Annotated in this window: 52 protein-coding genes; 26 read left to right on the top strand and 26 right to left on the bottom strand. The window is 73.8% G+C overall.

Annotated elements, in window-relative coordinates:
- Positions 1-300 precede the first annotated feature (300 nt).
- Entirely contained in the window at positions 301-1425 is a 1125-nt protein-coding gene (locus tag QSK00_RS29700; RefSeq protein ID WP_285597037.1) for a response regulator transcription factor, read from the bottom strand.
- 113 nt (positions 1426-1538) lie between these two features.
- Here QSK00_RS29700 and QSK00_RS29695 point away from each other — a divergent pair, with 113 nt between their 5' ends.
- Both QSK00_RS29695 and QSK00_RS29690 read left to right on the top strand, forming a co-directional pair.
- Positions 1539-1952 (top strand): RidA family protein, encoded by a 414-nt coding sequence (locus QSK00_RS29695; protein ID WP_285597035.1) that lies wholly within the window; start codon positions 1539-1541, stop codon positions 1950-1952.
- Between the two features lie 104 nt (positions 1953-2056).
- On the top strand, positions 2057-3403 hold the full coding sequence (locus tag QSK00_RS29690; protein WP_285597033.1) for an FAD-binding oxidoreductase: 1347 nt from the start codon (positions 2057-2059) through the stop codon (positions 3401-3403).
- Positions 3404-3480: 77 nt separating this feature from the next.
- Here QSK00_RS29690 and QSK00_RS29685 read toward each other — a convergent pair whose 3' ends face one another.
- The 5 genes from QSK00_RS29685 to QSK00_RS29665 form a co-directional block, all read right to left on the bottom strand.
- Positions 3481-4257, bottom strand: a complete 777-nt coding sequence (locus QSK00_RS29685) for an SAM-dependent methyltransferase (RefSeq protein ID WP_285597031.1) — start codon at positions 4255-4257, stop codon at positions 3481-3483.
- Entirely contained in the window at positions 4254-4634 is a 381-nt protein-coding gene (locus QSK00_RS29680; protein ID WP_285597029.1) for an acyl-CoA dehydrogenase family protein, read from the bottom strand. The genes QSK00_RS29685 and QSK00_RS29680 overlap by 4 nt, the downstream gene beginning before the upstream one ends.
- A gap of 123 nt (positions 4635-4757) precedes the next feature.
- A complete protein-coding gene (gene glxA, locus QSK00_RS29675; protein WP_502872097.1) occupies positions 4758-6677 on the bottom strand; it encodes a radical copper oxidase GlxA in 1920 nt (639 codons plus the stop codon).
- Positions 6678-6735: 58 nt separating this feature from the next.
- Positions 6736-7215: a hypothetical protein gene (locus QSK00_RS29670; RefSeq protein WP_285597025.1), complete on the bottom strand. Its 480-nt coding sequence runs from the start codon at positions 7213-7215 to the stop codon at positions 6736-6738.
- Between the two features lie 98 nt (positions 7216-7313).
- Positions 7314-7568, bottom strand: coding sequence for a DUF2630 family protein (locus QSK00_RS29665; protein WP_285597024.1), 255 nt, complete (start codon positions 7566-7568; stop codon positions 7314-7316).
- Positions 7569-7661: 93 nt separating this feature from the next.
- Between QSK00_RS29665 and QSK00_RS29660 the strand changes: the two genes are divergently transcribed.
- Positions 7662-8819: a PP2C family protein-serine/threonine phosphatase gene (locus tag QSK00_RS29660; RefSeq protein ID WP_285597022.1), complete on the top strand. Its 1158-nt coding sequence runs from the start codon at positions 7662-7664 to the stop codon at positions 8817-8819.
- A 5-nt stretch (positions 8820-8824) separates the two neighbouring features.
- On the opposite strand, the gene QSK00_RS29655 is transcribed toward QSK00_RS29660, so the two are convergent.
- A complete protein-coding gene (locus QSK00_RS29655) occupies positions 8825-9280 on the bottom strand; it encodes a MarR family winged helix-turn-helix transcriptional regulator (protein ID WP_285597020.1) in 456 nt (151 codons plus the stop codon).
- 158 nt (positions 9281-9438) lie between these two features.
- Here QSK00_RS29655 and QSK00_RS29650 point away from each other — a divergent pair, with 158 nt between their 5' ends.
- Positions 9439-10389 carry a bacteriorhodopsin gene (locus QSK00_RS29650; protein WP_285597018.1) on the top strand — a complete coding sequence of 317 codons (951 nt, stop codon included), beginning with the start codon at positions 9439-9441 and terminating at the stop codon, positions 10387-10389.
- 7 nt (positions 10390-10396) lie between these two features.
- The gene (locus QSK00_RS29645; protein WP_285597016.1) at positions 10397-11419 is read left to right on the top strand and encodes a Brp/Blh family beta-carotene 15,15'-dioxygenase; all 1023 of its coding nucleotides are present in this window, start codon (positions 10397-10399) and stop codon (positions 11417-11419) included.
- Here the strand turns inward: QSK00_RS29645 and QSK00_RS29640 are convergent.
- Positions 11407-11835, bottom strand: coding sequence for a TIGR03618 family F420-dependent PPOX class oxidoreductase (locus tag QSK00_RS29640; protein ID WP_285597014.1), 429 nt, complete (start codon positions 11833-11835; stop codon positions 11407-11409). The genes QSK00_RS29645 and QSK00_RS29640 overlap by 13 nt on opposite strands.
- A gap of 83 nt (positions 11836-11918) precedes the next feature.
- On the opposite strand from QSK00_RS29640, the gene QSK00_RS29635 reads away from it, so the two are divergent.
- Entirely contained in the window at positions 11919-12704 is a 786-nt protein-coding gene (locus tag QSK00_RS29635; RefSeq protein WP_502872096.1) for an ABC transporter permease, read from the top strand.
- 3 nt (positions 12705-12707) lie between these two features.
- Here the strand turns inward: QSK00_RS29635 and QSK00_RS29630 are convergent, their stop codons facing one another.
- Positions 12708-13637, bottom strand: coding sequence for an NADP-dependent oxidoreductase (locus tag QSK00_RS29630; protein ID WP_285597009.1), 930 nt, complete (start codon positions 13635-13637; stop codon positions 12708-12710).
- A 50-nt stretch (positions 13638-13687) separates the two neighbouring features.
- Here QSK00_RS29630 and QSK00_RS29625 point away from each other — a divergent pair, with 50 nt between their 5' ends.
- From QSK00_RS29625 to QSK00_RS29605, 5 genes are all read left to right on the top strand, one after another.
- The gene (locus tag QSK00_RS29625) at positions 13688-14062 is read left to right on the top strand and encodes a winged helix-turn-helix transcriptional regulator (RefSeq protein ID WP_285597008.1); all 375 of its coding nucleotides are present in this window, start codon (positions 13688-13690) and stop codon (positions 14060-14062) included.
- A gap of 26 nt (positions 14063-14088) precedes the next feature.
- A complete protein-coding gene (locus QSK00_RS29620; protein WP_285597007.1) occupies positions 14089-14637 on the top strand; it encodes a hypothetical protein in 549 nt (182 codons plus the stop codon).
- A 126-nt stretch (positions 14638-14763) separates the two neighbouring features.
- Entirely contained in the window at positions 14764-15372 is a 609-nt protein-coding gene (locus tag QSK00_RS30475; protein ID WP_352231180.1) for a histone-like nucleoid-structuring protein Lsr2, read from the top strand.
- Between the two features lie 74 nt (positions 15373-15446).
- Positions 15447-16589, top strand: coding sequence for an acetyl-CoA C-acetyltransferase (locus QSK00_RS29610; protein ID WP_285597006.1), 1143 nt, complete (start codon positions 15447-15449; stop codon positions 16587-16589).
- A 103-nt stretch (positions 16590-16692) separates the two neighbouring features.
- Entirely contained in the window at positions 16693-17040 is a 348-nt protein-coding gene (locus QSK00_RS29605) for a LysM peptidoglycan-binding domain-containing protein (RefSeq protein ID WP_285597005.1), read from the top strand.
- A gap of 102 nt (positions 17041-17142) precedes the next feature.
- On the opposite strand, the gene QSK00_RS29600 is transcribed toward QSK00_RS29605, so the two are convergent.
- Complete coding sequence (locus QSK00_RS29600) at positions 17143-17517, bottom strand: VOC family protein (protein ID WP_285597004.1); 375 nt, start codon at positions 17515-17517, stop codon at positions 17143-17145.
- 226 nt (positions 17518-17743) lie between these two features.
- Complete coding sequence (locus QSK00_RS29595; protein WP_285597003.1) at positions 17744-18499, bottom strand: GntR family transcriptional regulator; 756 nt, start codon at positions 18497-18499, stop codon at positions 17744-17746.
- A gap of 127 nt (positions 18500-18626) precedes the next feature.
- Between QSK00_RS29595 and iolC the strand changes: the two genes are divergently transcribed.
- From iolC to QSK00_RS29540, 11 genes are all read left to right on the top strand, one after another.
- A complete protein-coding gene (gene iolC, locus QSK00_RS29590; RefSeq protein WP_285597002.1) occupies positions 18627-19607 on the top strand; it encodes a 5-dehydro-2-deoxygluconokinase in 981 nt (326 codons plus the stop codon).
- The gene (locus QSK00_RS29585) at positions 19600-20502 is read left to right on the top strand and encodes a class I fructose-bisphosphate aldolase (RefSeq protein ID WP_285597000.1); all 903 of its coding nucleotides are present in this window, start codon (positions 19600-19602) and stop codon (positions 20500-20502) included. The genes iolC and QSK00_RS29585 overlap by 8 nt, the downstream gene beginning before the upstream one ends.
- Complete coding sequence (gene iolB, locus QSK00_RS29580) at positions 20499-21371, top strand: 5-deoxy-glucuronate isomerase (protein ID WP_285596998.1); 873 nt, start codon at positions 20499-20501, stop codon at positions 21369-21371. Before QSK00_RS29585 ends, iolB begins: the two co-directional genes overlap by 4 nt.
- A complete protein-coding gene (gene iolD / locus QSK00_RS29575; RefSeq protein ID WP_285596996.1) occupies positions 21371-23281 on the top strand; it encodes a 3D-(3,5/4)-trihydroxycyclohexane-1,2-dione acylhydrolase (decyclizing) in 1911 nt (636 codons plus the stop codon). Before iolB ends, iolD begins: the two co-directional genes overlap by 1 nt.
- Positions 23282-23297: 16 nt before the next feature.
- On the top strand, positions 23298-24836 hold the full coding sequence (locus tag QSK00_RS29570; protein ID WP_285596995.1) for a CoA-acylating methylmalonate-semialdehyde dehydrogenase: 1539 nt from the start codon (positions 23298-23300) through the stop codon (positions 24834-24836).
- Between the two features lie 76 nt (positions 24837-24912).
- Complete coding sequence (locus tag QSK00_RS29565) at positions 24913-26331, top strand: sugar porter family MFS transporter (RefSeq protein ID WP_285596992.1); 1419 nt, start codon at positions 24913-24915, stop codon at positions 26329-26331.
- On the top strand, positions 26328-26681 hold the full coding sequence (locus tag QSK00_RS29560) for a universal stress protein (protein WP_285596990.1): 354 nt from the start codon (positions 26328-26330) through the stop codon (positions 26679-26681). The genes QSK00_RS29565 and QSK00_RS29560 overlap by 4 nt, the downstream gene beginning before the upstream one ends.
- 213 nt (positions 26682-26894) lie before the next feature.
- Positions 26895-27830, top strand: coding sequence for a sugar phosphate isomerase/epimerase family protein (locus QSK00_RS29555; RefSeq protein ID WP_285596988.1), 936 nt, complete (start codon positions 26895-26897; stop codon positions 27828-27830).
- Between the two features lie 11 nt (positions 27831-27841).
- Positions 27842-28894, top strand: a complete 1053-nt coding sequence (locus QSK00_RS29550) for a Gfo/Idh/MocA family protein (RefSeq protein ID WP_285596986.1) — start codon at positions 27842-27844, stop codon at positions 28892-28894.
- On the top strand, positions 28891-29775 hold the full coding sequence (locus QSK00_RS29545; RefSeq protein WP_285596984.1) for a sugar phosphate isomerase/epimerase family protein: 885 nt from the start codon (positions 28891-28893) through the stop codon (positions 29773-29775). The genes QSK00_RS29550 and QSK00_RS29545 overlap by 4 nt, the downstream gene beginning before the upstream one ends.
- Positions 29772-30914 carry a Gfo/Idh/MocA family protein gene (locus QSK00_RS29540; RefSeq protein WP_285596983.1) on the top strand — a complete coding sequence of 381 codons (1143 nt, stop codon included), beginning with the start codon at positions 29772-29774 and terminating at the stop codon, positions 30912-30914. The genes QSK00_RS29545 and QSK00_RS29540 overlap by 4 nt, the downstream gene beginning before the upstream one ends.
- 9 nt (positions 30915-30923) lie before the next feature.
- Here the strand turns inward: QSK00_RS29540 and QSK00_RS29535 are convergent, their stop codons facing one another.
- The 8 genes from QSK00_RS29535 to QSK00_RS29500 all read right to left on the bottom strand — a co-directional run bounded on the left by QSK00_RS29535 (position 30924) and on the right by QSK00_RS29500 (position 39489).
- Positions 30924-31523 carry a DJ-1/PfpI family protein gene (locus QSK00_RS29535; RefSeq protein WP_285596981.1) on the bottom strand — a complete coding sequence of 200 codons (600 nt, stop codon included), beginning with the start codon at positions 31521-31523 and terminating at the stop codon, positions 30924-30926.
- A 58-nt stretch (positions 31524-31581) separates the two neighbouring features.
- Entirely contained in the window at positions 31582-32574 is a 993-nt protein-coding gene (locus QSK00_RS29530; RefSeq protein ID WP_285596979.1) for a LacI family DNA-binding transcriptional regulator, read from the bottom strand.
- A gap of 2 nt (positions 32575-32576) precedes the next feature.
- Positions 32577-34790, bottom strand: a complete 2214-nt coding sequence (locus QSK00_RS29525) for a cytochrome P450 (protein ID WP_285596977.1) — start codon at positions 34788-34790, stop codon at positions 32577-32579.
- A gap of 138 nt (positions 34791-34928) precedes the next feature.
- Positions 34929-35708, bottom strand: a complete 780-nt coding sequence (locus tag QSK00_RS29520; RefSeq protein WP_285596975.1) for a TIM barrel protein — start codon at positions 35706-35708, stop codon at positions 34929-34931.
- On the bottom strand, positions 35705-36565 hold the full coding sequence (locus QSK00_RS29515) for a sugar phosphate isomerase/epimerase family protein (protein ID WP_285596973.1): 861 nt from the start codon (positions 36563-36565) through the stop codon (positions 35705-35707). The genes QSK00_RS29520 and QSK00_RS29515 overlap by 4 nt, the downstream gene beginning before the upstream one ends.
- On the bottom strand, positions 36562-37557 hold the full coding sequence (locus tag QSK00_RS29510) for a Gfo/Idh/MocA family protein (protein WP_285596971.1): 996 nt from the start codon (positions 37555-37557) through the stop codon (positions 36562-36564). Before QSK00_RS29510 ends, QSK00_RS29515 begins: the two co-directional genes overlap by 4 nt.
- A 16-nt stretch (positions 37558-37573) precedes the next feature.
- Positions 37574-38341: an SDR family oxidoreductase gene (locus QSK00_RS29505; protein ID WP_285596970.1), complete on the bottom strand. Its 768-nt coding sequence runs from the start codon at positions 38339-38341 to the stop codon at positions 37574-37576.
- A complete protein-coding gene (locus QSK00_RS29500; RefSeq protein WP_285596968.1) occupies positions 38338-39489 on the bottom strand; it encodes a phytanoyl-CoA dioxygenase family protein in 1152 nt (383 codons plus the stop codon). Before QSK00_RS29500 ends, QSK00_RS29505 begins: the two co-directional genes overlap by 4 nt.
- Before the next feature lie 97 nt (positions 39490-39586).
- Here QSK00_RS29500 and QSK00_RS29495 point away from each other — a divergent pair, with 97 nt between their 5' ends.
- Entirely contained in the window at positions 39587-40579 is a 993-nt protein-coding gene (locus tag QSK00_RS29495; RefSeq protein ID WP_285596966.1) for a LacI family DNA-binding transcriptional regulator, read from the top strand.
- A gap of 28 nt (positions 40580-40607) precedes the next feature.
- Here the strand turns inward: QSK00_RS29495 and QSK00_RS29490 are convergent, their stop codons facing one another.
- The 4 genes from QSK00_RS29490 to QSK00_RS29475 form a co-directional block, all read right to left on the bottom strand.
- Complete coding sequence (locus tag QSK00_RS29490) at positions 40608-41603, bottom strand: Gfo/Idh/MocA family protein (protein ID WP_285596964.1); 996 nt, start codon at positions 41601-41603, stop codon at positions 40608-40610.
- The gene (locus QSK00_RS29485; RefSeq protein WP_285596962.1) at positions 41600-42415 is read right to left on the bottom strand and encodes an ATP-binding cassette domain-containing protein; all 816 of its coding nucleotides are present in this window, start codon (positions 42413-42415) and stop codon (positions 41600-41602) included. The genes QSK00_RS29490 and QSK00_RS29485 overlap by 4 nt, the downstream gene beginning before the upstream one ends.
- Positions 42416-42422: 7 nt before the next feature.
- Positions 42423-43487, bottom strand: a complete 1065-nt coding sequence (locus QSK00_RS29480; protein WP_285596960.1) for an ABC transporter permease — start codon at positions 43485-43487, stop codon at positions 42423-42425.
- A 79-nt stretch (positions 43488-43566) separates the two neighbouring features.
- Positions 43567-44520 (bottom strand): substrate-binding domain-containing protein, encoded by a 954-nt coding sequence (locus tag QSK00_RS29475; protein WP_285596958.1) that lies wholly within the window; start codon positions 44518-44520, stop codon positions 43567-43569.
- 211 nt (positions 44521-44731) lie between these two features.
- Between QSK00_RS29475 and QSK00_RS29470 the strand changes: the two genes are divergently transcribed.
- Complete coding sequence (locus QSK00_RS29470) at positions 44732-45448, top strand: GntR family transcriptional regulator (RefSeq protein WP_285596956.1); 717 nt, start codon at positions 44732-44734, stop codon at positions 45446-45448.
- Positions 45449-45511: 63 nt separating this feature from the next.
- A complete protein-coding gene (locus QSK00_RS29465; protein WP_285596954.1) occupies positions 45512-46264 on the top strand; it encodes an alpha/beta fold hydrolase in 753 nt (250 codons plus the stop codon).
- A gap of 21 nt (positions 46265-46285) precedes the next feature.
- On the opposite strand, the gene QSK00_RS29460 is transcribed toward QSK00_RS29465, so the two are convergent.
- The 3 genes from QSK00_RS29460 to QSK00_RS29450 form a co-directional block, all read right to left on the bottom strand.
- The gene (locus tag QSK00_RS29460; protein WP_285596952.1) at positions 46286-47038 is read right to left on the bottom strand and encodes an HD domain-containing protein; all 753 of its coding nucleotides are present in this window, start codon (positions 47036-47038) and stop codon (positions 46286-46288) included.
- Positions 47039-47085: 47 nt separating this feature from the next.
- Positions 47086-48081: a GlxA family transcriptional regulator gene (locus QSK00_RS29455; protein ID WP_285596950.1), complete on the bottom strand. Its 996-nt coding sequence runs from the start codon at positions 48079-48081 to the stop codon at positions 47086-47088.
- 87 nt (positions 48082-48168) lie between these two features.
- Positions 48169-48960 (bottom strand): alpha/beta fold hydrolase, encoded by a 792-nt coding sequence (locus tag QSK00_RS29450; protein WP_285596946.1) that lies wholly within the window; start codon positions 48958-48960, stop codon positions 48169-48171.
- A gap of 174 nt (positions 48961-49134) precedes the next feature.
- On the opposite strand from QSK00_RS29450, the gene QSK00_RS29445 reads away from it, so the two are divergent.
- Entirely contained in the window at positions 49135-50304 is a 1170-nt protein-coding gene (locus tag QSK00_RS29445) for a serine hydrolase domain-containing protein (RefSeq protein WP_285596944.1), read from the top strand.
- Positions 50305-50465: the final 161 nt, after the last annotated feature.

Raw genomic sequence — 50465 nt, 5'->3', positions numbered from 1 at the left:
CTGACCCGCAAGCTCAACAGCGCCGCCCGCTTCAGCTACGGCGGAGTGCTCCTGCGACTCGACAGCCGCTTCGCCGGCCTCAGTGTCGGCCTGGTCCGAGACCGCACCCGCCTGCACGTCTACTACGTACTACGGCTCCAGCCGCCTGGCGACCTTCCAGCTCGGCGTCCACCACCCCCACCCCACCCGCTGACTGTCCACCATGTCCCCGGCACAACCTGTCCACCATGTCCCGGGTATTGACAGGGCTGCCGAGGCGCCGGTGAGCCCGATGCGCGACGTCTCGCCGGCCGCGCCGCCCTAGGCGAACCACCCCGACGGGGCGAGGCCCGCCCCGCTCGCCATCTGCGGCACGTAGTGGTCGGTGAACACCTGCGCGATCAGCTCCCGGCGGCTGCGGACGCCGACCTTGGCGAACACGCGCTTGAGGTGGTCCTGCACCGTGTACGCCGACAGGTGCAGCGAGCGTGCGATGTCCGCGGTGTCGACGCCCTGCAGCACCATCGCGACGACGTCGCGCTCCCGCTCGGTGAGCCCGTACGACGCGACGACCAGCGGGATGATCTCCGGCGGGCGCGCGTCGTCGATCGTCACCACCACGTCCGGGGTCCCGCCGTGACGGCTGACCAGCGGGGACGCGTGGGCGACGATCCAGTTCCCGCTCGCGGTCCGCAGCCGCGCCCGCGGGGTGACCGCGCCGGGGGTGGTGCTCATCCGCCGGGCCGCCGCCACGAGGGCCTGCACGATCTGGGGGAGTGCGGAGGCGCCGAGCTCGGCGCACCCGAGGTCGGCGAGCCGCTCGGCCGCGCCGACGTTGGCCTGCGCCACCTCGCCGTGCCCGTCGACCACGAGCACCGCCGGACCCGAGATCGCCACCCGGCCGTCGTCGGCGACCGCCGCGGCGACCAGCCCGCTGCGCACCCCGCGGGCGAGCCCCTCGGCGATCGAGGCCACGAACGCCTGCTCGGCGGCGGTGAACGTGCGGCCGCCGCCGTGGAAGAGGGCAAGCGCGCCCCACGTCACGCCGTCGACCCGCAGCGTCGTCCGCAGCTCGTCGGAGAAGTCCCACACGGGCCGGAACAGCTCCGCGTGCCGCCGGGACCGGTGCGGGTCACCCCCGCTGCGCTCCTGCAGCGTGATCACACCGGACCCGGTACTGGACAGCGACCGGAAGTCGTAGAGGTCCTCGACCTCGTACTCGTGGTACGACCACTCCACGTCGTGGTCGTCGTCGAGCTCCCCGCTCTTCACGTTGGCCGTGACGATGTGGGTGGCCGGATCGACCGAGGCGAAGCAGCTCGCGGCGACCGGCATCGCCCGGTTCAGCAGATCCGTCGCGGTGCGCCCGAAGGTCTGCCAGTCCAGGCCGGCGACCGCGAGGGCGTCCAGCTGCCCCCGCACGCGCTCCGGGCTCAGCGTGCTCATGTCACGCAAGGTAGCCCTCGACAGGGCATTCGGGGTACCCCAGAAATCTGGGAACGGGATGGCCCAGGTTGTTGGGATGGGCTTCCCGACGGCGGGTCGCCAGGCTTCTCGGCATGACGAACACCGAGGTCGACGCCACGATCCGCATCAACCCGACGAGCTGGAACCTCGGGTTCCACTACGACCAGGCGCAGCTCCGGCCCGCGCCGAGCCGGATACTCACCGTAGCCGGACAGGGGTCGATCGACGCCGACGGCACCTTCCTGCACGCCGACGACGTCGCCGCCCAGATGGCACTCGCGACCGCGAACGTCGAGGACATGCTCGCCCGCGGCGGCATGGACCTCCGCGACGTCACCCGCCTCGTGGTCTACGTGACCGACATGGACGCGGCCCTCGCGTCGTACGGCGTGCTCGTCGAGCGGCTCGCGGCCCTCGGGGCCACGCCCCCGGCGACGCTGGTCGAGGTCTCCCGCCTCGCCGTGCCCGGGATGGCGGTCGAGATCGACGCCACCGCCGGCCGCTGAGCGCACCCCGACCGAGCCCGTGACCCCCGCCCTCGTGCGGGAGCCCCGCCCGGGGGCTCCCGTCGTCCCGCCCCGTCGCACCACCCCCGCCAAGGAGAAGAGCCATGACCGCCGCCCCCGCCACCTCGACCGCCTCCCTCGCGATCCGTTCGCATGACCCCGGCTACGACGCCGCCGTCGCCACCTTCAACACCGCCCACCGGCCACGTCCCGACCTGGTCTGGGAGGCCCGCAGTCCCGACGACGTCGCCGCCGCGGTCCGCCGTGCCCGCGCCGAGGGCCTCCCGGTGACCGTGCAGGCCACCGGCCACGGCATCGCGTCCGACCTCGCGGGCTCGCTGCTGGTCTCGACCCGCCACCTCGACGACGTCCGCGTCGACCCCGGGCGCCGCGTCGCCGTCGTCGGCGGGGGCGCCACCTGGACGCAGGTCATCGCCGCCACCACCCCGCACGGCCTCGCCCCGGTCTGCGGCTCGTCCTCGGGCGTCGGCGTGGCCGGGTTCCTGCTCGGCGGCGGCCACGGGCCCCTGTCGCGGGAGTTCGGGGTCGGCTCGGACCACCTGCGCCGGGCGCTGGTCGTCACCGGCACCGGCGAGCTCGTCGACACCGACGACGACCCGGATCTCCTCGCCGCGCTGCGCGGCGGGAAGGCCGGGTTCGGCATCGTCGTCGAGCTCGAGGTGGACCTGCACCCCGTCACCCGCCTCTACGGCGGCGGCATCTTCCTGCCCGGGGAGGCCGCCCCGGAGGTCCTGCCGGCCTGGCGGGACTGGGTGACGACGCTGCCCGAGCACGCCTCCAGCTCGGTCGCGCTGCTCCGGCTGCCGCCGGACCCGTCGCTGCCGCCGCCGCTGCAGGGCCGGTTCGTCGTGCACCTGCGCTTCACGACGACGGCGGGTGCCGACGACGGCGCGGCGCTGCTCGCGCCGATGCGCGGACTGGACGTCGAGCCGATCGCGGACATGGTCGGGGAGATGCCGTTCGCCGCGATCGACGCGGTGCACGCCGACCCGACCGACCCGATGCCGGTGTGGGACGCGTCGACGCTGCTCACCGACCTGCCCGACGCGGCGCTCGACGCGCTGCTCGCCGTCGCGGGACCCGGCGTCGAGACCCCGCTGATCATGGCCGAGCTGCGGGCGTTCGGCGGGGCGATCACGCGGGGGCCGGACCTCGACTCGGTCGCCGGCCGCGACGCCCCGTTCGCGCTCTACGCGCTCGGGCCGATGGTGCCGGAGCTGGCCGGCGTGGTGCCCGTCGTCGTGCCGGGCGTCGTCGACGCGCTGGCGCCGTGGTCGGCGGGCGTGCTCCCGAACTTCCTGGGCGCCGCACGGGCCGGCGTGATCGGCCGGGCGTGGGACGACGCGACGCTGGCGCGGCTGCTCGCCACCCAGCGCCGGGTCGACCCGGACGGGCTGTTCCGGCAGGTCGGGACGCGCGTGGGCGGGTGACCGGCCCCCGGTGGCAGGAAAGCGTCGTTGCTGTCATCTCGTGACAGCAACGACGCTTTCCTGCCACGAGCAGGGGGCTACCGCACCTGGCCCACGAGCGCGTAGAAGGCCGACGGCGGTGCGGAGGGGTCGGCCACGGGCCAGTTCGTGGCGTCCACCAGTCCCGGCTCGACGACGTCGAGACCCGCCAGCAGCCCGCGGATCTCGGCCCGGCTCCGGTAGGTCACGGGCATCGCGCTGCCGCGGTAGGACTCCGCACCGGCCCGGAGCATCGCGGCCAGGTCGGGGTCGTCGAGGTCGTCGCTGCCATGGCTGATGGCGACGACGCTGCCGGGCGCCAGCCGGCGCCGGTAGGCGGCGAGCACCGCACCCACGTCGCCGGGCACGAAGTGCAGCACCGCGACCGCCAGCACGGCGACGGGCTGCGCGAAGTCGAGCAGGTCGGCCACCCCGGGCGCGGCGAGGACCGCGTCGGGGTCGGCGAGGTCGGCCCGCGTGACGGTGGCGGTGGGGAGGCCGCGGAGCAGGTCGTCGGCCACCGCGACCGCGACCGGCTCGACGTCGACGTAGGCCACCCGCGTGGCCGGGTCGATCCGGTGCGCGATCTCGTGCACGTTGCCGACGGTCGGCACGCCGGAACCGAGGTCGAGGAACTGGCGGACGCCCTGCTGCAGGCACCACGTGACGACCCGGCCGAGATAGGCCCGGTTGGCCCGCGCCGCCACCGGCAGGATCGGGGTGGCCGCGACGGCGCGCCGGGCGGCCTCCCGGTCGGCGGCGAAGTTGTGCGCGCCGCCGAGCAGGTAGTCGTAGACCCGCGCGGTGTTGGCCGTCTCGGGGTCCGGCCCGGTCACCCCGTCGGCCCTGCCGGCTCGAGTCGGTGGCATCCGACGGTGCGGTCGGCCTCGGCGGAGTAGAAGGACGACGCGGTCATGCCGATCAGCGTCGCCCAGGCCGTGGACGCGTCGGCGTGGGCGAGCCGCTCGATCACGTCGAGGATGACGACGGGGTCGGCCTCGAGCCCGCCGAGGGCGCGGACGCGCTGCAGCCGGAACACGCCGACGCCCTCGAGCGCCCGGGCCACGTCGGCCGGGAGCGTGCAGGCCCGCTCGGCCTCGGCGGCACGGGCCCGGATCTCCGGCAGGAGGTCGTCCAGCCGTGCGGAGAGGTCGTCCAGCCGTGCGGAGAGGTCGTCGAGGGTGGGGGCGGGCGGATCGCTGACCGAGGTCACGAGATCCATGCTGCCGCCCGGCGCGGTGTCCGGAAACCCGCCCCCTCCCCGTGGCAGGAAAGCGTCGTTGCTGTCACGACATGACAGCAACGACGCTTTCCTGCCACGGAGGAGGGGCGCCCCCTACGGCACCCGCACCATCTCGCCGACCGACGGCACGCCCCGGTCGTCGACCACGACCAGCATGTAGTTGCCGACCTGCAGCGTCTCGAGCTCGGGCGGCAGCGTCAGCTCCAGCGCATCACCGCCCGTCGGGCGGGCCTCGACGGCCACGGAGAACTGGTCGACCGCCGTGACGTGCGTGGAGGTCATGAGCCGCATGAGGCGCACCTTCGCGATGCGCTCGGCGTCGGGCGTCTGCACCACCACCGTGGTCCCGCGGCGCATGACGTCGGGCGCTCCGGTGATCTCCGGGCGGGCGCCCTGGAACAGGTACGGCGGGGTGTAGATCTCCAGGCGCTGCTCGAAGGTCCCCGGGACGGTGTTGCGCTCGTCGTCGAAGAGCGGGTCCGAACCCGCCGTCAGGACCCGCCCGTCGGGGAGCAGGACCGCCTGGCCGTGGTAGTTCCGGCCGACCTTGGGATCGGCGGCCTCGGTCAGCGTGCCGCCCGGCCCGCCCTCGGGGCGGAGCAGGTGGGCGTCGAGGACGTCGGAGTCGCCCTTGCCGCGGTAGTCGCGCGAGCCGTGGCTGATGAGCATCGAGTCGTCGGGCAGCGTCGTGAGGTTCGGGTAGCGGACCGGGTCGGGGAGCAGCGGGCCGGGCCGGAAGGCCGGGTCGGGCGCGTCGAGGTCGATCTCGTCGATCCGGGCGGTGGTCAGCGGGCTCTCCCCGATCCCACCGCCCCCGACGACCACCATCCGCTGGTCCTGCACCGGGCCGAGCCAGGCCGAACCCGCCGTCTCCAGCAGGTTCGGGTCGCGGAGCCCGGGTACGGGGCGCAGGACGTTGGTGTCGAGGTCCCAGAAGCCGGGGAGTCGTCCGGCCTCGGCCGGTCCGTAGCCGGAGTTCGCGCCGGTGTAGAAGAGGCGGTTCGGCGCCTCGGTGGCGAACACCGCGGGGTAGGTGGGGAAGTACTGCGTGAGCTGCTTGTCCTCGACGAACCGGTCGGTGCGCGGGTCGAAGTGCTCGGTCTCGCCGTTGAGCACGTTGCCGATGTTGTCCAGCCCCGACAGCGTCAGCACCTCGCCGTTCGGCAGGGGCGTCAGCGTCGGGTACCAGCGCGCGAAGTCCATGTCGTCGACCGGTGACCAGGTCTCGGCGACCGGGTCGAACGTGTACGCGCTCTCGGTGCCCTGGTAGTTCTGCTTGTCCAGGGTCAGGGCCTCGCCGAGCCCGTAGACGTCCTTCGCCGAGGCGGGGTCGAGGCCGGTGATCGCGTACTGCAGGCCGGGTTGCAGCGTGGTGCCCGCCGGCCCGGGCGCGACGGCCTCGACGAACACCCGCTCCTCGGCGGCGGTGACGGTGGCGCCGGTGCGGGTCGCCACCTTCGTCGCCGGCGGGAGCACGTTGGGCCGGATCGTGCGGTAGGCCTTGCCCTCGGGGGAGACGAACTCGGTGCCCGCGGGGATGTCGCGCCCGACGTCGGGGTTCTCGTTCTTCACCCGCATCGCGCCGCCGGCGTAGGTGACGGCGCCGTCGAGCTTCTCGTAGCGCGCGGTACCGCCCGCGACGAGCAGCCGGCCGTCGGGGAGCAGGGTCTGACCGCCGCAGAACATGTCGTCCGGCACGGGGATCACGCGGGACGCGCCGGTGGCAGGGTCGTAGAGCAGGCTCTTGAGGGCCCGCGTCGCGAACATGTCCTCCTTGTTGCCCGACCCGGCGATCAACAGGACCTTGCCGGAGGGCAGCAGGGCGGAGTGGATCGCGTTGACGCGCTGGTCGGGGGGCAGTTCGAGGACGTCCCACTTCCCGAACTGCCGCTGGTAGTCGAGCGAGTCGATCATCCGCTGGTACTGCCAGTCCTGCACGTAGGCGACCGCGGGCGGCAGGTTGACGCCGAGCAGGACGGCGAGGGCGATGACGGTCAGGACGAGAGGTCGCAGCCGGCGCGAGGTGCGCAGGACGACACCTCCTCGGGGAGGGGGTGGACGGGGCCCGGGATCAGGCGGGCACCGGAGGCCCCCGGGCGCCGCTCGCGTCGACCGCCCGCCCCGCCCGCAGGACGCCCCGACGACGGGTCGCCGCCGCTCCGTACGCCCGCTGCGGGCCCGGGGGACGGCGCCACCAGGACCGGGACAGCACCCGGTCGGCGGTCTCCCGCAGGTCGTCGGCGAGGCGGGCGCCGCCGAGCAGGAGCAGGGCCGCGGCGAGCGCGGCGGCCCCGTGCACGCCGAGCGCGGCGACGGCGGTGACGACGTGGTGGTCGGCCGTGGCCAGGACCGCCTCGAGGGCGACCTGGCCGAGCAGGAGGACGGCGAGCGCGGTCCACGGCCCGCGCGAGACGCGGCCGGTGCGCAGGGCGGCGGCCGAGACCACCGCGGAGACCGCGACGACGACGGTGAGGACTACCCCGGTCGGCCGGGCGCCACCGCCCACGAGGTGGGCGCCGAGGGCGAGCGCGGTGCCCAGCGCCGCCGCCACGGGGACACGGTGGGCCGGAATGTCCGGTCCGTGCCCCCCTGTCCACATGCGCCCGACTCTAAACGACGACGGAGGGTGACCCCCCGGTCCTCCGAGCGCTACTGCCGGTAGCCCTCGACCGTCCCGGCGTCCCGCTCGTGCGCCTCGCCCGGATCCTGCCCGGCGTCGCGCTGGGCCTGGCGCTGGCGCTTGAGGTCGTAGAGCCGGTCCCGTTCGACCTGCAGCTCGTGGAGACGCCGCGTGTCCTCCTCGCCGAGCCCGCCGTGGCTGCCGTTGCGCAGGGCGTGCTCGGCCTCGGCGTTCTCGTCGATCGCGCGGGCGAGTTCGGCGTCGGTGCGTGGTTCGTCAGCCATGGCCCCACCCTCCTCCCCGCAGCGCCCGCGGTCATCACCATGACGTGCCCGTGTCGCGGGTGTCCGGTGCGCACGAACGGGGAAGGCGGCATCGTGGGCGATCGCATCGACACCTCCCCGTCCGGTCCCTCGCCGACCGACGCGCTCCGCCGGGCGGCGCTCGACGCCCCGGCCGACCGCGTCGGCCCCGTGTGCGCCACCGAGATCGCCCGACGGCTCGGCGCGGACCTCGTCGAGCTCCGCCTCATCGACCGGGCGGGCAGGACGCTGCGGGCGGTGGGCACCTCCGGGACCTCGGCCGCGCCCCGGCCCCGGCGCGACGGGGACCTCCGTCCCGGCGTCGTGCACCGCGACCGGGACCGCGCCGACGTCGCCCTGGCGGCCCGGGGCGTCGTGCACGGCGTGCTGACGGTGCACGGGGCGACGGGCACGACCGACGAGCTGCTCGTCGATCTCGCCGAGCAGACCGCGCTGCTGCTGGTGCAGGCGTCCCGCATCACCGACCTCGTGGAACTCCGCCGGCGATCGACCTCGTACAGCGTCAGCGCCGAGTTCGGGTGGCAGTTGCTCCCGCCGACCTCCGTCGTCAGCGACCGGGTCCGGCTCGCCGCCGCGATCGAGCCCGCGCCGCGGGTCGCGAGCGACCTCTTCGACTGGTCGATCGACGGCGACCGGGTGTGGGTGGCCGTCGTCGACGCCCGCGGCCGCAGCCTGTCGGCCGCGCTGCCGGCGGCCCTCACGATCACCGCGCTCCGGCACGCGCGTCGCGCCGGCCTGTCCCTCGCGGACCAGGTGTCGCTCGCCGACCAGGTGGTCCACGACCACTGGCGCGGCCGCGCCGAGGTCGCCGCGACCGTGCTGTCGGTCGATCTGGACGCCGACCGGGCGGAGGTCGTGCGGGCGGGCGAGGAGCCGCCCGTCCTGCTCCTGCGACGCGGCGGCGCGGGAGGCCGCGTGTGGGAGCCGGGCCTGCCGATCCACGAGGCGCTCGGGTGCTTCGAACGATCGAGCTACCGCGCCGGGTCCGTCGAGGTCCTCGCCGGCGACGCCCTCCTGGTCGTCTCGGCGGGCGGGCCGGGGGTGCGGGACGCGGCAGGGCGGGCCTTCGGCGGGGAGGCCACCGGGGCGTCCTTCGGCGCCGCGGAGGGCCTCGCGGGGCTGCCGCACGCCCTCATCGAGTCGTGGCGGGAGCACGGGGGTGGCGAGCTCGCGCGGGACGCGACCGCGGTGGTGGTGGACCGCCGCGCCTGACCGGCTCAACCCCGGCCCGTGCCCGCCCCCTCCGCGGCCGCCGCGTAGGCGCGCGCCCCCCGTAGGAGCGCGTCGCGATCGTCCGGGTCCATCGTCGCCAGCACGCGCTGCAGGTGGCGGGCCCGCAGGTCCGCGAGCTCGGCGAGGACCTCGCGCCCGGCCGGGGTCAGCGAGAGCAGCGTGGCCCGGCGGTTGGTGGGGGACGCGCCCCGCTCGACGAGTCCGGCCGCCGCGAGCCGGTCCGAGAGCCGGCTCGCGGTGGACGGGAGCATCCCGGTGGCTCCGGCGAGGGTGGAGACCTGGGCCGGCCCCGTGGTGGCGAGGACCTGGAGCGCCCGCAGGTGGGCCGGGGCGACGCGGTCCTCGAGCTCCTCGGCGGCGCCGAGGGCGGCGTCGACGAGGTGGCGGAGCGCGATCTCGAGGTCGACGGCGTCCTGGCCGTCGTCGCGAGGTCCCGGCATCACACCCCACCCTGGCATGAGGAACGGGATCGGCGGGGACGCCCTCCCCGACGCGTGTCGGTGCGCACAACAACATGTGCGTTTCGCACGACGTGCATGCTGCGTATCCCAGGGCCGTGCGCACGCCGGGTGCGCCGCTTCGCGGGGAGACACCTGAGATGACCGTGACCAGCCTGGTCGGCGCACTGCCGACCGCCCCGCCCGTGCAGGGGGAGTTCGCGAGCGAGATCGCCTACTCCTCCGGCGTGTGGCACCTCGTCGAGTACGGCTTCGCGGTCGCGGGCTTCGCCCTGCTCGCGGGCGCGGCCTACAGCGTCCTCGGACGCCACGAGGTCGGCGCGAAGTACCGGACGGCCGTCCACGGCTCCGCGCTGCTCCAGGCGGTCGCCGCGTTGGCCTACCTCGGGCTGTTCGTGTCCTGGCACACCGGCTTCGACCTCGTGAACGGTTTCTACGTGCCCGCGGCCGACTCGCGGTTCAACGGTGGGCTGCGCTACGCGGACTGGTCGGTCACGGTGCCGCTGCTCGGGGTGGAGCTGCTGGCCGTGACGACGCTGGCGGGCACGGCGCTGAGCCGCGCCCGGGTGATCACCATCGCCTCGGCCTTCCTCATGATCATCACCGGCTTCCTCGGGGCCGAGGTGTTCGACAACGGCACGAGCGCGACCTGGCTCAACGTCTGGGCCGCGATCTCCACCGTCTTCTTCCTCGTCATGTACGCGGTGCTCGGCAAGGCCGTGCTCGACAGCCGCGGCGGGCTCTCGTCGAGCACGTTCGCGAGCCTCTTCCGCTCGACGGTCGTCCTGTTCTCGATCTTCGGCGCCTACCCGCTGCTCTACCTGGTGCAGGTCCTGGTGACGCCGAACTCGAACCTGGTCCTGTGGGCGGTGGTCGTCCAGCTCGGCTTCTCCTTCTCCGACATCATCGCCAAGGTCGGCTTCGGCGCCATGATCCACAAGGTCGCGAAGCTGCGGACCGCCGAGGACGTCAACGCCGGCGTGCAGACCCACGACGAGCCGGTCTGGGTCGCCCACGAGCTGCAGGCCGCGCCCCGGCCGGCGGTCGCGCTCGCGGGTGCCAACGGCCACGCCCCCGTCGGGGAGCGCTGAGCCACCGGTGACCGCGCTCGGAGACGCCCGGGTCGCCCCGGGCGCTCCCGGCGCAGGCACCGTGCCCACCGCCGTCGCCGTGCCCCTGCGCGCGGCGACGGCGGTCTCGGTGTCCGCCGTCGCCGTCGTCCTCGTCGTCGGGCTCGTCGTTCCCGGGGTGTGGGAGCGCTGGGGATGGCTGCCGTTCGCGGTGGGGCTGCTCGTCGGCATCCCGCACGGCGCCCTCGACCACCTCGTGCCGTGGTGGACGGGGGCCACCGCCCGACGTCCGGGCCTGCTGGCCGGGGTGTTGTCGGCCTACGTGGCGCTCGCCGTCCTCACCTTCGTCGCCGCCCGGCTCTGGCCGGTTCCCGCGCTGGTGGGGCTGCTCGTCGGCTCGGCCGTGCACTTCGGGTCGGGCGAGACCGCGGTCCAGGCGCTCCGGAGCGGGCGCCCCGCCGGGCCCACGCCGCGCTGGGTGGCGCCCGGGCTGGCGACCGTCGCCGTGCCGTTCCTCGCGTGGCCCACCACCGTGCGCCCCGTCCTCGACGTCCTCGCGCCGGGCTCGGCCGCGGTGGTCCTCGACCCGACGGCGCTGCTCGTCGTGGGCACCGGGACCGCGGTGGCCGTCGTCGTGACGCTGGCGGCCGACCTGCTCGCGGGTCGACGCGCCGCCGCCGGCGAGCTCGCCCTGCTCACCGCGCTCTTCCTCGTCGTCCCCCCGCTGCCCGCGTTCGGGCTGTACTTCGGGGCCTGGCACGGGCTGCGCCACCTGGCCCGGCTCGTGGCCCTCGATCCCGGGAACGCCGGTGACCTCGCCCGCCGCCGGCTCGCTCGTCCCGTCGGCCGGGTGCTGCGGCAGGCCGCGCTCCCGACCGCGGCCGTGCTCGCCGTCCTGGTCGTGCTGCTCGCCGTGCCCGGACTGGCGGGCCGGGCGGCCGCGGGCCTCGTCCCGGCCGGGCTCGCGCTGGTGCTGGCCCTGACGGTGCCGCACATGGCCGTGGTCGCCGTGATGGACCGCCGACAGCGGCCCGCCGCTCAGTTCGAGTAGACCCTCGTCGGCGTCACGAGGACGGCCGCCCGGCGGTCGCGGGCCATCACGGCGTCGAACTCGTCCCAGTCGTCGTGCGTGCCGCCGGCCGCGGCGAAGACCGCACGCAGCAGCGCCGGGACGTCGTCGACCCCGGGCAGCGGGTCGTCCGGCCCGGCGATCTCGACGGATCCCTCGACCGTGCCCCACCGCCAGCCCACGCGCGCCGTCACCGCCGTCCACGGCCGGCGGCGCAGGTTGCCCAGCTTCGCGCGCCCGTAGGTCACGTAGGCGAGCACGTCCTGCCCGGTCACGGGGTGCGCCATCACCCCGGCGTTCACCACCGACGACTGGATCGACCCGTCCGCCCGCACGGTCGAGACCACGACCAGGCCCTGCTCCTCGGCGGCGAGGGCCCCGAACTCCGCGACGTCCATGGCGACATCCTGCCCCCCTTCCCGACGACGGGTCGGGCCGGTCGTGGGCCATCGCGTCGCGCGGGTCCGCGCCGCCCGCCACGATGGTGATCGTGACGCCGACGGGCCGGGCCGACGCTCCGGTGCAGCGCCCCTCGCGCCGTCGCCGGCTCCTCGCCCAGCCCGACCTCTGGGTCACGCCGCTGCTCGTCGCCGCCGGTCTGGTCGTCGCCTTCGGCACCGTCTACGCGGGGTCGCTCGACTCGATCGAGCGGCGCGCCCTGGACCCCGCGAACGTCCTCGGCCAGCTCTCCCAGCACCTCGTGCTGACGCTGTACTCCACGCTCCTGGTCCTGGTGGTCGCCCTCCCGCTCGGGCTCGTGCTCAGCCGGTCCCGGTTCGCGGTCGTGGCCCGGGCGGTCACGGTGATCGGCGGATTCGCACAGTCCCTGCCCGCGTTCGGGGTGCTGATCCTGCTCGGCTTCTGGCGGTTCGGGCTGCTCAGCGCCGTCCTCGGGCTGACGCTGGCCGCCTTCCTCCCGGTCCTGCGCAACACCGTCGTGGGGCTGCGGGCGGTCGACGGTGGTCTGGTCGAGGCGGCCCGGGGCATGGGCATGTCGGCCCGCCAGTGCCTGCGCCTCGTCGAGATCCCGCTCGCGGTGCCGGTGATCGTCGCCGGGGTCCGGGTGGCCCTCGTGCTCAACGTCGGCACCGCGACCCTCGCCTCGTACATCGGCGCGGGCGGGCTCGGCGCCCTGATCCAGCAGGCGCTCCTGCTCAACCGCCTGACGGTGCTCGCCGTCGCGGGTTCCCTGGTCGCGGCCCTCGCCCTGCTCGTGGACTGGCTCGCCGGGCTGGTCGAGCGCGCGGTCGCGGCGCGGACGGGCTGACGGCTACACGGTGAGGACGAGCTTCCCGCGCAGGTGACCGGCCTCGAGGGCCCGGTGGGCCTCGACGACCTGCTCGAACGGGAACACCCGGTCCACGTGCACGCGCAGCGCACCCCGCTCCACGAGCTCGACCAGCCCACGCAGGCCGACCGGGTCCGGGTCGACCGCGATGCCGCTGAACCGCAGGCCGGCCGCCGCCGCGGCGGCCCCCAGCCCGGCGTCGTCCTCCGACGTCATCGTCACCAGGTGGCCGCCCGGGCGCAGGACGGCGAGCGAGCGCCACACCGTCCGCCCGCCGAGCGTGTCCAGCACGACGTCGACGTCGCGCACCGCCGTGGTGAAGTCGACCTCGCGGTGGTCGATCACCTCGTCCGCGCCGAGGCCCTCGACGAACTCCCGTTTGCTCCCGCTCGCCGTCGTGACGACGTGGGCGCCGAAGGCCTTCGCGATCTGGATCGCGACGTGCCCGACGCCGCCGCCCCCACCGTGGACGAGGACGCGGTCGCCGGCGGACACGCCCGCGAGGTCGACGAGCCCCTGCCAGGCGGTGAGCCCGACGACCGGCAGCGCGGCCGCCTCGACGTGCGAGAGCGCCGCCGGCCTGCGCACCAGGTGCAGCGCGGGGGCCGCCACGAGCTCCGCGTAGGCGCGCGCCGGCCGGGGGAACAGCGGCATGCCGAACACCTCGTCGCCGGGGCGCCACCGCCACGTGCCCGGCGCCGCCTCGACCACCCCGCTGACGTCCCAGCCGAGCACGAACGGCGGCCCGCCGAGCAGCGGCATCTCCCCGGCCCGTAGCCGGGCCTCCAGCGGGTTCAGTCCGATCGCCGCGACGCGGACGAGGACCTCCGTCGGGAGCGGCCGGGGCTCCGGGGCGTCCTCCACGGTCAGGACCTCGGGCCCGCCGAGGGAGTGCTGGGTGATCACGCGCATGCGGCCGACGCTAGGCAGCCGAGAGGAACCGCCGGGTACCTTTCGAGGTCATGGACGGGTTCCCCGACGGGTTCCTCGCCGACTGTCCCGGGCGGCTGACGGTGGAACTGCTCGCCGACAAGTGGTCGGTCGTGGTCCTCGCGGGGCTCAGCCGCGGCCCGGTCCGCCACGGCGACCTGATCGACCTGATCGGCGGCGGGATCTCCCGCAAGGTGCTCACCCAGACCCTGCGGCGGCTCGAGTCGCACGGACTCGTGAGCCGGCGTGCCTACGCCGAGGCGCCACCCCGCGTCGAGTACGAACTCACCCCGCTCGGGGCCACGCTCACCGAACCCATCCACGTGCTGACGGCGTGGGCCAGGACGCACGGCGAGGCGGTCCTCGACGCCGGCGACGGACACTCCCCGATGGCGGCCGGGAACTGACCGCCTCGCCGGGCACGCTCGTCGTCGTGAACCCGGTGGAGACGTTCCGACTGGCCGACCGAGCGATCGAGGGCGTGGTCCTCGGCATTCCCGACGACGGGTGGGGCCGGGTGCCGGAGCCGGTCTTCGCCTCCGACCCCGTCGGTGGGCGCCCGGTGCGCGACGCGGTGGCGCACCTCGCGCGGGACGAGGCGTGGATCCCCTCGCAGCTCGCGGGGGAGACGATGGCCGAGGCCGGGGAGCCCGACGTCGGGCCGTTCCCGGATCTGGCGCGACGGGCCCGTGCGGCCGCCGAGGGCGTGGACGACCTCGCCGCGACGGTGCACTGCTCCTTCGGGGACTGCTCGGTCGAGGAGTACCTGTGGCAGCTGATCGTCGCGCGCACGCTCGGGGCGGAGGCGCTGGCCCGGGTGCTCGGGCTGGTCTCGCCGGTGGACGACGAGCTGGCGGGCGCGGTCCTCGGCGGGCTCGCGCCGCGCGCGGAGCTCTGGCGGTCGGTCGGGATCCTGCTGCCCCCGCGGGCCGCGGCCTCGCCGTCGGCGCGGGATCGGCTGCTCGCGCTGTGCGGTCTGTGATCAAGGCCGCCGTCGTGTCCCGCGCTGACCGTCGGGGTGACCTGGTAGGACTCGCGCGGGGAGCGGGACCGGGGGGACCGGCGTCCTCCGACCCACTCACCCCCGGCCCATCCGAGGAGCACAGGTATGGCCACCAGGACCACCGTCACGCTGGTCGACGACATCGACGGCGGCACCGCGGAGGAGACCGTCGGCTTCGGGCTCGACGGCGCGGTGTACGAGATCGACCTCTCCGCGGCCAACGCCGGCGAGCTCCGCGCGGCGCTCGGGCGCTACGTCGCGGCGGCGCGTCGGACCGGCGGCCGCCGGTCGTCCGGTGGGGCGGCCGCGCCGGCCGCCGCGCCCACGCCGTCCTCCTCTCCCTCCTCGTCGTCCTCGTCGCGGGAGCGCAACCAGGAGATCCGGAGCTGGGCCAACGAGCACGGCGCCGGGTTGTCCTCCCGCGGGCGACTGCCCGGGTGGGTGGTCGAGGCGTTCGAGGCGGGCGACGCGTCGCTGCTGGCGCGGGCCTCGTCCTCGGATTCGGAGCCGGAGTCGTCCCCCGTCGTCGAGGAGGCCGGGGAGCAGGCCGGGGAGCAGGCCGAGGAGCCGCGCGGGCGGGACGGGCTGACCGCCGACGAACGCGAGCGCATCCGGGCGTGGGCGGTCGAGGAGGGCATCGAGGTCAAGCCCCGCGGCCAGCTGAAGAAGGACCTGATCGCGAACTACCGGGCCACGACGTCGCGGCAGGGCTGACGGCACCCCTGGTGTCAGCGGTGGCCCACCGCTGACACTGATCGTCAGCATCCGCACACGCTGGAGGAGGCACCGTGGCCGAGGCCTACATCGTCGACGCCGTCCGCTCGCCGGTGGGCACCCGCAAGGGCAAGCTCGCCGACGTCCACCCCGCCGACCTCGGGGCCCACGCGCTGACCGCGCTGATGGAGCGCACCGGGGTCGACCCGGGGGCCGTCGAGGACGTGCTGATGGGATGCGTGACCCAGCTCGGCCCGCAGGCCGGGGTCATCGGCCGGACGGCGTGGCTCTCCGCGGGCTTCCCGGAGCACGTGCCCGGGACCACGATCAACCGCGCGTGCGGCTCGTCGCAGCAGGCGCTGCACTTCGCGGCGCAGGCGATCATGTCCGGCACGCAGGATCTGGTGGTCGCGGCCGGCGTCGAGAACATGGCGATCGTCCCGATCGACGCGAACGCCGCCGTGCTCGAGCGGATGGGGACCCGCCGCGAGGGCGCGAAGTGGATCGAGCGCTACGGCGAGCAGGAGATCAGCCAGTTCCGCGGTGCGCAGCTGATCGCCGAGAAGTGGGGCATCACGCGGGAGCGGATGGAGGAGTTCGCGGTCGAGTCGCACCGGCGGGCCGCCACCGCGACCGACGAGGGCCGCTTCACCGGGCAGATCGCGCCGCTGAACCACCTCTCCCACGACGAGGGCATCCGGCCGAACGTCGACCTGGAGAAGATGGCGTCCCTCCCGCCGCTGCGCGAGGGCTACGCGCTGACGGCGGCGGTCTCGTCGCAGGTGTCGGTCGGGTCGGCGGCGATGCTGATCGCCTCCGAGCAGGCGATGCGCGAGCACGACCTCGAACCGATCGCGAAGGTCTCGACGATGGCCGTGGTCGGGGAGGACCCGGTGCTCATGCTCACCGGCCCCATCCCCGCGACCCGGTCGGTCCTGCGCAAGGCCGGGCTGACGGTCGACGACATCGACCTGTTCGAGTGCAACGAGGCCTTCGCGCCCGTCGTGCTCGCGTGGGCCGAGGAGACCGGCGCGCCCCTGGAACGGACCAACGTCAACGGCGGCGCCATCGCGATGGGTCACCCGCTCGGTGCGACCGGCGCCGTCCTCGCGACGAAACTCGTGCACGAGCTGCGCCGGACCGGGGGCGCACGAGGGCTGCAGACGATGTGTGAGGGCGGCGGTCAGTCCAACGCCACCATCATCGAGCGGGTCTGAACGGCCCAACCCCGAGGGCCGGCCGGCGCCCGCGGTTCCGACCACCGAGGGACCGACCGTCTCCCTGCTCGCGTGAGCTGCACGGGGCTCGCACCATGGACGGGTGAGCGTCGGGCGGGTGGTCGGGATCCTCGTGGTCGTGCTCGTGCTGTACGCGATCGTCTCGCAGCCGCTGACGTCGGCGGCGATGGTGCGGGGCGGTGGCAACGCCCTGCAGGAGGCCGGGACGAGCATGATCCAGTTCGTGCGCGGGGTGGCGCCGAGCGGCGGGTCGTCGGGGTCGGGGTCGGGGTCGGCCGGGTCGTCGGCGGGCACCTACACCGTGCGCCCCGGGGACACGCTCTCCTCCATCGCGGCCCGGTACTCGGTCAGCACGGCCACCCTCGCGGCGCGCAACGACCTCGCGGACGCCGACCGGATCGTCCCGGGCCAACGCCTGTCGCTCCGCTGACCGTCCAACCGGGCGCCCGATCGACGATGGCGACCTGGACGCATCCAGTGGGAGCAACGCGCCATCGTCGACCCGACCGACCTGACCCGCGGACGGTGGGCGTCAGCGTGTGGCGTTGTGGCCGCGCACGCCCTCGGCGAACTCGACGGTGAACCCGTCGGGGTCGCGCAGCTGCATCGAGCGCTCGAACCCCCGGTCCCGCGGCGGCACGCGGACCTCGATGCCCGCAGCGACGAACGCGGCGTGCAGGCCGTCGAGATCGTCCGTGCCGAGCTCGACCTGCACGAGGGCGGCGGCCGCCCCGATCCGGCCCGCCGCCGCGCCGGCCTCCAACAGGCCGAGGGTGGCCCGGTCGAACCGCAGCAGGACGAACCCGCCGTTGCGAATCTCCTCGACGAAGCCGAGCGACTCGTAGAACCGGACGGACCGGTCCAGCTCGGTGACGGGCAGGCTGAGGCCTTCGAACCAGGTGGTCATGACGCTCCTCGCGCAGCACGATCGGACGCGCCACGAGGAGCCGCCGCAGCGACGCCCGGAGCGTTCCGACGCCGCACTCCGAGCAGCGCAGAGCGTACTCCCGGCGCGCCCCGCTCCCGCAAGATCTCGTCGAGCGGAGCGAAGTGCTCGCTCACCGACCACGTCGCTCCGCGCCATGAGATCTTGTGGGGGTGCGCGCCGCGCGGAGAGGGTGCACGCAGCGCACCTACACGACGACCGACGTCTCCACCGTGTACCGGTCGGCGCGGTAGAGGTGGCGCCCGACCTCGACCAGCGCCCCGGCGTCGTCGTACACCAGCATCTCGGCGGTCACGCAGGCCAGCGGCGTCTCCTGCTCGAGCAGCGACGCCTCCTCGTCGGTGGCCAGGCGGGCGCCGATCGTCTGGCGGGCGATCGCGATCTGCACCCCGCGGGCGCGCAGCAGGTCGTAGAGCCCGGTGTCGGTGAGCTCGGCGAGGTCCGCGTCCGACAGTTGCACGGCGGCGGGCAGGTAGTTGGTCATGACGGCGAGCGGCTCGTCGTCGGCCGACCGCAGCCGGCGGATGCACTGCATCGTCTCGTCGGGCGACAGCGCCTCGGCGAGCCCGAGCGACGAGGCGGGCACGATGTCGGCGGAGAGCAGCCGCGTCCGCGGGGAACGACCCGCCGTCGTGAGGTCCTCGTGGAGCGAGGACAGGCGGACGTCGCGGTGGATCGCGGGACGCGTGACCTGGGTGCCGAGCCCCCGACGGCGCACGAGCATGCCCTTGCGGACCAGCTCCGCGATGGCCTGCCGGGCGGTCGGGCGAGCGAGGCCGAGCCGTTCGGTGAGCGCGAGCTCGTTCTCGATCCGGTCCCCGGGGCGCAGCTCCCCGGACGCGATCTTGGCCTCGATCGCCTGCGAGAGCTGGTGGTAGAGCGGCACGGGACTGGTCCGGTCGAGCCGCACGTCCAGCGGGACGGCCTCGGATCGGGTGGCCATACGCCGTAGCCTACCGGTCCAGGTCCTATTGTCATCATGTCTGTACAAAGTATTGACGTTGTCGGTGCCCCGGCCTACCGTTCGGTCCTGACGCCGGAACCCTGCGAGAAGCACCGAGAGGGCCATCATGAACGCCTCCGTCGAGCCGCCCGAGGTCCTGACGTTCGGCCGCGCCGGGGTGGACATCTACCCGCTGCAGGTCGGGGTCGGGCTCGAGGACGTCACCTCGTTCGGGAAGTTCCTCGGCGGCACCACCGCGAACGTCGCCGTCGCCGCGGCCCGCCTCGGGCGCCGCGCCGCGATCATCACCGGTGTCGGCGACGACCCGTTCGGCCGCTACGTGCGCCGGGAGCTGGGCCGGCTCGGGGTGGACGACCGGTACGTCGTCACCAACACCGAGTACGCCACGCCGGTCACGTTCTGCGAGATCTTCCCGCCGGACGACTTCCCGCTGTACTTCTACCGGAAGCCCACCGCGCCCGACCTGCAGGTGCGGCCCGCCGACCTCGACCGTGACGCGATCGCCGGCGCCGACCTGCTGTGGCTCTCGGTCACGGGCCTGTCCGAGGAGCCGTCGCGCGCGGCGCACCACGAGGCGCTCGCCGCGCGCGGCGCGGGCCGGACGGTGCTCGACCTGGACTACCGGCCGATGTTCTGGGAGTCCCCGGAGCTGGCCCGCGCGCAGATCCAGAAGATCCTCGGCCAGGTCACGGTGACGGTCGGGAACCGCGAGGAGTGCGAGGTCGCGGTCGACGAGACCGACCCCGACCGGGCGGCCGACGCGCTGCTCGACGCGGGGGTGACGCTCGCCGTGGTCAAGCAGGGGCCCAAGGGCGTCCTCGCCAAGACCCGCACGGAGCGCGTGGTCTCGCCGCCGATCGACATCACGCCCTACAACGGCCTCGGCGCCGGCGACAGCTTCGGGGGCTCGCTGGCCCACGGCCTGCTCGCCGGGTGGCCGCTGGAGGAGGTCCTGCACCGCGCCAACGCGGCCGGGGCCATCGTCGCCTCCCGCCTCGAGTGCTCCACCGCCATGCCGACGCCCGCCGAGATCGACACCCTGCTGTCCGGCGGCGACCCGAACCAGAACGGGGAGTCCGATGCCTGACTTCGTGGCCGACCTCGCGGAGCTCCGCGACGTCCGGGCCCACGACCCGGGACGCGTCACCGCGCTGCTCGCCGCCCGGGCCCGCCAGCCGTTCCTGCCCCCGGACGGCCGGCTCATGCTGGTCGCCGCCGACCACCCCGCCCGCGGGGCGCTGTCGGTGCGGGGGAACCCCGAGGCCATGGAGAGCCGCCCCGAGCTGCTCGACCGGCTGGTCACCGCGCTCGCCCGACCGGGCGTCGACGGCGTCCTCGGTACCGCCGACGTCCTCGAGGACCTCCTGCTGCTGGGGGCGCTCGAGGACAAGGTCGTGGTCTCCTCGATGAACCGGGGCGGGCTCGCGGGCGCGGTGTTCGAGATGGACGACCGGCTGACCGGCTACGACGTCGCGGCCACCGTCGAGGCCCGCTTCGACGCCATCAAGATGCTCACCCGCATCGACCTCGACGACCCGTCGACCGTCGCCACTCTCCAGACCTGCGCGCAGGTCGTCACCGAGGCCAACCGCGCGGGCGTCGTCGCGATGGTCGAGCCCTTCCTGTCGCGCCGCGTCGACGGGCAGGTGGTCAACGACCTCTCGCCCGAGGCCGTCGTCCGCTCGGTGCACATCGGGCAGGGCCTCGGCGCCTCCAGCGCCTACACCTGGCTCAAGCTCCCCGTGATCGACGACATGGAGCGTGTCATGGCGGCGACCACGCTGCCCACGCTGCTCCTGGGCGGCGACCCCGCCGGCCACCCCGACGACACCTACGCCTCCTGGGCGCGGGCCCTCGCGCTGCCCGGGGTCCGCGGGCTCGTCGTCGGCCGGTCGCTGCTCTACCCGCCCGACGGCGACGTCGCGGCCGCCGTCGACACCGCGGTGTCCCTCGTCCGGCCCGCCAAGGCGGCCGCGGCATGACGCGCACCGTCCTCGGCAACGAGCTCCACCTGCCGTCGGGAAGCAGCGCCGCCGACGGCTTCGACACGCTGATCACGCGGGAGGTCGCCGGCTGGTCGCACTCCTCGCTGCGGACCTTCACCCTCGCCCGCGGCGAGGAGCGGACCGTCCCGACGGCGGGTGAGGAGATGTTCGTCGTCCCGCTCGCGGGCTCCGGGGCGGTCACCCTGGGGAGCACGACGTTCGAGCTGCGCGGCCGGACGAGCGTGTTCGCCGGGCCCACGGACGTCGTGTACCTGCCGGTCGACGCGGAGGTCACCGTGCGCGGCGAGGGACGCTTCGCGTTGACGGGAGCCCGCACCGACACCCAGCTGGCGTTCCGGTACGCGCCCGCTGCCGACGTGCCGGTCGAGCTGCGCGGCGCCGGGCAGGCGAGCCGGCAGGTCCGCAACTTCGGCACCGTCGGGGTGTTCGAGACCGCCTCGCTGATCGCCTGCGAGGTGATCACCCCGAACGGCAACTGGTCGAGCTACCCGGCCCACAAGCACGACACCGCGGGCCCGCACGAGTCCGAGCTCGAGGAGATCTACTACTTCGAGATCGCGCCGTCGCCGCACGGCACCCCGGGGATCGGCTACCACCGCACGTCGACGTCGGAGGCCGGGGAGATCGACGTGCTCGTCGAGGTCCGCGACCGCGACACCGTGCTCGTCCCCTTCGGCTGGCACGGACCGTGCATGGCCGCGCCGGGGCACGACATGTACTACCTCAACGTCATGGCCGGCCCCGGGCCGGAGCGCGCCTGGCGGATCACCGACCACCCCGAGCAGGCGTGGGTGCGGGAGACCTGGGCCGACCAGAGCATCGACGCTCGTCTCGGAGGGCAGTGATGGCAGACACGGTGCGGTTGACCGTCGCCCAGGCGACCGTGAGGTTCCTCGCCGCGCAGTACTCCGAGCGCGACGGCGTGCGGCAGAAGCTGTTCGCCGGGTGCTTCGGCATCTTCGGCCACGGCAACGTCGCGGGCCTGGGACAGGCGCTGCTGCAGGCGGAGCTGGAGGAGCCCGACGCGCTGCGCTACGTCCTCGGCCGCAACGAGCAGGCCATGGTCCACACCGCGGTCGCCTACGCCCGCACCCAGGACCGGCTGCGGACCTGGGCCGTGTCGTCGAGCGTCGGCCCGGGCGCCACCAACATGGTCACCGGTGCCGCGCTGGCCACGATCAACCGGCTGCCCGTGCTGCTGCTCCCGGCCGACACGTTCGCCGACCGGTCCGCGTCGCCGCTGCTGCAGGAGCTGGAGCTCCCGGGCGCGGGCGACGTCACCGTCAACGACTGCTTCCGCCCGGTGTCGAAGTACTTCGACCGCGTGTGGCGGCCCGAGCAGCTCCCGGCCGCCCTCCTCTCGGCGATGCGGGTGCTCACGGACCCGGTCGAGACCGGTGCGGTCACGGTCTGCTTCCCGCAGGACGTGCAGGCCCAGGCGCACGACTGGCCGGTCGAGTTCTTCGCCGAGCGGACCTGGCACGTGGCCCGTCCGGTGCCGGAGCGCTCCGCCGTCGACCGGGCCGCCGAGGCGATCCGCTCCGCGCGCCGCCCGCTGGTCGTCGCCGGCGGCGGCGTGCACTACAGCGGCGCGGTCGAGGCGCTCGCGGCGTTCTGCGAGGCCACCGGCATCCCCGTCGGCCAGTCGCAGGCGGGCAAGGGCACGCTCGCGTGGGACCACCCGCAGTGCCTCGGCGCGATCGGGTCCACCGGCACCACCGCCGCCAACGCGATCGCCGCGGATGCCGACGTCGTCGTCGGGATCGGCACCCGGTACTCCGATTTCACGACGGCGAGCCGCACGGCCTTCGCGCATCCGGACGTCCGGTTCGTCAACGTCAACGTCGCCCCGATCGACGCGGTGAAGCACTCCGGGGTCTCCGTCGTCGCCGACGCCCGCGAGACGCTGGAGGCGCTGACCGCCGCCCTCGAGGGTCACGCGGTCGACGCGTCCTACGTCGAGCGGTACCGCACGCTGGACGCGGAGTGGGCCGCGACCGTCGACGCCGCGTACCACCCGGCGAGCCCGAACGCGGGGGCCGACGGGCTGCTCACCCAGTCCGAGGTGTTGGGCATGGTCAACGACCTGTCCGACCCGCGCGACGTCGTCGTCTGCGCCGCGGGCTCGATGCCGGGTGACCTGCACAAGCTGTGGCAGACCCGCGACCCGAAGGGCTACCACGTCGAGTACGGGTACTCCTGCATGGGCTACGAGGTGGCCGGCGGCCTCGGGGTCGCCCTGGGTGCGCCCGACCGTGACGTGTTCGTCCTGGTCGGCGACGGCTCCTACCTCATGATGGCGACCGAACTGGTCACTGCGGTCCAGGAGGGACTCAAGGTGATCGTGGTGCTCGTGCAGAACCACGGCTTCGCCTCGATCGGCGCGCTCTCGGAGTCCCTGGGCTCCCAGCGGTTCGGCACCAGCTACCGCTACCGCACGTCGTCGGGCCGGCTCGACGGCGGGCACCTGCCGGTCGACCTCGCCGCGAACGCCGAGTCGTTGGGGGTGCCGGTGCGTCGGGTGCGGTCCGCCGAGGAGTTCGCGGCGGCGATCACCGCGGCGAAGGCGGATCCGCACGCGTCGGTCGTGCACGTCGAGACCGATCCCCGCGTCGGCGCTCCCGACTCCCGCTCCTGGTGGGACGTGCCCGTCAGCGAGACCTCCACCCTCGCCTCGACGCAGTCCGCGCGAGCCACCTACGACGTCAACAAGGCGCGGCAGCGGCCCTTCCTCGCGCCCGCCGAGAAGCACTGACCGAGACGGAGATCTGATGACCAGCACGCTGGACGACACCGCCACCACCCCCACCGACGGCGGCGTCCCCGAGCTCACCCACTGGATCGGCGGCACGCCCACCCCCGGCGGGAGCGGGACCTTCGGCGACGTCACGAACCCCGCGACCGGCGAGGTCACGGCCCTGGTGCCGTTCGCCTCGGCGGCGGAGGTCGTCGACGCGGTCGCCGTCGCGAAGGCGGCGTTCCCGGGGTGGCGCGACACCTCGCTGACGAAGCGCACCTCGATCCTCTTCCGGTTCCGGGAGCTGCTGAACGCGAAGGCGGGCGAGCTCGCGGAGGTCATCACCGCCGAGCACGGCAAGGTCCTCTCCGACGCCGCCGGTGAGGTCGCGCGCGGTCAGGAGGTCGTGGAGTTCGCCTGCGGGATGCCCCACCTGCTCAAGGGCGGCGCGACCGAGAACGCCTCGACCGGCATCGACGTGCACTCGGTGCGGCAGCCGCTCGGCGTCGTCGGGATCATCTCGCCGTTCAACTTCCCGGCCATGGTGCCGATGTGGTTCTTCCCCATCGCGATCGCCGCGGGCAACACCGTGGTGCTCAAGCCGAGCGAGAAGGTCCCCTCGGCGGCGCTGTGGATCGCCGAGCTGTGGCGCGAGGCCGGGCTGCCCGACGGCGTGTTCAACGTCGTCCACGGCGACAAGGTCGCGGTCGACGGGCTGCTCACGAACCCCGACGTGCGCTCGATCAGCTTCGTGGGCTCGACCCCGATCGCGCGCTACATCTACGAGACCGGCACCGCGCACGGCAAGCGCGTCCAGGCCCTCGGCGGGGCGAAGAACCACATGGTGGTGCTGCCCGACGCCGACCTCGACCTCGCCGCCGACCAGGCGGTGAACGCCGGGTTCGGCTCGGCCGGCGAGCGGTGCATGTCGATCTCCGCGCTGGTCGCGGTGGGCGACTGCGCCGACACCCTCGTCGAGAAGATCGCCGAGCGGGCCCGCGGGCTGCGCACCGGGGACGGGCGACGCTCCTGCGACATGGGCCCGCTGGTCACGAAGGCGGCGCAGGACCGCGTCTCCGGCTACGTCGACGCCGGCGAGCGCGAGGGCGCGACCGTGGTGGTCGACGGCCGCACCGGCGACTTCGACGCCGACGGCCAGGGCTTCTTCGTGGGCCCGACGCTGCTCGACCACGTCGGCACCGACATGAGCGTCTACACCGACGAGATCTTCGGACCGGTGCTCTCCGTGGTCCGCGTCGACTCCTACACCGAGGCGGTCGAGCTGATCAACGCGAACCCCTACGGCAACGGCACCGCGATCTTCACCAACGATGGCGGGGCCGCGCGGCGGTTCCAGAACGAGGTCGAGGTCGGGATGATCGGCGTCAACGTGCCGGTCCCGGTCCCGATGGCCTACTACTCCTTCGGCGGCTGGAAGAACTCGCTGTTCGGCGACACCCATGCCCACGGCACCGAGGGCGTGCACTTCTTCACCCGGGGCAAGGTCGTCACCACCCGGTGGCTCGACCCGTCCCACGCCGGGCTGAACCTCGGCTTCCCCACCAACGCCTGACCCCGTTCCCGACGGCGGGTGACACGACACCCGCCGTCGGGCCGATCCACGACGCCCTCATCGGGGAGGAGCGATCTTGAGCACCGATTCCGCAGCACCACCCAACCTGCCGCCCGACACCACGGGACCGCACTCCTCGCGGCTCGGTCTGATCGCGGTCGTCGCGACCTTCGGCGGCCTGCTCTTCGGCTACGACACCGGCGTCATCAACGGCGCCCTCGAGCCCCTGACCCGCGACCTCGGGCTCACCTCCGTCACCGAGGGCATCGTCGTCAGCATCCTGATCTTCGGGGCCGCCATCGGCGCCATGATCGGCGGGCGGCTCTCCGACCGCTACGGGCGCCGGCACAACATCCTGCTGCTCGCGGTCGTGTTCATGATCGGCACGATCGGCTGCGTGTCCGCCCCGAACTGGGAGGTCCTCGCGGTCTTCCGTTTCGTGCTCGGCCTCGCGGTCGGCGGGGCGTCCGCCACCGTGCCGGTGTACCTCGCGGAGATCGCGCCGGTCGAGCGGCGCGGCGGGCTCGTCACCCGCAACGAGGTCATGATCGTCTCCGGCCAGTTCGCGGCCTTCGTGATCAACGCGATCATCTTCAACGTCTGGGGCGAGGTGGACGCGATCTGGCGCGTCATGCTCGTCGTCGCGCTGCTCCCGGCGATCGCGCTGTTCATCGGCATGCTGCGGATGCCGGAGAGCCCCCGCTGGCTCGTCGGGCAGGGCCGCGACGACGAGGCCCTCGCGGTCCTCGAGCAGGTCCGCACCCCCGAGCGGGCTCGCGCCGAGATGGCTGAGGTGCACCGGCTCGCCGAGGAGGAGGAGCTCTCGCGCACTGGCGGGGCGTCCGACCTCTCGGTGCGCTGGATCCGCCGGCTCATCCTGATCGGCGCCGGGCTGGGCGTGTTCCAGCAGTTCACCGGCATCAACTCGATCATGTACTACGGCACGCAGCTCCTGGGCGACGCCGGCTTCTCGGCGAGCGCCGCGATCATCGCGAACACGCTCAACGGCCTGTTCTCGGTGCTCGGCATCAGCGTCGGCATCCTGCTGATCAACCGCATCGACCGGCGCACGATGCTGCTCGGCGGCTTCGCGCTGACGACGACGTTCCACCTGCTCGTCGGGCTCTCCGCACTGCTCCTGCCCGACGGGACGGCGAAGGCGTACTTCATCCTCGTGTTCGTCGTGCTGTTCGTGTTCTGCATGCAGGGCACCATCGGCCCGCTCGTGTGGCTGATCCTCTCCGAGATCTTCCCGCTGAAGATCCGCAGCCTCGCCATCGGCATCAGCGTGTTCGTGCTGTGGATCGCGAACGCCGTGGTCGCCCTCGTCTTCCCGCCGACCGTCGAGGCGATCGGGATCGCGCCGACGTTTCTCATCTTCGTCGCGCTCGGCCTGATCGCCCTGGTCTTCACCCACCGCTACGTGCCCGAGACCCGCGGCCGGTCGCTCGAGGAGCTCGAGGCCGACTTCCGCGCCGCCGGAGGTGTCCGATGAGCGTGCTCGTGGCGGTCGGCGAGGGCGCCGAGGGAACGCACGCGCTGGCTGCGGGAGCGGCGGAGGCGGACCTGCTGGGGGCGCGGCTCGTCGTCGTGAACCTGTCGCTGTCCACGCTCGAGCCGGGGCTGGTCCCGGCAGGCACCGAGGTCGTCGAGCGTCGCGGGTCCGGCGACCGCGACCCGGCCGAGGCTGTGCTCGACGAGATCGACGAACGCGGGGACGTGCAGCGGCTCGTCATCGGCGTGCGCCGCCGGTCCCCGGTGAGCAAGGCGCTGCTCGGGAGCATCTCCCAGCGCCTGCTGCTCGAGTCGCCCGTGCCCGTCCTGGCGGTCAAGCCGCCGGCCTGAGGTCGCTGCCGCGGACCCGCTCCGCGACGTTCACGTGGGGCAGGTCCGCGGGCGCTCCGACCTGCCTGGTGTGTGTCTGGGCGAGTCCTAGAGCGCTCTAAAATTCTTGACGGTATGTCTGTACAAAGCGTTGACGACGCCGGGTCCCGCTGCCTAGCGTCGTCCTCGTCCGGTGGCGCCGAGCCCCGACCCCGACTCAACGAGGAGAACGCAGTGAGCAGCATCCGCGTCGGCTCCGCCCCCGACTCGTGGGGCGTGTGGTTCCCGGAGGACCCCGAGCAGACGACCCCCGAACGGTTCCTCGCCGAGGTCGCGGCCGCCGGCTACGACGTCATCGAGCTCGGTCCCTACGGCTTCCTGCCGACCGACCCGACGGCCCTGGCCGACGCCCTGCGCGAGTACGGCCTGTCGGTCTCGGCCGGCACCGTGTTCGAGCACCTGCACCAGCCCGACTCGTGGGACCACGTCTGGGATCAGGTCGCCGACGTCGCCGCACTGACCCGCGCGGTCGGTGGCGAGCACCTCGTCGTCATCCCGGAGCCGTGGCGCGACCACAGGACCGGCGCGCCGAAGGAGCCCCGCGAGCTCGACGCCGCGTCCTGGGACCGCCTGACCATGGGCATGGACACCCTCGGCCGACGCGTGCTCGAGGAGTACGGCCTGCGCGTGCAATTCCACTCGCACGCCGACTCGCACGTCGGCTACCAGCGGGAGATCGAGCGCTTCGTGGAGTCGACCGACCCGCGCTACGTGAACCTGTGCCTCGACACCGGGCACGTCTCCTACTACGGCGGGGACAACGTCGCGATCATCCGGAAGTACCCGGAGCGGATCGGCTACCTGCACCTCAAGCAGGTCGACCCGGCGATCGTCGCCCGCGTCGAGGCCGAGGACCTGCCCTTCCCCGACGCCGTCCGCGCCGGCGCGATGATCGAGCCGCCGCACGGCGTGCCGTCGATGCCCGACGTGCTCGCCGCCGTCACCGAGGCCGTCCTCCCCGTCAACCCGGACGTGTTCGCGATCGTCGAGCAGGACATGTACCCCTGCCCGGCCGACATGCCGCTGCCGATCGCCAAGCGCACCCGCACCTACCTCGCCGGCTGCGGCGGCGCCGTCGCCGTCGGCCCCGCCGCCCTCACCACCGCCTAGGAGCGACCGTCATGACCACCTCCGGGGTCGAACTCCGCTCCGCCACGTCTCCCGACGAACTCCGCGTCGCCGTCCTCGGCGTCGGCAAGATGGGCGCCTTCCACGTCGACAGCCTCTCCCGGCGCACCCGCGGCGCCCGAGTCACCGTCGTCAGTGACTTCGTCGACGAGCAGGCCCACCGCGTCGGCGACCCGATCGGCGCCCGGGTGGTGGCCGACCCGCTGGAGGCGATCCGCGCCGACGACGTCGACGCCGTCGTCCTCGCCAGCCCCGGCGCCGCCCACCACGAGCAGGTCCTCGCGTGCCTCGAGGCCGGCAAGCCCGTGCTCTGCGAGAAGCCGCTCACGGTCGAGGCGTCGACGTCCCTCGAGGTGTACCGCCGCGAGTCGGAGCTCGGGCGCCGCCTCATCCAGGTCGGCTTCATGCGCCGGTTCGACCACGAGTACGCGCAGCTGCAGCGCCTGATCGCCACCGGCGAGTTCGGCGCGCCGCTGATGCTGCACTGCACCCACCGCAACCCCGACGTGCCGGACTTCTTCGACTCGCAGTTCATGATCCGCGACTCGGTGGTCCACGAGGCCGACACCGCCCGCTTCCTGCTCGGCGAGGAGATCAGCGCCGTCACCGTGGTGAAGGGTCGCCCGACCTCGAGCGCGCCCGCCGGCACCTCCGACCCGATGCTCGTGCTGTTCGAGGCCGAGTCCGGCGCGCTGGTCACGATCGAGATCTTCGTGCGGACGGGCGTGGCCTACGAGGTGCGCACCGAGCTCGTCGGCGAGCGCGGGTCGGCGACGATCGGACTGGACCAGAACGTCGTCGTGAAGCGCCCCGGCGGCACCTGGGGCGGGACGATCACGCCCGGCTTCGTCGAGCGTTTCGGCCAGGCCTACGACGACCAGATGCAGCGCTGGGCCGACGCCGCCCGCGCCGGGATCGCCTCGGGCGGGGACGCCGTCGACGGCCCGGGCAGCTGGGACGGCTACGCGGCCGCGGCGATCTGCGAGGCCGGGGTGGCCGCCGTCGTGAAGGGCGTGCGCGTGGAGACCGGGATGGATCCGCGATGAAGCTCGCCCTCGACGCGCAGATGTTCCACCGGACGACGGCGGTGGTCGACCTCCCCGACGCCGTGGCCCGCGCGGGCTACCAGTGGATGGAGCTCTCCCCGAAGGAGGACTTCATCCCGTTCTTCGCGCACCCGCGGGTCGACTCGGGGACCGTGGCCACGCTGCGTCGCCGCGCCGCCGACGTGGGGGTGGGGATCTCGTCGGTGCTGCCGGTCCTGCGCTGGTCGGGGCCCTCGGAGGAGGCCCGCCAGGCTGCCGTCCGCGCGTGGCGACGGGCCATCCGGATCACCGTCGACCTGGGCGTCGACACGATCAACACCGAGTTCAACGGCCGGCCGGAGGCCGCGGAGCAGGCCGAGGCGATGTTCCTGCGCTCGTTCGACGAGCTCGCGCCGGACTTCGAGCGCGAGGGCGTCCGGCTCGTGCTCGAGCCGCACCCCGACGACTTCATCGAGGACGGCCACGCCGCCGTCGACATGATCGCGGGGCTCGACCGAGACTGGATCACGTTCCTCTACTGCACGCCGCACACGTTCCACCAGGGGAACGACGCGGCCGGGATCATCGCGCACGCCGGCGCGCGGGTGACCAACGTGCACCTCGCGGACACCCTCGACCACACCGCCTCGGGCGGGCTGCGCTACATCGTCAACCCGCCCGGGTCGACGGTGCGGGTGCACCAGCACGCGCCGATGGGGGCGGGCGAGGTCGACTTCGACGAGGTCTTCGCCGCGCTCGCGGCGGCGGGCTTCGACGGCACCCTGACCCACTGCGTGTTCGGGTGGGAGGACCGCGCGCTCGACGTGGTGACGCGCGACCGCGAGACCGTCACCGACCTCGTCGGGAAACACTTCGGGACCGTCACCTGGGAGTCGCCGTGACCGCCGTCGGACTGGTGGGGGCGGGCTGGATGGGCCACCTCCACGCCCGCGCGTACGCCCGGCTGCCGCACCACGTGGCGCTCGCGGCGCGGCCGCGGCTGGTCGCGGTGGCCGACGCGGTCCCGGCCGCGGCCGACGACTTCGTCGCCCGCTACGGCTTCGAGCGCGCGACGACCGACTGGCGCTCGGTGGTGGACGACCCGGCGATCGAGGCGGTCAGCGTCGCCGCGCCGAACGGGCTGCACCGCGAGATCGGGGTGGCCGTCGCGCAGGCGGGCAAGCACCTGTGGATCGAGAAGCCGGTGGGTCTGACCTCGGCCGACACCGCCGCCGTGGCCGACGCCGTGCACGCCGCGGGCGTCACGTCGACGATCGGTTTCAACTACCGCATGGTCCCGGCGATCGCCCGGGCCCGGCGGCTGCTCGCCGAGGGCGCGATCGGGCGGCTCACGCACGCGCGCTTTCGGCTGCTCACCGACTTCGCCGCCCATCCCGACGGCGGGTTGACCTGGCGGTTCACGCGGGCGCAGGGCGGGTCGGGGGTGCTGAACGACCTGGCCGTGCACGGGGTCGACCTCGTCCGGTTCCTGGTCGGGGAGGTGCGGACGGTGGTCGCCGACGGGGAGCGGTTCATCCCGCGGCGCCCCGTCGTGGCCGCGGGGGCGAGCCAGTACTCCCGGGGCGGGGACGAGTACGGCGACGTCGAGAACCTCGACTTCGTCTCCGTGCTCGGCCGGACCAGCGACGACGTGATCGTGCAGCTCGAGGCGAGCCGGGTCGCCGTCGGGGACCAGAACGACTACGGGTTCGAGATCCACGGGACGCAGGGCCTCGTGTCGTTCGACTTCCGACGGCCGGGGGAGCTGCTCGTCTCGTCCGGCGACGGCTACGTCGACCAGGCGAGCTCCGTGGTCGCGGCTGCACCGGGCGACGGGGACTTCGCGCTGTTCCAGCCCGGTGCCGGCAACCCGACGTCGCTCGACGACCTCAAGGTGTCGGAGGCGAACGCGTTCCTGCGCGGCGTCGGCGGCGGCGAGGTCGCGCCCGGCGCGACGATCGACGACGCCCTGGCCGCGGCCCGCGTGCTCGACGCGGTCGCGCAGTCGATGGACAAGCGCGGCTGGGTGGACCTGGCCTGAGCATTCCGGTCAGTGGGCGGCCACCGGCAGCTCGACCTGCAGCGGATAGACCATGTGCGCCGCGACGGTCCGGGCCGCCTCCGGGTCGGCCTCGCGCGCGACGAGGTGCAGCGCGAGGTCGATCCCGCTCGTGACGCCTCCGCCGGTGACGAGGTTCCCGTCGTCGACGACCCGTGCGTCCCGACGGACCAGCGCGCCCGACTCCTCGAGCGCGTCCATCGCGCTCGGGTGCGTGACGGCGGGTCGTCCGGTGGTCAGCCCACCGGTCGCCAGGATCATCGCGCCGGTGCACACGGAGGCGACGATCGCGCCGCGCTCGGACAGCTCCCGGACGCGCCCCGGCAGCACCCCCCGGTCGGCCACCGCCCGCGCCCCGGCCCCGGGGGTGAACCACCCGCCGCCCGGCACGACGACGAGGTCGGGCTCGCCGAGCACCTCGGCGACCGTCAGAACGACCCCGTGCGCACTGGTCACCGTGCCGGGTACATCCACCCCGACCAGCGTCGACGACCAGCCGTCCAGCCGGTTCGACGCGTGGGAGAACACCTCGTGAGGGCCGAACGCGTCCAGGTCGTCGAAGCCGTCGAACACCACGATCTCGATCCGCATGGCATCCAGCCTGGCCGCACCCGTCGTCGGGAACGAGTGGCAGGAACGACGAGAATCCTCAGATTCCTGCCACCTCGGCCGTCGATGCCCGCACCACGACCTCCGGCGTGATCACGACCTCCCGGCGCGCGCTCCGGCCCCCGTCGAGGCGTTCGCCGATCAGCTCGAGCGTGTGGCGGGTCAGGCCGGGCACGTCCTGGTGCACGGTCGTCAGCGCGACCGGTCCCAGCCGGGCGAGCGGCGAGTCGTCGAACCCGGCCACCGACACCTGCGCGGGGACGTCGACGCCCGCGCGCGCCAGCTCGGACATGAAGCCGATCGCGGCCTGGTCGTTGAACAGCAGGACGGCCGTGGGCAGGGCCTCCGCAAGCATCGACCGGGCACTCGCCACCCCGTCCTCGGCGTCCTTCCCGCCGGCGACGACGTGCGGCTCGAGGCCCGCCTCGCTCATCGCCCGCCGGTACCCGGCCTCGCGGTCGGCGGCGATGACGGCATCGTGGCCCCGGACGTAGGCGATCCGCCGGTGCCCGAGTCCGACCATGTGCCTGACCAGCCCGGACACCCCCGACTCGTCGTCGAGCCGCACCACGTCGAGCGTCGCCCCGGGCATCCGGCGGCCGACCGTGACCACCGGGACCTGCCGGTCCAGCGCCACCAACCGCTCGACCGGGGCCTCGGTACCGATGAGCACGAGCGCCTCGCAACGGGAGTCGAGGAGCGACTCGACGGCGCGCGCCTCGTCGCGATGCGGGGTGCGGGGCCCGAGGAGGAGGTCGTAGCCGATGCGGTCGGCGGCCGCGAGCATCTCCTCGGCGAGCTCCGCGTGGAAGGTCGAGCGGACCTCCAGCACGACGCCGATCATCCGACTGCGGCGGGAGGCCAGGGCGCTCGCGGCACGGTCCGGCCGGTAGCCCAGCCGGTCGGCCGCGGCGAGCACCCGCTCCACGGTGTCGGCCGAGGGCCCCGGCGCACCGCGCATCACCATCGACACCGACGCGCGGGACAGCCCGACCTCGGCGGCGACGTCCTCGAGCCGGATGCGCCGCGACACGACTAGAGGTCGAGCCGCAGCGACGCGGTGCACGAGCGGGACACGCAGATCATCATGCAATCGTTGCGCGACCGCTCCGCCGCGTCGAGCACCGAGTCGCGGTGGTCGGGCACCCCGTCGAGCACGCGGGTCTCGCACGTGCCGCAGGTGCCCTCGGCGCACGACGAGACGACGGTCGCTCCGGCCTCCTCCACGACCTCGAGCACCGAGCGCTCCGGGGGCACGTCCAGCGTCACGCCCGTCCGGGCCAGCTCCACGGTGAACGCCTCGGCCCGCAGCGGCTCGCCGATCGGCTTCGGGCTGAACCGCTCGACGTGCAGGGCGCCCGCCGGCCAGCTCGTGCACCGGTCCTCGACCGCCGCGAGCAGCGGCTCCGGTCCGCAGCAGTAGACCAACGTGTCCTCGCGGGGCGTCCCCAGCAGCGTGTCGAGGTCGAGCAGTCCGACCTCGTCCTGCGGCGCCACCGTCACCCGGTCCCCGTAGCGCGCCAGCTCGTCGAGGAACGCCATCGACGCGCGCTGTCGCCCGCCGTAGACGAGGTGCCAGTCCGCGCCGGCCGCGTGCGCGGCGGCGATCATCGGCAGCAGAGCGGTGATCCCGATGCCGCCCGCGACGAAGAGGTAGCGCTGCGAGGCCGCGAGCGGGAAGTTGTTGCGCGGCCCGCGGACGCGGACCCGGTCACCGACCTGCAGGGTGTCGTGCACGTGCCGCGAGGTGCCCCGTCCGTCGGCCTCGCGCAGGATGCCCAACCGCCAGGTCTGCTCCTCCTCCGGCGAGCCGCACAACGAGTACTGCCGCGGTGGGACGCCGTCGAGGAGCAGGTCGGTGTGTGCGCCCGGCTGCCAGGCCGGGAACGACCCGCCGTCGGGAAGGGAGAGCGAGAGCGTGACGACGCCGTCGGACACCTCCTCCTTCCCGACGACGAGCGCCTCGAGTTCCGTGGCGCCTTCCCGACGCCGGGTCGGGGCGACGGGGGCGGTCGGGCCCGGCGTCCGGATCGGCAGGTGCTTCCAGACGTACATGTTCGGCGAGCTCGGGTAGAAGGTCGGCTCGCCGTCGAGCTCGTAGTCGCCGAGCAGCGGCAGCGCCTCCTCGAGCGCGATGCGCGCCTCGAGCCGCGCGAGCGGTGCGCCGAGGCAGCCGTGGACGCCCTCGCCGAAGCCCACGTGGCGGCCGGGCGGGCGGGTGATGTCGAAGCGGTCGGGGTCGGGGTAGCGGCGCTCGTCGCGGTTGGCGGCGCCGGGGACGAGCACGACGCGCGCGCCCTTCGGCATCGTGACGCCGTGCAGCGTGACCTCGCGAGAGGTGGTGCGGGCGGTGAGCTGCAGGGGGGTCGCCCAGCGCATCGCCTCCTCGATCGCGGCCGGGACGAGCGACGGGTCGGCCTGCAGCAGCGCGCGCTGGTCGGGGTTCTCGGCGAGCAGCTTGAACAGCGTGCCGGTCAGGCCCGCGGTGGACTCGACGCCGCCGAGGAAGAGGATCGTCATGAGGCCGCTGACCTCGGAGACCGGCGTGATCTCGTCGGGGACGAACGGGGTGCCGTCGATGTCGGCCGTGACCATCTTCGTGAGCAGGTCGTCGCGGTGCTCGCGGCGCCGCTCGTTCAGCACGTCGATGAAGTAATGCTGGACGCCGGCCGTCGCGGCCTTGGCCTTCGGCCCGAGGTGCGGCGTCCCGGGGATGCGCTCCTTGAGCTCGTGGGTCCAACGCTCGAGCTGGTCGCGACGGGCGAGCTGCTCGGCCGTGGCGTCGGCGCGGCCGGGGAAGCCCATGAGGTGGAAGAACACGTCGAAGGGCATCGGCCAGGCGAGCTCGTCGGCGAGGTCGAACCGGTCGCGGCCGCGCAGGTTCGCGACCAGCTCGCGGACGACGGTCCGGATCCCCGACTCCATGTTCGCGATCCGCCGCGGCACGAAGTAGGGCTGGACGACCTGACGCACCTGGTCGTGCCGCGGGTTGTCCATGCTGCCGATGGACCCCGGCGGCACCTGCTCGAGGCGCGAGTCGTCGATGTCCATGCCCTCGAAGCTGCGGAACGTGTCCGCGTCGGTGATCGCGGCGCGGACGTCGTCGAAGCGCGTGAGGGCGAACCACTGCCAGCGCTCCGACCAGTAGACCGGCGCCTCGTCCCGCATCCACCGGTACGTCCCGAACGGGTCGGCCGTGTAGAAGGTCGGGTCGAACGGGTCGTACTCGACGGCGGTGGGTGCGGCCATCGGGGTCCTCCGGTGGATGGAGCGGCGGTGCGGTTCGCAGCGAGTTTAGAGCGCTCTAAAGGACATGTACAGACAAAAGAGGAAAGCCCGCCGACCGAGGTCGGCGGGCCTGTGTGCCGGCAGGACGGGTCGCGTGGGTCAGACCGTGAAGGCAGCCTCGAACGCGTCCAGCGCCGCCTCGGGGTCACCGCTGGCCCAGCCCTCGAGCCCGACCACGCCGGTGTAGCCCCGGTCGGCCAGGGCCCGGGCGATCGCGGGGTAGAGGATCTCGCCGGTGCCCGGTTCGCACCGCCCCGGGACGTCCGCGACCTGGATCTCGCCGACGAAGGGCAGGGCCTCGTCGAGCAGGGCGATCAGGTTCCCCTCGCCGATCTGGGCGTGGTAGAGGTCGAGGTTGAGCCGGACGTGCGGCGAGTCCACGGCCCGGACCAGCTCCAGCGTGTCCGCCGCGCGCGCGAACGGCACCCCCGGGTGGTCCACGTCGAGGTTGAGGTTCTCGAGCGTGAACACCCGACCGGCCTCGGCGCCGAGCTCCGCGATCCGGCGCAGCGTGTCGGCCGCGGTCAACCACATCCGCGGTGTCACGACCTCGACCGGCACCACCGGCAGCCCCTGCCCGTCGAGCCCGGTGCCGTGCAGGTTCAGGCGCGGGCAGTCGAGCTTCGCCGCGACCTCCAGCGACCGGCGCGCCGAGGAGAGCAGTTCGGCGATGCCGTCGGGGTCGGTCAGCGACCCGGTGAGGTATCCGGTCATCGAGGAGAACCGGGCGCCGGTGGCCGTCAGGTCGTCGACGTCCTTCGTCGCCCAGTTCCAGATCTCGACGGCGAACCCGCGCTCGTGCAACCGCCGGACCCGGTCGGCGAACGGCAGGTCCAGGTAGAGCATCTCCGCGCAGGCGGCGAGCTCGAACCGGCTCACCCCAGCACCGAGCGCAGGTGCTCGACGCTCGCGGCCACGTCCGCGACCGGCCCGACGCCGGACGGTTCCTCGGACAGGATCGTGTCCTGCTCCAGGACGTACCAGCCGTCGTAGCCGCGGGCGGCCAGGTCGGACAGCACCGCCGTCAGGTTCACGTCGCCCGACCCCAGCGGCCGGTACATCCCGCGCGACACGGCCTCGGTGTAGGTCAGCCGGCCGTCCTGCACCTGGCGCGCAAGGGTCAGGTCGACGTCCTTGAGGTGCGTGTGCGCCACGCGCTCCGGCGCCTGGCGGGTGATGTCGGCAGGGTCGGTGCCGCCGATGAGCAGGTGTCCGGTGTCCAGGCACAACCCGATGGACGAGCCGGCGAGCACCCGCTGCACGTCGTCGGTGTTCTCCACCATCGTCCCGACGTGCGGGTGCAGCACCGCCTCGACGCCTCGTGTTGCGGCGACCGCGGCGATCCGGTCGAGGTTGCCCAGCAGCAGCGACCAGCCGGCCGCGTCGAGCTCGGGCCGCGAGTCGTAGCCCGCGCCGCCGGAGTCGGCGGAGAGCACGAGCGTCCCGGCGTGCGCCGCGTCGTAGCTCGCGAGGAGCGCCTCGACGCCGGGTACCGGGTCGTGGTCCGGGACGTGCAGCAGCGTCGGGGTGAATCCGCCGACGGCGTGCAGGTCGTACTCCGCCAACGTCGCCGCCTTGGCCGCAGCGTCGTCGGGCAGGAACCCGTCGGGCCCGAACTCGGTGGCCGACAGGCCGACCTCGCGCATCTCGGAGAGCACGCGCTTCGGCTCGAGCTGGTAGCCCCAGCCGGGGACCTCGCAGACGCCCCAGGAGATGGGCGCACCGGCAATCTTCATCGCTGGACCTCGTCGATCCGCACCGGACGGTGCTCGTGCAGGGACAGGGTGGCGGCCTCGGCGATCCAGCCGGCGGCCATGGCGTCGGCGACGGAACACGGCGTCGGCCGCGTCCCCGCCACGAGCTCGGTGAAGGCCGTCAGCTCCGCGCGGAAGGCGGGCGCGAGCCGGTCCATGAAGAAGGCGTGCGGCGTGCCGGCCGGGAAGGTCACGCCGGGCTCGGCCGAGCGCAGCGGCAGCCCGTCGTCGAGGCCGACCGCGAGCGAGTCGCGGTCGCCGTGCAGCTCCATCCGCACGTCGTAGCCGCGCGGGTTGTAGCGGGTGTTGGAGACGAGCGCCTGCGAGCCGTCGTCGAGGGTCAGCAGGACCGCCGCCGTCGAGACGTCGCCGACCTCGGCGAAGACCGGGTCGCCGTGCGCGTCGCCGGTGGCGAACACCTCGACGACCTCGCGGCCGGTGACCCAGCGGATCGCGTCGAAGTCGTGCACGGAGCAGTCGCGGAAGATGCCGCCGGAAACCCGCACGTACTCCACGGGCGGCGGCGCCGGGTCCAGCGTCGTCGCGCGCACGGTGTGGACGCGGCCGAGCGCGCCGTCCTGCACCGCGGCACGTGCCGTGGTGTAGCCCGCGTCGAAGCGCCGCGGGTAGCCGATCTGCACCCGGTCGTCGCGGCCCGCGAGCTTCGCCGCGACGTCGAGCGCGTCGTCGATCCGGCCGGCGAGGGGCTTCTCGCAGAAGGTGGGGAGCCCCGCGTCGACGGCTGCGAGCAGCAGCTCCGGGTGGGCCGGGGTCGCCGCGGCGATGACGACGCCGTCGACGCCGGCGGCGAACACGTCCTCCGGGGAGTCGACCGCCTGCGCCCCGACCTCGGCCGCGACCGCCGCGGTCACGTCGGGACGGGCGTCGGTGACGACGAGCTCGTCGACGATCCCGCGCAACGTCTGCGCGTGGAAGGCCCCGATCCGCCCGAGGCCGATGAGTCCGATCTTCACGGTGGGAATGCCTCTCTCAGTCGTGGGCGCCCGGGACCTGCTGGTCCCAGTCGATGACCGACCCGGTGACCACACCGGAGCGGTCGGAGAGCAGGAGGAGGACCATCTCGGCGGCGTCCTCCGGAGCGGCCAGCCGGCCGGCGGGGAGGTCGGCACCGGCCCGGGTCCGCCAGTCGTCGCCCGCGCCGTGGAACCGCCGCTGGGTGGCGTCCTCGCCCTCGGTGGCCGTCCAGCCGATGTCGAGCTGGTTGATCCGGATCCGGTCGAAGCGGTGGGCGTGCGCGGCGTTGCGGGTGAGCGTCGCGAGACCGCCCTTGGCCGCGGCGTACGGGGCGAGGACCGGCGCGCCGCCCCGGGACGCCTCCGAGCCGACGTTCACGATCGCACCCGGCTCGCCGCGCCGGACCATGTCGGCGACGGCGGCCTGCATCAGGAAGAACGGGCCGCGCAGGTTCACCGCGATCTGGGCGTCGAAGAGCTCCGGGGTGGTGTCGAGCAGCGAGCCGCGGTCGGTCAGGCCGGCCGCGGTGACGAGTCCGTCGATGCGGCCGAACGCGGCGACGACCGTCGCCACCACCGCGCGGCAGGCCTCGACGTCGGCGACGTCGCAGGGGACGAACATCATCGCCCCGAGGTCGGCCGCGACCTTCTCCCCGTGGTCCCGACGACGGCCCGCGACGGCCACCGTCGCCCCCTCCCGGAGGGCGACGCGCGCGACGGCCGCGCCGACGCCGGAGGTGCCCCCGACGACGAGGACCACCCGGTCCGCCAGCAGCCCGCTCACGCGACCACACCCCGACGTCGGGAGGTCTGACCGGCGATCGCGTCGTCGAGCCGCTCCACCGACCACCGCTCACGCACCGCCCGCAGCAGCACGGCCGCGGGCGAGGGCGGCGCGAGACCGTCGACCGGCGGGTCGGCGTCCAGGTCGGTCGGGAACGCGTAGCCCTCGGCGGTAGCGGCGACCGCGTTCTCGAGCGAGCCGTCGTCGGGAAGGGAAAACAGCGCCGGGAAGACCGCCCGCGCCATCGCGGCCCGGTCGCAGCTCTCCATGGCGCGGCCGAAGGCCGACGAGACCTGGAGCAGGTTGGCGAGGCGGTGGACGTCGGCCGTCCGGTTGTGGCCGGCGCCGTGCAGGAGCGCGGGGTTGAAGAACACGGCGTCGCCGGCGGCGAGCGGCAGCTGCACGTGGTGCTCGGCGAAGAAGGCCCGGAAGTCCTCGCGGTCGGCGACGAGGTAGCCGTGCGGGTAGGTCTGCGAGCCCGGCAGGTACATCGTCGGGCCGGACTCGACGGGCATGTCGCCGTGCGCCACCGCGCCCTGCAGCGTGAGCGCGGGGGAGAGGCGGTGGGCGTGCGCGGGGTAGCGGGCGGCGCCGGCCGCGTCCATGAACCCGAGGTGGTAGTCGCGGTGCGGGCTCTGGGCCGCGCCGCCGGGATTGACCTGGTTGACCTGCGAGGTCACCTGGTAGCCGGGGCCGAGCCAGGCCTCGCACACCAGCGCGAGGGCCGGGTTCGCGTAGTAGGCGGCGAACACCCCGGGCGCGCGCAGGGCGAGCTTCTCGGCGGCGTTCCAGATGCGGTCGTTGGCGCCGGGCGTCGCGAAGTGGTCGCCCGCGACCGCACCCGAGGCGCGCTGCTCGGCGATCATCGCGCGGAACTCGGCGGTCGCCGCGTCGAGGACCGACCGCTCGAAGGCCCCTGCGATGACGACGATGCCCGCCCCGTCGAGCAGGGTCGCGACGAGCTCGGCCTGGACGCCGCGGCGGTCGTCGGCGAGGAGGTCGGCTGCGTCGTAGACCGGCACCCCGGAGCGGATCGCCCGCGCACGCGGGTGGGCGGCCGGGTCGGTGCCGCGCTCGACGTGCGCGCGCAGGCCCTCGACCCGCGCGTCGGCCGGGTCGAGCCACGTCGGGGTGGCGAGCGACGTCATCGTCGGGCTCCTCCTGCCAGGCCTTAAAGCGCTTTAAGGTGCACGATGAGTGTCCGCGCTCACGGGATTTCATGTCAAGACAAAGTTCGGAGGAGCGATGGGTCGACCGAGGCTCGCCGACGTCGCCGCGGCGGCCGGGTGCTCGACCGCCTCGGTGTCGCTCGTGCTGCGGGGCGCGCCAGGTCCGAGCGAGGCGACCCGGGAGCGGGTCCTGGCGGCCGCGGAGCAGCTCGGCTACCGGCCCGACCGGGCGGCCAGCCTGCTCGCGCGCCGCCGCTCCGGGATGCTCGGCGTCGTCTCCGACGTGCGCTCGACGTTCCACTCCGAGCTGGTCGAGGAGCTGCTCGCCGCGTCGGCGCAGCGCGGGTTCGACCTGCTCATCGGCGCGCGCAGCCCGGCCCGCGACGAGGGCCGGGCGGTGGAGACCCTCGTGGACTCCCGGTGCGAGGCACTCCTGCTGCTCGGCACCACGAGCCCGCCCGCGCAGCTCGTCGAGCTCGACCGCCAGGTGCCAGTGGTGGCGGTCAGTGGCCGGGCGAGCGGGGTCGACAGCGTCCGGGTCGACGACGAGCGGGGCGCGCGCGAGGCGACCGAGCATCTCCTCGCGCTCGGCCACCGCGCCGTGGTGCACGTCGACGGCGGGGCGGGGGAGGTCGCGGCCGACCGGCGCCGGGGCTACGAGCGGGCGATGGCGGCGGCGGGCCTGGAACCGCGGGTGGTGCGCGGCGGGCACGGGGAGGCCGAGGGCGCCGCGGCCCGGGCGGGCCTCGGGTCGGCGACGGCGGTGACGACGTTCAACGACCGCGCCGCTGTCGGGCTGCTCGACGCCCTCGTCCGCGCCGGGGTGCGGGTGCCCCACGACGTCTCCGTCGCCGGTTTCGACGACAGTCCGCTCTCCCGGCTCGCCCACGTCGACCTCACGACCGTCAGCCAGGACGTCCCGGCCCTCGTCGAGCACGCTCTCGACCTGGTGACGACACGGCTCGACGGGCGGGTCGGGCCCGCGGAGGTCGTGCTCGCCCCGCGCCTGGTCGTGCGGGGGACGACGGGGCCTCCCGAGAACGAGCGAGGGGCACTCTCGCGCACCTAGAGTGCGCGAGGGTGCCGCGCGTCCGGGATCACGACGCGGTGACCGGCTCCGTCCGCGGCCGCGGCGGGAACCCGGCGGCGGCGTAGACCGCATCGACCAGCTCGGCCTGCGCGATGGCGTCGTCGAGGTCGAGCGGGAACGCGGCACCGTCGCGCAGATGGGCCCGGAGCGCCTCGAGCTGGTAGGTGTAGGTCGAGCGGGTGCCGAGGTGCTCGGTGCGCTCCTCCCCGTCGACGGTGACGACGATCCGGTCGTCCTGGTGCGGCAGCACCACGTTCAGTGCGGTCGCCTCGCCGCGGGTGCCCACGACGCGGGCGGTGATCGTCCACGAGTCGGCCGCCATGTCGCAGGAGGCGCGTCCCGTGACCCCGGAGGCGAACGCGAGGTCCGCGGTCATCGCCGCGTCGACCCCCGGCGAACGCTCGGTCCCGGTCGCGGCCACGACGACGGGTTCGGCGGCCGCCAGCCCCCGCTGCAGGTGCAGCGCGTAGCAGCCGAGGTCCATCACGGCGCCGCCGGCGAGGTCGAGCGACCAGCGCGGGTCGTCGTCGGGCGGGGCCGGCATCCGGAACACGGTCTCGATCCGCCGCAGCTCCCCGAGCTCGGGCAGCAGGTCCACGAGCCGCCGGGTCACCGGGTGGTGCAGGTGGTGGAACGCCTCGACGACGACCACACCGGCCGCCCGCGCGGCGTCGGCCACCTCGCGGGCCTCGGCCCCGTTCGACGCGAACGGCTTCTCGACCAGCACGTGCTTGCCGGCCTCGATCGCGGCCCGGGTCCACCGGCCGTGCAGGCCGTTGGCGAGCGGGACGTAGACGACCTCGACCTCGGGGTCGGCGAGCACGTCGTCGTAGGTGTCGTGCACCCGCTCGACGCCGTGCTCGGCCGCGAACGCCCCGGCCCGCCCGCGGTCCCGGGCGGCGACGGCGACGAGACGGTCGCCCGTCGTCGCCGCGGGTCCGGCGAGCGCGACGGCCGCGATGCGGGCCGCGCCGAGCACGCCGAACCGGAGCGGTGAGCTCACCGCTGCAGCTCGTGGGAGAGCTCCGCGAGCTCCTGGCCGCCGGCCATCTCGGCGGTGAGCTCCTCGAGCGAGACCTCGGCGCGCGTCCGGTCGAGCACCCGGCGGCCCAGCTTCAGGATGATGAAGTGGTCGCCGACCATGTAGGCGTGGTGCGGGTTGTGGGTGATGAACACGACCCCGAGGCCGGCGTCGCGCGCCGCGGCCGTGTACTTCAGCACCACGCCGGACTGCTTCACACCGAGCGCGGCGGTCGGCTCGTCGAGGATGAGCACCCGGGCGCCGAAGTACACGGCGCGGGCGATGGCGACGCACTGGCGCTGACCGCCGGAGAGCGTGCCGATCGGCTGGTTGATGTCCTTGACGTGGATGCCCATCTTCTTGAGCTCGGCGTCCGCGATCTCGCGCATCTTCCCGATGTCGAGCGGCGCGAGCGGGAAGTTGCCCCTGCGCAGCTCCGAGCCGAGGAAGAAGTTGCGCCAGACCTCCATCAGGGAGACGACGGCGAGGTCCTGGTAGACGGTGGCGATGCCGCGGTCGAGGGACTCGCGCGGCGACCCGAAGCGGACCTCGCCGCCGTCGACGGTGAGCGTGCCCTCGGAGTGCGGGTGCAGCCCGGACATGATCTTGATCAGGGTGGACTTGCCGGCACCGTTGTCGCCGAGGACGCAGGTCACCTCGCCGGCGCGGACGGTGAGGTCGACGCCCTCGAGGGCGCGGATGGCGCCGTAGGTCTTGCCCACCCCGCTCATGGCGACGAGCGGGGTGCCGGCGGTCAGGTCGTGCGAGGCGTGCTCGGCGATCGTGTCGGTCATGACGCCCTCACTTGCGCTTCGAGGCGGAGTTCTTGATGTACAGGTTCACGAGCACGGCGAGCAGGAGCATCACGCCGAGGAAGGTCTTGAACCAGTTCGGGTCCCAGCCGGCGTAGACGATGCCCTGCGTCGTCATCCCGAAGATGAACGCGCCGATGGCGGCGCCGATGGCGGAGCCGAACCCACCGGTGAGCAGCGCGCCGCCGACGACGGCCGCGACGATGTAGATCAGCTCGTTGCCGACGCCGAGGCCCGCCTGCACCGTCGAGAAGTTCATCAGCAGGTGCTGGCCGAGGAACCAGGCCATGAACGCGACGCCCATGAACAGGCCGATCTTGACCTTAGCGACCGGGACACCGACCGCGCGGGCGGAGTCCTGGTTGCCGCCGACCGCGAAGATCCAGTTGCCGGTGCGGGTGCGGAGCAGGATCCAGGTGGCGACGGCGACGAACACGAGCCACCAGATCACCGACGCCTTGAGCGTCATGAACCCGAGCGGGATGTCGCCCGCGAAGATCGTGCGGGCGGACGCGAACCCGTCGAGCTGGTTGATGTTCGTGGTGGCGACGGTGCCCGTGACGAGCTTCGTGACGCCGAGGTTCACGCCCTGCAGGACGAAGAACGTCGAGAGGGTGATGAGGAAGCTCGGGAGCTTGGTCTTGACCAGCAGCCAGCCGTTCAGGGCGCCGATCGCGAGCGAGATGACCAGGCTGACGATCACGCCGACCCAGACGTTGAGCGAGAGCTGGTAGGAGAGCATCGCCGAGGCCAGGGCGCTCGTGGTGACCGCCACGCCCGACGACAGGTCGAACTCGCCGCCGATCATCAGCAGGGCGACGCCGAGAGCGACGATGCCGATCGTGGAGGCCGAGTACAGGATCGTCGAGAGGGCCTCGGGCGTGCGGAAGGGCGGGGCGATGACGAAGAAGAAGACGAAGATGACCACCGCCGCCGCGAACGCGCCGATCTCCGGGCGGCCGAGGACGCGGGCGCCCAGCGAGCGCTCCACGCGGACCGGTCCGTCCGGGCTGCTCGGGGTGGGCGGGGACTGGGTCGCGACGGGGGTGCTCATCGCTGGGCTCCAAGGGGACTGGGCTGCATGACGACGGGGGACCGGCGCCGGTCCGGGGGCCGGACCGGCGCCGGGTGGATCAGCGGGTGTTCTTCTCCGCGTACTGCGTGATCGGGCCGATGTTGCTGGCGTCGACGAACGACGGGCCGGTCAGCACCGGCTTGCCGCCGCCGAGGTCGTTGCCGTTCGACAGGTTCAGCCAGAGCGCCTGCACGGCCATGTAGCCCTGGACGTAGGGCTGCTGGTCGACGGAGAAGGCGATCTGGTCGGACTGGATCGCCTTGGCCACATCGGCGTTGAGGTCGAAGGTGACGATCTTGGCCTGGCTCGCGGCGGCCTGCTTGGCCTGCATGGCGGCGAGGGCGACCGGGGCGCCGAGGGTGACGACGTCGGTGATGGTCGGGTCCTGCTGCAGCTTGGCCTGGATGGTCTGCTGCACCGACGGCAGGTCGGTGCCGTTGACCTGCAGGTTCTCGGTGTTGGCGTAGGCCTGCTTCACGCCGGCGCAGCGGGTCTCGAGCGCGACCGAGCCCTGCTCCTGGATGACGCAGAGGGCCTTGCCGCCCGGGTTGAGCTGGGTGAGGCGCTGGCCCGCACTCTGCCCGGCGAGGGTCTCGTCGGAACCGAAGTACATCTTCAGGCCGTACTTCGTGTAGTTGTCGATGCCCTGGTTGAACCCGACGACCGGGATACCGGCCTGCGCGGCCTTCAGCGCGACGGGCCCCACCTGGTCGGGGTAGGACAGCGTGACCGCGATGCCGTTGACCTTGGAGTCGATCGCGTTCTGGACGAGGGTGGCCTGCTGCCCGCCGTCGTTGTTGTTCGAGTACTTCAGGTCGACGTTGAGCTCGGTCGCCGCCTGCTGGGCGCCGGCGCGAATCTTGTCCCAGAAGGAGTCACCCGGCGCCTCGTGGGTGATCATCGCGATGGTGAACCGCTGGCTGGTCGCCTGGCCCTGGTTCTGCGCGCCGCCCTGGCTGGAACAGGCGGTGAAGGTGAGCGCGACGGCGGCGGCGGCCGCGACGGCCAGCACCCTCCGAATACTCCTCATCGAGCATCAGTTCTCTCTGTGCGACGCCGTCGGCGGGGTCCGGCGGCGGAACGTGCGGGGAGTGACCCCGACCACGGTGATAGGAGTACGCTCCATCACTCGTCAGGTCAATACTTTGTTTGGACATAGTGCCGACGAGGGTTCCGGGAGTGACATGGAGTCTCGCGCTACGCCGCCCGTTCGGAGTAGTCCGGTGCCGCTCTACTTCCAGGCCGCCCTCCATCTGCAGCAGATGATCGCCGACGGTGATCTCCCCCCGGGGGGCAGGCTGCCGAACGAGGCCGACCTCGCGACGCGCCTGCGGGTGTCGCGGCCCACCGTGCGGCGGGCCGTGTCGCACCTCGTGGAGCAGGGCGTGCTGGTCCGCCGTCGCGGTGCCGGGGTGAGGGTGGTCGCGCCGTCGGTGCGTCGGAAGGTGGAGCTCACCAGCCTGTTCGACGACCTGGCCCGCCACGGCGGTGCCCCGCGGACCGAGGTACGGAGTCTCGACGTCGGGCCGGCGTCCGCGGACGTGGCCGCGCGCTCGGGCATCGTCGAGGGGACCGCGGTGACGATGCTCGAGCGGCTGCGCTTCGCGGGCGACGAACCGTTGGCGCTGATGACCAACGTCGTGCCCCGCTCCGTGCTCGCCCTCGACACGGCGATGCTGCGCGACCGGGGCCTTTACGAGCTGCTCCGGGAGGCGGGGTGCGTGCCGGTCACCGCGACGCAGGTGGTCGGCGCCCGGGCGGCGACGACGGCCGAGGCGGCGCTGCTCGACGAGCCGCGCGGGGCGCCGCTGCTGACCATGACCCGCACCGCGTGGGACGACCAGGGGCGCCTCGTCGAGTTCGGGGCGCACCTCTACCGGGCCTCGCGCTACTCCTTCGAGCTCGATCTCGGGGCGGGCGCGGCGATGGCGGTGGAGTAGGTCGTGCCGCGCGTCCGCGATCCGGCGAGCTGGGTAGGGTCGTCCCCAGGGGGGATCTTCGCCATGGGTGAACGGACGGTCGTGCTCGGTGGCGTCCCGACGCGCCTGGTGGACCAGGGCTCGGGCCCGGTCGTCGTGCTGGTGCACGCCACCCCGTTCGACCTGGACTACTGGTCCGGACTCGCCCTGGCCCTGCACGGGACCCGTCGGGTCGTCCGCTACGACCTGCCGGGCCACGGCGCCGCCGCCGACGCCCCCGTGCCCCCCACGGCCTGCATGGTGCGGGACCTCGTCGAGCTGCTCGACCTCCTCGAGGTGCCGGCGGCGCACGTCGTCGGCCACTCGCTGGGCGCCGTCGTCGGACAGCGCTTCGCGCTCGACCACCCCGACCGGACCCGGCGGCTGTCGCTGCTCGCGCCCCGGGCCTCGCCCTCGCCGCTGTTCGCGAACCTGTCCGAGGCCCTGCGCCGGGACACCGCCGTCGCCGACGTCTCGATCACCCGCTGGTTCACCCCGGCGCAGCTCGCGCGCAACGGGTCGGCGGTGCAGTACGCCCGCACGCGGGTCGAGAGCACCCCGGTCCTGTCGTGGGCGGACGGCCTCGCGCGGGTGGCCGAGGTGGATGACCTCGCGGAGCTGCCGCGGCTGACGATGCCCGCCGAGGTCGTCGTCGGCGAGGACGACCACGGGGCGAAGCCGGAGCACGGGCGCGCCATGGCCGATGCCATCCCGACGGCGAGCTTCCACCTCGTCCCGCGTGCCCGCTCGCTCCTGGCGCTCGAACACCCGGAGGTCGTCGCGCCCCTGGTGCGGTGAGGTGCCCCCGGGGACGTCGGGTCAGGGCAGCGGGGCGATGTGGATGAGGATCGGCACCATCCCGTAGCGGGTGAGCCACCGGACGCGCCCGTCGGGGACCGCGCGGCCCTCCGCGCGCCAGGCCGCGACCAGGTCGCGCTTGAAGTGGTCCCGCGGATGAGTCCGCAGCACGTCCGACACCCACTCCGGGGCGAGCTCGTCGAGCCGCAGCCCCAGGAGGTCGCACACCGCACCGGCGCCGGCGAAGCCGCCCTCGGAGCGCAGATCCTCGTAGCCGCCGACGGTGACGTGCCCGCTGATCTCCGCGGCGATCCGACGCGCCCGCTCCGGCGGGGCGTCACGGGCCCGGGCGAACTCCTCCGCGCGCTGCGCGCCGACGACGGCGAAGCACCGACCGGGCGTGGGTCGACCGAGGTCGAGGTCGTGCAGCATCGAGGCGACGAAGGCGAGCTCCTCGTCGACGTCGACCGCGTCGAGCCGGGCGAGGGCGAGGGCGAACAGGTAGGTCCGGTAGGAGTGCTCGAGCAGGAAGGCGTCGAGGTCGGACCGGGCGGTGTCCTGCGCGTCGCGGGCGAGGCGGGTGTCCGGGAAGCGGACCTCGCCCAGGTCGATCCCGCCCGCGCCACGCCGGCCGAGGGCGAGCCGCAGGCGCAGCCCCGGGTAGCGCGCCACCGTCCGCGCGAGGGGCGCGAACAGGGCCCGCTTCCGGGCTCCGTCGAGGTTGCCCCCGGTGGCCTCGGCCCACGTGTGGTCGATCCCGGCTGGTGCGGCCATCGGTCGTGCTCCTCGGGGATCGTGACGCATGAACGGGTCGGGACGGGTCAGGAGGTCGGCGCGCCGAAGCGCCGGCGGTAGTCCGCCGGCGCGACGCCGAGCGTCGCGACGAACACGCGTCGGAGGTTCTCCGCCGTGCCGAGCCCGGTCTCGGCGGCCACCGCGGCCAGCGGGCGGTCGCCGGCCTCGACGGCCCGACGGGCGGCGTCGAGCCGGACGCGGTCGACGTAGTGGCCGAGGGACACCCCGACCTCCGCGCGGAAGAGCCGGGCGAGGTGGCGCGGGCTGAGGTTGACGTGGTCCGCGAGCGCGGCGAGGGACAGGTCGGCGCCGGGGTGCGCGAGGACGTGGTGCGCCACGTCGCGGACCGGGCGCCGCCGCGTCCGGGGGAGGTCCAGGTGGACGCTGAACTGGCTCTGTCCGCCGGGACGCCGCAGGAAGACGACGGCCAGGCGGGCGACCTCGACGGCGCGGTCGGCCCCGAGGTCCTCCTCCACGAGCGCGAGGACCAGGTCGATCGCGGCGGTCACCCCGGCCGACGTCCACACCTCGCCGTCGCGCAGGTAGATCGCGTCCGGCTCGACCGACACGGCGGGGTGGTCCTCGGCGAGTCGCTGCGCGGCGCCCCAGTGCGTCGTCGCGCGGCGGCCGTCGAGCAGCCCCGCGGCGGCCAGCAGGAACGCGCCGGTGCAGACCGAGACCACGCGGGTGCTGCGCGCCGCGCTCGCCGCGACGGCGGCGACGAGCCCGGGTTCCCGCGCTGCGATCGCCGGTGCGGTCAGCCCGCCGATCACGACGAGCGTGTCGATCGGATCGGTGTCGGCGCCCAGGGACAGGACGCCCGCGAGGGTGAGCCCGCGCCCGAGGTCGATCGGCCCGCCGTCGACGGAGGCGATCTCCACCCGGTACGCCGGGTCGCGGCCGTCCCCGACCTGGAGGTCCGAGGCCAGGTCGAACAGGTCACGGACCGCGAGCAGCTCCACGCCGAGGGCCCCGGCGTAGCCCACGACGACGACGCGGTGCCCGCCCGCTGCGCTGCCCACGTCGCTGATGGTGGTCCGCCGCCACGGCGTCCACAACGACACGGACCCCAAGGATCAGGACACGTCCGCGCCGTCCGACCGACCACGTCAGGCGCGGACCGCCGAGCGCCGGTCGACGTCGGGCAGCTCCGCCCAGAAGGCCTGCAGCGCCTCGGCCACCGGTGCCGGGGACTCCTCGGGCCACCAGTGGCCCACGCCCTCGAGGTGGGCGATCCGTGCACCCGACCGTCGCGCCGCCCACTCGTGCTGCACCACCGTCCCGCTGGCGCGCTCGACGTCGTCCAACGCGATCAGCGCGAGCCCGGGGCGGGCGGCGGCGTCCGGCAGGAGCTGCCCCGCCTCCGCCATGGCCGGTTGCCGCGCCGACCGCAGCAGCGCGAGCACCGCGCGGCCCATCTCGGGGTCCATGCCCGCCGCGACCCGCTCGGCCGGACGCCCGGTCATCCCGAGTGCCGAGGTCACCGCGAGACGTTGCGTGAGGTCGCCGCCCCAGAACTCCTGCACGGAGGCCTCACCGAGTCCCTCCTGCTGCCACACCTGGGCCCGCGGGTGCCACCGGTAGTCCGGGGCGAACACGCCGAGGGCGTCGGAGGCCCAGCTCCGGACCAGGTCCGGGCGGCTCATGGCCAGGGAGGCGACGTGGATCCCGCCCCAGTCGTGACCGACGAGGTCGACCGGCTCCCGGAACAGCTCGAGCTGGTCGGCGAGCCAGTCCCGGTAGGCGGTGGCCGACGGGGCGAAGCCGCGGGGTGCCGGGACGCCGAAGCCCGGCGGGGAGAGGACGACCGCGTCGGCCCGGTCGAGCTCTCCGATGAGCGGTCCCCAGACGGCGGCGGACTCGGGGTTGCCGTGGACGAGGACGAGGGGAGTGCGGGGCACGGGGCTACCTCCTCAGATACTTGCTCGCTGACACGCAACTAACGTAGCACGCGGTCGACGCTGCGCAGCGGTCGACGGCCGTCGTCGGGAAGGTTCCCCTCCGGTGTGGTCCGGGCCACACTGGCGCCCAGCCGCGGCGACGGCCGTGTCCCCCGAACCAGATGGAGGTCTGCCATGGCGCACTCGATCGACGGTTCCGGCATCGACCGGATCCTGTCCGCCGCCGTGGAGAGCGGCGCCGTCCCGCACGTCGCCGCGATCGCGGCCGACCGGGACGGCGTGATCTACGAGGGCGCGGCGGGCGACCGGGTCGCGGGCGGCGGCGAGCCCGTCTCCACGAGCACGCACTTCCGGATCATGTCGATGACGAAGATGGTCGCGACGACGGCGGCGCTCCAGCAGATGGAGAAGGGGCTGCTGGACCTGAACGCGCCCGTGGAGTCCTACGTCTCGGAGTTCTCCGGCGTCCAGGTCCTCGACGGCTGGGACGGCGACACCCCGAAGCTGCGCGAGCCGGCCTCCAAGGCGACGGTGAAGCAGCTGATCACCCACACCTCGGGCCTGACCTACTGGTTCTGGAACGAGGACCTGGTGCGCTACGAGGCGACGACCGGCATCCCGAACGTGGTGCCCGGTGACATGGCCGCCTTCCAGGCGCCGATGGTCGCCGACCCCGGGACGCGGTTCGAGTACGGCATCAACACCGACTGGCTCGGACGCGTCGTCGAGGCCGTCGCCGGGACCACGCTCGACGTCGTGGTCAAGGAGAACATCACCGGCCCGCTCGGGATGGACGAGACGATGTTCGCCCTCGACGACGCCCGACAGTCGAACAAGACGCCGGTGCACGCGAAGGGCGAGGACGGCAGCTGGGGCTCGATCGGCAACGTCCTGCCCGACGACCCGGCCTGGTGGGCCGGCGGGCACGGCCTGCACTCCACCCCGCGCGACTACATCCGTTTCGAGCGTGCGCTGCTGCGCGGGGGCGAGCTCGACGGCGCCCGCATCCTGCGCCAGGAGACCGTCGACGCGGCCTTCTCCGACCAGCTCGACGGCGCCCCGATGCCGACGGAGATCGCCACCGCCGACCCGGCCACCACCGACTCGCTGACGCTGGGCCCGGGCTGGACGTGGGGCTACGGCCTGCTGATCAACACCGTCGACGTGCCCGGCGCCCGCCGCGCCGGGACCGGGGCGTGGGCCGGCCTGTTCAACACCCACTTCATCGTCGACCGCACGACCGGCGTCTGCGCGTCGATCTACACCAACTCACTGCCGTTCATCACGCCCGAGGCGTGGGGCCTCTACGAGGACTTCGAGCGGGCGCTGTACGCGGCGCTGTAGGTGCCTCCGGCCCGTGAGTACTTTTCCGTGCCGGAGCACGGTGTCTGTGCTCAGGACATCGAGGACAGTTGATGTCTCAGCACATCGCGGACACTGAGCAGGCCCGCTGGGTGGGTTGGTCACGGTGGTGACCAGCCTGCTCGGCTGTGGGCAGGACAGGG

The sequence above is a fragment of the Actinomycetospora sp. NBRC 106378 genome, assembly GCF_030269685.1.
GTDB lineage: Bacteria > Actinomycetota > Actinomycetes > Mycobacteriales > Pseudonocardiaceae > Actinomycetospora.
This window is presented reverse-complemented; position numbering and strand designations above follow the sequence as displayed.

Excerpts from the sequence above, each read along its gene's own strand:
- QSK00_RS29665 (WP_285597024.1), bottom strand. The coding sequence starts at position 7,568 with ATGGCTGACGAACCACGCACCGACGCCGAACTCGCCCGCGCGATCGAC.
- QSK00_RS29535 (WP_285596981.1), bottom strand. The coding sequence starts at position 31,523 with ATGCGGATCGAGATCGTGGTGTTCGACGGCTTCGACGACCTGGACGCG.
- QSK00_RS29515 (WP_285596973.1), bottom strand. The coding sequence starts at position 36,565 with ATGAAGATTGCCGGTGCGCCCATCTCCTGGGGCGTCTGCGAGGTCCCC.
- QSK00_RS29485 (WP_285596962.1), bottom strand. The coding sequence starts at position 42,415 with ATGACCGACACGATCGCCGAGCACGCCTCGCACGACCTGACCGCCGGC.
- QSK00_RS29495 (WP_285596966.1), top strand. The coding sequence starts at position 39,587 with ATGGGTCGACCGAGGCTCGCCGACGTCGCCGCGGCGGCCGGGTGCTCG.
- QSK00_RS29500 (WP_285596968.1), bottom strand. The coding sequence starts at position 39,489 with ATGACGTCGCTCGCCACCCCGACGTGGCTCGACCCGGCCGACGCGCGG.
- QSK00_RS29550 (WP_285596986.1), top strand. The coding sequence starts at position 27,842 with ATGACCACCTCCGGGGTCGAACTCCGCTCCGCCACGTCTCCCGACGAA.
- QSK00_RS29560 (WP_285596990.1), top strand. The coding sequence starts at position 26,328 with ATGAGCGTGCTCGTGGCGGTCGGCGAGGGCGCCGAGGGAACGCACGCG.
- QSK00_RS29445 (WP_285596944.1), top strand. The coding sequence starts at position 49,135 with ATGGCGCACTCGATCGACGGTTCCGGCATCGACCGGATCCTGTCCGCC.
- QSK00_RS29480 (WP_285596960.1), bottom strand. The coding sequence starts at position 43,487 with ATGAGCACCCCCGTCGCGACCCAGTCCCCGCCCACCCCGAGCAGCCCG.
- QSK00_RS29525 (WP_285596977.1), bottom strand. The coding sequence starts at position 34,790 with ATGGCCGCACCCACCGCCGTCGAGTACGACCCGTTCGACCCGACCTTC.
- QSK00_RS29700 (WP_285597037.1), bottom strand. The coding sequence starts at position 1,425 with ATGAGCACGCTGAGCCCGGAGCGCGTGCGGGGGCAGCTGGACGCCCTC.
- QSK00_RS29570 (WP_285596995.1), top strand. The coding sequence starts at position 23,298 with ATGACCAGCACGCTGGACGACACCGCCACCACCCCCACCGACGGCGGC.
- QSK00_RS29625 (WP_285597008.1), top strand. The coding sequence starts at position 13,688 with ATGGACGGGTTCCCCGACGGGTTCCTCGCCGACTGTCCCGGGCGGCTG.
- iolC (WP_285597002.1), top strand. The coding sequence starts at position 18,627 with ATGAACGCCTCCGTCGAGCCGCCCGAGGTCCTGACGTTCGGCCGCGCC.
- QSK00_RS29630 (WP_285597009.1), bottom strand. The coding sequence starts at position 13,637 with ATGCGCGTGATCACCCAGCACTCCCTCGGCGGGCCCGAGGTCCTGACC.
- QSK00_RS29635 (WP_502872096.1), top strand. The coding sequence starts at position 11,919 with ATGGTGATCGTGACGCCGACGGGCCGGGCCGACGCTCCGGTGCAGCGC.
- iolD (WP_285596996.1), top strand. The coding sequence starts at position 21,371 with ATGGCAGACACGGTGCGGTTGACCGTCGCCCAGGCGACCGTGAGGTTC.
- QSK00_RS29545 (WP_285596984.1), top strand. The coding sequence starts at position 28,891 with ATGAAGCTCGCCCTCGACGCGCAGATGTTCCACCGGACGACGGCGGTG.
- QSK00_RS29585 (WP_285597000.1), top strand. The coding sequence starts at position 19,600 with ATGCCTGACTTCGTGGCCGACCTCGCGGAGCTCCGCGACGTCCGGGCC.
- QSK00_RS29695 (WP_285597035.1), top strand. The coding sequence starts at position 1,539 with ATGACGAACACCGAGGTCGACGCCACGATCCGCATCAACCCGACGAGC.
- QSK00_RS29655 (WP_285597020.1), bottom strand. The coding sequence starts at position 9,280 with ATGCCGGGACCTCGCGACGACGGCCAGGACGCCGTCGACCTCGAGATC.
- iolB (WP_285596998.1), top strand. The coding sequence starts at position 20,499 with ATGACGCGCACCGTCCTCGGCAACGAGCTCCACCTGCCGTCGGGAAGC.
- QSK00_RS29460 (WP_285596952.1), bottom strand. The coding sequence starts at position 47,038 with ATGGCCGCACCAGCCGGGATCGACCACACGTGGGCCGAGGCCACCGGG.
- QSK00_RS29600 (WP_285597004.1), bottom strand. The coding sequence starts at position 17,517 with ATGACCACCTGGTTCGAAGGCCTCAGCCTGCCCGTCACCGAGCTGGAC.
- QSK00_RS29650 (WP_285597018.1), top strand. The coding sequence starts at position 9,439 with ATGACCGTGACCAGCCTGGTCGGCGCACTGCCGACCGCCCCGCCCGTG.
- QSK00_RS30475 (WP_352231180.1), top strand. The coding sequence starts at position 14,764 with ATGGCCACCAGGACCACCGTCACGCTGGTCGACGACATCGACGGCGGC.
- QSK00_RS29465 (WP_285596954.1), top strand. The coding sequence starts at position 45,512 with ATGGGTGAACGGACGGTCGTGCTCGGTGGCGTCCCGACGCGCCTGGTG.
- QSK00_RS29640 (WP_285597014.1), bottom strand. The coding sequence starts at position 11,835 with ATGGACGTCGCGGAGTTCGGGGCCCTCGCCGCCGAGGAGCAGGGCCTG.
- QSK00_RS29690 (WP_285597033.1), top strand. The coding sequence starts at position 2,057 with ATGACCGCCGCCCCCGCCACCTCGACCGCCTCCCTCGCGATCCGTTCG.
- QSK00_RS29595 (WP_285597003.1), bottom strand. The coding sequence starts at position 18,499 with ATGGCCACCCGATCCGAGGCCGTCCCGCTGGACGTGCGGCTCGACCGG.